Origin of the sequence: Nocardioides speluncae, assembly GCF_003121585.1 — a bacterium.
GTDB lineage: Bacteria > Actinomycetota > Actinomycetes > Propionibacteriales > Nocardioidaceae > Nocardioides > Nocardioides speluncae.
In genome coordinates, this window is record NZ_QEOO01000016.1 from 170,425 (window position 1) to 227,519 (window position 57,095).

General features: G+C 70.8%; 50 protein-coding genes and 1 pseudogene (2 of these 51 only partly in view). 26 read left to right on the forward strand and 25 right to left on the reverse strand.

Annotated features, from left to right (window positions below; translation table 11 throughout):
- Positions 1–20: the end of a S1C family serine protease gene (locus tag DDV73_RS08220; protein ID WP_240617181.1), read on the forward strand. The gene continues 1,420 nt to the left of window position 1, outside the view; only the last 20 of its 1,440 coding nucleotides appear in the window; its start codon lies off the left edge, out of view; its stop codon occupies positions 18–20.
- 20 nt (positions 21–40) lie between these two features.
- Here the strand turns inward: DDV73_RS08220 and DDV73_RS08225 are convergent, their stop codons facing one another.
- The 4 genes from DDV73_RS08225 to DDV73_RS08240 all read right to left on the reverse strand — a co-directional run bounded on the left by DDV73_RS08225 (position 41) and on the right by DDV73_RS08240 (position 4,386).
- On the reverse strand, positions 41–1,276 hold the full coding sequence (locus DDV73_RS08225; protein WP_109506763.1) for an anthranilate synthase component I family protein: 1,236 nt from the start codon (positions 1,274–1,276) through the stop codon (positions 41–43).
- On the reverse strand, positions 1,273–1,866 hold the full coding sequence (locus DDV73_RS08230; protein ID WP_109506764.1) for an anthranilate synthase component II: 594 nt from the start codon (positions 1,864–1,866) through the stop codon (positions 1,273–1,275). Before DDV73_RS08230 ends, DDV73_RS08225 begins: the two co-directional genes overlap by 4 nt.
- A 14-nt stretch (positions 1,867–1,880) precedes the next feature.
- Positions 1,881–3,698 (reverse strand): sulfatase-like hydrolase/transferase, encoded by a 1,818-nt coding sequence (locus DDV73_RS08235; protein ID WP_109506765.1) that lies wholly within the window; start codon positions 3,696–3,698, stop codon positions 1,881–1,883.
- A 247-nt stretch (positions 3,699–3,945) separates the two neighbouring features.
- On the reverse strand, positions 3,946–4,386 hold the full coding sequence (locus DDV73_RS08240) for a hypothetical protein (RefSeq protein WP_154402668.1): 441 nt from the start codon (positions 4,384–4,386) through the stop codon (positions 3,946–3,948).
- 188 nt (positions 4,387–4,574) lie between these two features.
- Between DDV73_RS08240 and DDV73_RS08245 the strand changes: the two genes are divergently transcribed.
- Complete coding sequence (locus tag DDV73_RS08245) at positions 4,575–7,373, forward strand: AfsR/SARP family transcriptional regulator (protein WP_161962323.1); 2,799 nt, start codon at positions 4,575–4,577, stop codon at positions 7,371–7,373.
- Here DDV73_RS08245 and DDV73_RS08250 read toward each other — a convergent pair.
- Positions 7,351–9,264, reverse strand: a complete 1,914-nt coding sequence (locus DDV73_RS08250; RefSeq protein WP_109506768.1) for an anthranilate synthase family protein — start codon at positions 9,262–9,264, stop codon at positions 7,351–7,353. The genes DDV73_RS08245 and DDV73_RS08250 overlap by 23 nt on opposite strands.
- A 131-nt stretch (positions 9,265–9,395) precedes the next feature.
- Between DDV73_RS08250 and DDV73_RS08255 the strand changes: the two genes are divergently transcribed.
- Entirely contained in the window at positions 9,396–10,028 is a 633-nt protein-coding gene (locus tag DDV73_RS08255; RefSeq protein ID WP_161962324.1) for a TetR/AcrR family transcriptional regulator, read from the forward strand.
- 212 nt (positions 10,029–10,240) lie between these two features.
- Entirely contained in the window at positions 10,241–11,470 is a 1,230-nt protein-coding gene (locus DDV73_RS08260; RefSeq protein ID WP_240617182.1) for an ATP-binding protein, read from the forward strand.
- Positions 11,471–11,486: 16 nt separating this feature from the next.
- Here the strand turns inward: DDV73_RS08260 and DDV73_RS08265 are convergent, their stop codons facing one another.
- Complete coding sequence (locus DDV73_RS08265; RefSeq protein ID WP_109506770.1) at positions 11,487–13,679, reverse strand: HelD family protein; 2,193 nt, start codon at positions 13,677–13,679, stop codon at positions 11,487–11,489.
- 173 nt (positions 13,680–13,852) lie between these two features.
- Here DDV73_RS08265 and DDV73_RS08270 point away from each other — a divergent pair, with 173 nt between their 5' ends.
- From DDV73_RS08270 to DDV73_RS08280, 3 genes are read left to right on the forward strand one after another with little or no spacing between them, the layout of a single operon-like run.
- Positions 13,853–14,467, forward strand: a complete 615-nt coding sequence (locus DDV73_RS08270) for a hypothetical protein (protein WP_154402669.1) — start codon at positions 13,853–13,855, stop codon at positions 14,465–14,467.
- Between the two features lie 3 nt (positions 14,468–14,470).
- Entirely contained in the window at positions 14,471–15,073 is a 603-nt protein-coding gene (locus DDV73_RS08275; RefSeq protein ID WP_109506772.1) for a hypothetical protein, read from the forward strand.
- Between the two features lie 3 nt (positions 15,074–15,076).
- Complete coding sequence (locus DDV73_RS08280; protein ID WP_109506773.1) at positions 15,077–15,661, forward strand: hypothetical protein; 585 nt, start codon at positions 15,077–15,079, stop codon at positions 15,659–15,661.
- A 10-nt stretch (positions 15,662–15,671) separates the two neighbouring features.
- Here DDV73_RS08280 and DDV73_RS08285 read toward each other — a convergent pair whose 3' ends face one another.
- Positions 15,672–16,991 (reverse strand): hypothetical protein, encoded by a 1,320-nt coding sequence (locus DDV73_RS08285; RefSeq protein ID WP_109506774.1) that lies wholly within the window; start codon positions 16,989–16,991, stop codon positions 15,672–15,674.
- The gene (locus DDV73_RS08290) at positions 16,988–17,455 is read right to left on the reverse strand and encodes a SigE family RNA polymerase sigma factor (protein WP_240617183.1); all 468 of its coding nucleotides are present in this window, start codon (positions 17,453–17,455) and stop codon (positions 16,988–16,990) included. Before DDV73_RS08290 ends, DDV73_RS08285 begins: the two co-directional genes overlap by 4 nt.
- A 249-nt stretch (positions 17,456–17,704) precedes the next feature.
- Between DDV73_RS08290 and DDV73_RS08295 the strand changes: the two genes are divergently transcribed.
- The 5 genes from DDV73_RS08295 (at position 17,705) to DDV73_RS08315 (ending at position 21,927) form a co-directional block, all read left to right on the forward strand.
- Entirely contained in the window at positions 17,705–18,142 is a 438-nt protein-coding gene (locus DDV73_RS08295) for a DoxX family protein (protein WP_109506776.1), read from the forward strand.
- A 123-nt stretch (positions 18,143–18,265) separates the two neighbouring features.
- Complete coding sequence (locus tag DDV73_RS08300) at positions 18,266–19,789, forward strand: molybdopterin-dependent oxidoreductase (RefSeq protein WP_109506777.1); 1,524 nt, start codon at positions 18,266–18,268, stop codon at positions 19,787–19,789.
- Positions 19,790–19,889: 100 nt separating this feature from the next.
- Positions 19,890–20,546, forward strand: a complete 657-nt coding sequence (locus DDV73_RS08305; protein ID WP_109506778.1) for a fasciclin domain-containing protein — start codon at positions 19,890–19,892, stop codon at positions 20,544–20,546.
- A 41-nt stretch (positions 20,547–20,587) separates the two neighbouring features.
- Positions 20,588–21,184 (forward strand): ECF RNA polymerase sigma factor SigK, encoded by a 597-nt coding sequence (sigK, locus tag DDV73_RS08310; RefSeq protein ID WP_109506779.1) that lies wholly within the window; start codon positions 20,588–20,590, stop codon positions 21,182–21,184.
- Positions 21,181–21,927 (forward strand): anti-sigma factor, encoded by a 747-nt coding sequence (locus tag DDV73_RS08315; RefSeq protein WP_109506780.1) that lies wholly within the window; start codon positions 21,181–21,183, stop codon positions 21,925–21,927. Before sigK ends, DDV73_RS08315 begins: the two co-directional genes overlap by 4 nt.
- A 198-nt stretch (positions 21,928–22,125) precedes the next feature.
- Here the strand turns inward: DDV73_RS08315 and DDV73_RS08320 are convergent, their stop codons facing one another.
- On the reverse strand, positions 22,126–22,875 hold the full coding sequence (locus DDV73_RS08320) for an enoyl-CoA hydratase-related protein (RefSeq protein WP_109506781.1): 750 nt from the start codon (positions 22,873–22,875) through the stop codon (positions 22,126–22,128).
- A 28-nt stretch (positions 22,876–22,903) separates the two neighbouring features.
- Positions 22,904–24,250, reverse strand: a complete 1,347-nt coding sequence (locus tag DDV73_RS08325) for a serine hydrolase domain-containing protein (protein WP_109506782.1) — start codon at positions 24,248–24,250, stop codon at positions 22,904–22,906.
- A 35-nt stretch (positions 24,251–24,285) separates the two neighbouring features.
- Between DDV73_RS08325 and DDV73_RS08330 the strand changes: the two genes are divergently transcribed.
- Positions 24,286–24,843, forward strand: a complete 558-nt coding sequence (locus DDV73_RS08330) for a protein-L-isoaspartate O-methyltransferase family protein (RefSeq protein WP_109506783.1) — start codon at positions 24,286–24,288, stop codon at positions 24,841–24,843.
- A 117-nt stretch (positions 24,844–24,960) separates the two neighbouring features.
- Here DDV73_RS08330 and DDV73_RS08335 read toward each other — a convergent pair whose 3' ends face one another.
- The 7 genes from DDV73_RS08335 to DDV73_RS08365 are packed head-to-tail and all read right to left on the reverse strand — an operon-like array spanning position 24,961 to position 34,006.
- Positions 24,961–26,136 (reverse strand): acyl-CoA dehydrogenase family protein, encoded by a 1,176-nt coding sequence (locus DDV73_RS08335; RefSeq protein WP_109506784.1) that lies wholly within the window; start codon positions 26,134–26,136, stop codon positions 24,961–24,963.
- Positions 26,133–28,139, reverse strand: a complete 2,007-nt coding sequence (locus tag DDV73_RS08340) for an ATP-binding protein (protein WP_109506785.1) — start codon at positions 28,137–28,139, stop codon at positions 26,133–26,135. The genes DDV73_RS08335 and DDV73_RS08340 overlap by 4 nt, the downstream gene beginning before the upstream one ends.
- 4 nt (positions 28,140–28,143) lie before the next feature.
- Entirely contained in the window at positions 28,144–29,715 is a 1,572-nt protein-coding gene (locus DDV73_RS08345; protein ID WP_109506786.1) for an acyl-CoA carboxylase subunit beta, read from the reverse strand.
- A complete protein-coding gene (locus DDV73_RS08350) occupies positions 29,712–30,848 on the reverse strand; it encodes an acyl-CoA dehydrogenase family protein (RefSeq protein ID WP_109506787.1) in 1,137 nt (378 codons plus the stop codon). The genes DDV73_RS08345 and DDV73_RS08350 overlap by 4 nt, the downstream gene beginning before the upstream one ends.
- A complete protein-coding gene (locus tag DDV73_RS08355) occupies positions 30,845–32,578 on the reverse strand; it encodes an acyclic terpene utilization AtuA family protein (protein ID WP_109506788.1) in 1,734 nt (577 codons plus the stop codon). Before DDV73_RS08355 ends, DDV73_RS08350 begins: the two co-directional genes overlap by 4 nt.
- The gene (locus DDV73_RS08360; protein WP_109506789.1) at positions 32,571–33,365 is read right to left on the reverse strand and encodes a TIGR03084 family metal-binding protein; all 795 of its coding nucleotides are present in this window, start codon (positions 33,363–33,365) and stop codon (positions 32,571–32,573) included. The genes DDV73_RS08355 and DDV73_RS08360 overlap by 8 nt, the downstream gene beginning before the upstream one ends.
- Positions 33,362–34,006 (reverse strand): TetR/AcrR family transcriptional regulator, encoded by a 645-nt coding sequence (locus tag DDV73_RS08365; RefSeq protein WP_109506790.1) that lies wholly within the window; start codon positions 34,004–34,006, stop codon positions 33,362–33,364. The genes DDV73_RS08360 and DDV73_RS08365 overlap by 4 nt, the downstream gene beginning before the upstream one ends.
- A gap of 184 nt (positions 34,007–34,190) precedes the next feature.
- Here DDV73_RS08365 and DDV73_RS08370 point away from each other — a divergent pair, with 184 nt between their 5' ends.
- Positions 34,191–35,027: an RDD family protein gene (locus tag DDV73_RS08370; RefSeq protein ID WP_109506791.1), complete on the forward strand. Its 837-nt coding sequence runs from the start codon at positions 34,191–34,193 to the stop codon at positions 35,025–35,027.
- Between the two features lie 170 nt (positions 35,028–35,197).
- Here the strand turns inward: DDV73_RS08370 and DDV73_RS08375 are convergent, their stop codons facing one another.
- The 3 genes from DDV73_RS08375 to DDV73_RS08385 are packed head-to-tail and all read right to left on the reverse strand — an operon-like array spanning position 35,198 to position 39,146.
- Positions 35,198–37,813: an FtsX-like permease family protein gene (locus tag DDV73_RS08375; RefSeq protein WP_109506792.1), complete on the reverse strand. Its 2,616-nt coding sequence runs from the start codon at positions 37,811–37,813 to the stop codon at positions 35,198–35,200.
- Positions 37,813–38,535: an ABC transporter ATP-binding protein gene (locus DDV73_RS08380; RefSeq protein ID WP_109506793.1), complete on the reverse strand. Its 723-nt coding sequence runs from the start codon at positions 38,533–38,535 to the stop codon at positions 37,813–37,815. Before DDV73_RS08380 ends, DDV73_RS08375 begins: the two co-directional genes overlap by 1 nt.
- A complete protein-coding gene (locus DDV73_RS08385) occupies positions 38,532–39,146 on the reverse strand; it encodes a PadR family transcriptional regulator (protein ID WP_109506794.1) in 615 nt (204 codons plus the stop codon). Before DDV73_RS08385 ends, DDV73_RS08380 begins: the two co-directional genes overlap by 4 nt.
- 159 nt (positions 39,147–39,305) lie before the next feature.
- Between DDV73_RS08385 and DDV73_RS08390 the strand changes: the two genes are divergently transcribed.
- Both DDV73_RS08390 and DDV73_RS08395 read left to right on the forward strand, forming a co-directional pair.
- On the forward strand, positions 39,306–40,334 hold the full coding sequence (locus DDV73_RS08390) for an ATP-binding cassette domain-containing protein (protein ID WP_109506795.1): 1,029 nt from the start codon (positions 39,306–39,308) through the stop codon (positions 40,332–40,334).
- Positions 40,331–41,164, forward strand: a complete 834-nt coding sequence (locus DDV73_RS08395) for an ABC transporter permease (protein ID WP_109506796.1) — start codon at positions 40,331–40,333, stop codon at positions 41,162–41,164. The genes DDV73_RS08390 and DDV73_RS08395 overlap by 4 nt, the downstream gene beginning before the upstream one ends.
- A 73-nt stretch (positions 41,165–41,237) precedes the next feature.
- Here DDV73_RS08395 and DDV73_RS08400 read toward each other — a convergent pair whose 3' ends face one another.
- On the reverse strand, positions 41,238–44,381 hold the full coding sequence (locus tag DDV73_RS08400; protein WP_109506797.1) for an AfsR/SARP family transcriptional regulator: 3,144 nt from the start codon (positions 44,379–44,381) through the stop codon (positions 41,238–41,240).
- 10 nt (positions 44,382–44,391) lie between these two features.
- Positions 44,392–44,766 carry a VOC family protein gene (locus DDV73_RS08405; protein WP_109506798.1) on the reverse strand — a complete coding sequence of 125 codons (375 nt, stop codon included), beginning with the start codon at positions 44,764–44,766 and terminating at the stop codon, positions 44,392–44,394.
- Positions 44,767–44,857: 91 nt separating this feature from the next.
- On the opposite strand from DDV73_RS08405, the pseudogene DDV73_RS29080 reads away from it, so the two are divergent.
- Positions 44,858–45,580: pseudogene (locus DDV73_RS29080) on the forward strand (PDDEXK nuclease domain-containing protein); the annotation flags it as partial.
- 233 nt (positions 45,581–45,813) lie between these two features.
- Here DDV73_RS29080 and DDV73_RS29085 read toward each other — a convergent pair.
- Positions 45,814–46,170: a rhodanese-like domain-containing protein gene (locus tag DDV73_RS29085; RefSeq protein ID WP_109506800.1), complete on the reverse strand. Its 357-nt coding sequence runs from the start codon at positions 46,168–46,170 to the stop codon at positions 45,814–45,816.
- Between the two features lie 90 nt (positions 46,171–46,260).
- On the opposite strand from DDV73_RS29085, the gene DDV73_RS08420 reads away from it, so the two are divergent.
- From DDV73_RS08420 to DDV73_RS08450, 7 genes are all read left to right on the forward strand, one after another.
- Positions 46,261–47,436, forward strand: a complete 1,176-nt coding sequence (locus DDV73_RS08420; protein WP_109506801.1) for an aminotransferase class I/II-fold pyridoxal phosphate-dependent enzyme — start codon at positions 46,261–46,263, stop codon at positions 47,434–47,436.
- 104 nt (positions 47,437–47,540) lie between these two features.
- On the forward strand, positions 47,541–47,996 hold the full coding sequence (locus DDV73_RS08425) for a putative T7SS-secreted protein (RefSeq protein ID WP_109506802.1): 456 nt from the start codon (positions 47,541–47,543) through the stop codon (positions 47,994–47,996).
- Between the two features lies 1 nt (position 47,997).
- Entirely contained in the window at positions 47,998–48,783 is a 786-nt protein-coding gene (locus DDV73_RS08430; RefSeq protein WP_109506803.1) for a hypothetical protein, read from the forward strand.
- A complete protein-coding gene (locus DDV73_RS08435; protein WP_109506804.1) occupies positions 48,783–50,273 on the forward strand; it encodes a hypothetical protein in 1,491 nt (496 codons plus the stop codon). The genes DDV73_RS08430 and DDV73_RS08435 overlap by 1 nt, the downstream gene beginning before the upstream one ends.
- A gap of 183 nt (positions 50,274–50,456) precedes the next feature.
- Positions 50,457–50,900, forward strand: coding sequence for a putative T7SS-secreted protein (locus DDV73_RS08440; RefSeq protein ID WP_109506805.1), 444 nt, complete (start codon positions 50,457–50,459; stop codon positions 50,898–50,900).
- 1 nt (position 50,901) lies between these two features.
- On the forward strand, positions 50,902–51,831 hold the full coding sequence (locus tag DDV73_RS08445; RefSeq protein ID WP_109506806.1) for a hypothetical protein: 930 nt from the start codon (positions 50,902–50,904) through the stop codon (positions 51,829–51,831).
- Positions 51,828–53,285 (forward strand): hypothetical protein, encoded by a 1,458-nt coding sequence (locus tag DDV73_RS08450; protein ID WP_109506807.1) that lies wholly within the window; start codon positions 51,828–51,830, stop codon positions 53,283–53,285. The genes DDV73_RS08445 and DDV73_RS08450 overlap by 4 nt, the downstream gene beginning before the upstream one ends.
- Positions 53,286–53,415: 130 nt before the next feature.
- On the opposite strand, the gene DDV73_RS08455 is transcribed toward DDV73_RS08450, so the two are convergent.
- Both DDV73_RS08455 and DDV73_RS08460 read right to left on the reverse strand, forming a co-directional pair.
- Complete coding sequence (locus DDV73_RS08455) at positions 53,416–54,801, reverse strand: vWA domain-containing protein (protein ID WP_109506808.1); 1,386 nt, start codon at positions 54,799–54,801, stop codon at positions 53,416–53,418.
- Positions 54,802–54,808: 7 nt separating this feature from the next.
- Entirely contained in the window at positions 54,809–55,684 is an 876-nt protein-coding gene (locus DDV73_RS08460; RefSeq protein WP_109506809.1) for an AAA family ATPase, read from the reverse strand.
- 137 nt (positions 55,685–55,821) lie between these two features.
- On the opposite strand from DDV73_RS08460, the gene DDV73_RS08465 reads away from it, so the two are divergent.
- Together DDV73_RS08465 and DDV73_RS08470 are read left to right on the forward strand one after the other, a co-directional pair.
- Positions 55,822–56,220 (forward strand): YciI family protein, encoded by a 399-nt coding sequence (locus DDV73_RS08465; protein WP_109506810.1) that lies wholly within the window; start codon positions 55,822–55,824, stop codon positions 56,218–56,220.
- Positions 56,217–57,095 carry the 5' portion of an RNA polymerase sigma factor gene (locus DDV73_RS08470; RefSeq protein WP_206050772.1) on the forward strand. 342 nt of this gene lie beyond the right edge of the window, so the window shows 879 of its 1,221 coding nt (coding positions 1–879); it begins with the start codon at positions 56,217–56,219; the stop codon falls past the right edge of the window. The genes DDV73_RS08465 and DDV73_RS08470 overlap by 4 nt, the downstream gene beginning before the upstream one ends.

Below are 57,095 nucleotides of genomic sequence, written 5' to 3' on the forward strand. Positions count from 1 at the left end.
TCGGCAGCGACGCCGAGTAGGCGCAAGGTAGCCACCCACCTCAGTCGAAGACGCGGAGGAGGCGGTCTGCTTTCCAGCGGGACTCGGCGTACTCCTCGGCGGGGTCGGAGCGGACGGTGATGCCACCGCCGGTGCCGAGGGTCCAGCGGCCGTCGCCGGTGGTGGTGAGGGAGCGGATGACGACGCCGAGGTCGGCGCGGCCGTCGCCGGAGAGCCAGCCGAAGGCGCCGGCGTAGGGGCCGCGCGGGGTGGCTTCGACGGCGTCTATGATCTGCATGGTGCGCAGCTTCGGCGCACCGGTCATCGAGCCGGCGGGGAACAGCGACCGCAGCGCCCCTACCGTGCTGACGTCGTCGCGGAGCCGGCCACGCACGGTGGAGACCAGCTGGTGGACCGACTCGTAGGACTCGACCGCCATCAGCTCGGGGACCGTCACCGAGCCCGCCTTGCAGACCATCGCGAGGTCGTTGCGCAGCAGGTCAACGATCATCAGGTTCTCGGCGCGGAACTTCGGGTCGTCGGCAAGCCTGACCCGCTGCCGTTCATCGTCCTCGGCGGTCGCACCCCGTGGGGTGGTGCCCTTGATCGGCTTGGTCTGCAGCCGGCGGCGCCGGTCGACCACGGCGTACCGCTCCGGTGACGAGCTCAGCAGCCATGCCTCGTGGCCGGGCACGGCGTGCTGCAGATACCCGGCGTACGGCGCAGGGTTGAGCTCGCGCAGCCGCAGGTACGCCGTCGGCGGCGCCAGCTCGCTGGCGACCTCGACCCGGTAGGTCAGATTGACCTCGTAGGAGTTCCCGGCGAGCAGCTCCTCCTGCACCTGCGCGAACTCCGCGGCGTACCAGTCCGGCACCTCCAGCACCCGAGGTGGCGGCAGCCCCGGGCTGCGCACCTCGTGGCGGTGCTCGTAGAGCTGGACGTGGCGGGCCCGCATCCACACCGCGTCCGGCATCCCACCGGCTGGAGAGACCGAGGCCGGCAGGTCGGCGCGGGCGGCGTACCCGAAGTAGCCGACCCAGTGGACCGCCGGGTCCTCGTCGGCCAGGTGTTCGTCGAGTACGGCGAAGATGTCGTCGCCGACCACCTCGGACCGACCGGACCGGTGCCGCAGTACCTGCCGGGTCGCCGCCGAGTAGGTGAGCGAGACGTCGGTCTCGTCCAGCCAGCCGACCAGCGACTGCCGGCCGGACCACTCGCGCGAGCCGCCGCCGTCGAGCCAGAAGCACCGCTCGTGCGTTGCCGCGGCGGCGAGGAAGCGCGGAACGGGATCGGTCAACGCCGAGCACCGCCCCGGAGGAAGTTGGCGACCAGCTGGGCGCCGTACTCGCTGAGGATCGACTCCGGGTGGAACTGCACGCCCTCCAGCGGCAGCGAGGTGTGCCGTACACCCATCACGACCGGATCCTGATCACCGTCCCCCGGCGTCGTGGCGGTCACCTCCAGACCTTCGGGCAGCCGCACCGCCCGCAGCGAGTGGTACCGCACTGCTCGGAACGCCTGCGGCAGACCCTGGAAGACCCCGCGACCGTCGTGGTCGACCAGCGCCAGCTCGCCGTGAGCCGGGAGGTCGCGGTCGACGGTGCCGCCGTACGCCGTCACCAGGCCCTGCATGCCGAGGCAGACCCCGAACACCGGCACCGTCGCGGCCTTGAGCACGTCGTTGCCGACCGAGAAGTCGGCTGGATCCGCGGGGTGGCCGGGGCCGGGCGACAGGACGACGTGCGAGAAGCCGAGCAGGTGGTCGGCAGAGGTCTCGTCGTGCTGGACCACGACCGGCAGCCGGCCGGTGACCGAGGCGATCAGGTGGACGAGGTTCCAGGTGTAGGAGTCGTGGTGGTCCACGACGACGACATCCGGGCTCGACACCCGGTCAACCTAACTCAGCGCTTGGTCGGCACCGGCACGTTCGGCGCCGCCGGCTCCTCGCTCGGCTCTCCGGGCTGGCCGGGCAGCACCGGCTCGGCCTTCAGCTCTTGCCCCGCGCGCACCTTGCGGCAGGTGTCGCTGACCGGCTCGTCGCGGGTCGCCTCGGCCACACACATGTCGAACTCGTCGAGCTTCTTCATCAGCTCGCGGATCTTGCCCTGGTTCTCCGGCAGGTTGAAGGTGTTGGTCTTCTCCCAGCTCCGGTAGCGGTAGTCGTAGTACTCGTAGGCGTAGTTGACGCCGGTCCAGCTGTTGTCGAGGTCGAGCCGCACCAGCAGACCGGTGCGGCTGCGGACGGCGACGTACGACGGGATCGTCTCCAGCGCGCCGCCGGTGTACGCCGCATCCGGGTCGTCGCCGGCGAGGCTGCGCGCGAAGGTGTGCTCGAAGAAGGCGTAGTCCTGACGGCTGAGGCCCGGCTGGGTCAGCGTCGGCACCAGTGAGATACCGGACTGGTACGTCGCCGGCTTGAGCCCCGCCATCTCCTCGAAGGTCGGCGCCAGGTCAATGTTGCTCACGACCTCCTGGCGTACGCCCGGCTTCACCCCGGGGCCGACCACGATCAGCGGCACCCGGGTGTCGGAGTCGTACGGCGTGCCCTTGCCGCGGATCAGGCCGTGCTGGCCGATGTGAAAGCCGTTGTCGGAGGTGAGCACGACGTAGGTGTCCGGGCTGACGGCGTCGAGGACCTTGCCGATCATCCGGTCGATCGACTGGACCATCTGCGCCCGGGAGCGGAGCGCGGACTGCGCGTCGGCGGCCGACAGTTTCCTGCCGGGGCGACGCCAGGCCGGGGCCTGCTTGCCGTTGCCGTAGTACGGCGCGTTGTCGGCGCGCTCGTCACCGAAGCCGGGCAGGTCACCGGTGTTCAGCGCGTTGCAGGAGACCGCTCCGCAGTTGCCCGGGTGCTCGTCGGTACGGCGGTCCTGGAACGCCGCTGGGAACAGCCCGTCTTCCGGGTAGGCGGGCGACCCGACCCGGCTGTGCGGGCCGTAGGTCGAGATCTCCAGGAAGTACGGGTCCTCGTCGTCGCGGTGCTTCTCCAGGAACTCCAGCGCCGCCTCTTCCTGCACGGTCGCGGCGTACTTGGCGTCCCGGTCTTCCTCGGACTCCTCCTCGTCGGGCCGCGGGTACTCACGCACCTTGACCTCGCGGTCCTCGACGTAGGTGGTGTCGAAGCCCCAGCCGTTGTAGGCGCTGCCGAACATCACCTGGAAGTCGTCCCAGCCCTCCGGCACGTCCGGGAACTCGCGGGTGCTCGGGTTCAGCTCGTACTGGTTGAGGTACTTCCCGACGAAGCCGGTGGTGTAGCCGGACTGCTGCAGCCGCACGTTGAACGCACGCTCACCGTTGCCGTAGGTGTCGAACGCCTCGTAGCCGCCGATCGGACCATAGGCGTTCGGCATGTTCGAGACGTTGGCGAGGACACCAGTCTGGTGCGGGTACTGGCCGGTGAAGATCGAGGCGCGGGACACGCAGCACAGGCTGTCGACGACGAACGAGTGGGCGTACGACGCTCCCCGGCGCTGCATGTCGAGCGCCGTCGGCATGGTCTGCAGGAGATCCATGGAGAAGTCGTCGAGCAGGATCATCACGATGTTCGGGCGATCGGCCGAGGTGGTCGGCTTGGCCGACGGCGGGGTGCCGCTCTCGCGCGTCGGAAGGGGCTGCCCGGGCTCCTCGACGGAGTCCCCGCTGCGGTCGTTAAGCCCACACCCGGCCGCGAGCGCGCCCACGACGAGTGCAGCAACGAGCCTGCCCCGTGTCCTCATTGTCTTGCTTCCTCCCCCACCAACCGCGCGTCCGACCCTTCGCGGGTAAGACGCCACGGCACCCCGGAAGGTTGCCCGGCGATGAACTTACGTGGAAATGGCGCTCGACCGGAGACCCGGCCGACGCCTCGAACTGGGCCCCAGAGTAGTGGGAGGGCCACAACCGACGCACATCGCCGATCCTCGTCAATGACATCGCCTGGGCCGTCGGCATCGACGGCCCAGGCGGACATCCCGACGGATCCGACTACGAGCAGTAGCTCCGCGGGCGAACGCTGACCCGGTACGCATAGCTGCCGGTGCTGGAGCCGAAGTGGAGCACCTTGACGCCGCTGCTCACGGTCGGCACCGTGCGCTTGCCAAGGAAGTCATCCGCATCCGGCCAGTCATCTTCGTAGAGTGAGAACTCGTCGCCTGCCGGGAACGCCTTATTGAGGCTCCGGGAGGTGCCGGCGACCATGTCCTTCGGGCCCCAGAAGCGCCCCAGATCGACCATGAGGTACGGCTCGTCAGCGCCGCCGTCCTGGGTGTTGTCGGCGTAGATCCGGTACAGGCACACCCACGATGCGCGCGCTGACTCCGCCTTCGCAGCGCCGTCGGGCGCGGCTTGGGACGGCCCGGGCATCGCGAGCGCGCCGCCCGCGACGGCCGCCACCGCGAGGCACCCGGCCAGTTTCCTCGTCATCATCGTGAACTCCTCCATGCTTGTCGTGTCCGATGAGGGCTCCCCCGTTACGAGCCAGGAGCCGCGGGGCAACACTAGGAACCCGGTCTGACCGGGAGCTGACGAACGTCTGACACGGAACCGGGCGGGCGTTGCAACCAGGTAGCGGCGGCATGCGTAAGCCTGGCAAACGGGTCAGGAAGGATGCGAACGTGACGAGCGAGGCGGGACTGAAGATCCGACTGCTCGGACCTCTCGAGGTACGGGCGAACGGAGTACCGGTCGGCATCCCTGGCCGGCGGCCGCGGGCGCTGTTGGCCGTGCTGGCACTGTCGGCGGGGCAACCGGTGCCAGTGGAGACGCTGTACGAGCGGGTGTGGGGCGAGGACCTGCCGGGCAACGTCCGTGGGTCCCTCTACAGTTGCGTGCGGAGGTTGCGCACGGTCCTCGGTGACGACGCGATCGGCAGCGCCGCGGGGCGCTACACACTGAACGTGGCACCCGACGCCGTCGACGCGATCCGCTTCTCCGATCTGCTCGATCGAGCGTTCAGCGCGGGCCCGGATCAGGTCGGCTCGCTGATACGCGAGGCACTCGCTCTGTGGCACGGCACTCCGTTCGCCGAGCCGCTGTCGGACTGGCTGAACGAGGTCGAGTCTCAGCGGCTGACCGAGCGCCATCTGTCGGCGGTGGAGCACCGCACCGACGCCGAGCTCGCCATCGGCGCCGCCGGCTCGATCGCCGAGCTCCAGCGCCTCGCCGCCGACCACCCGTTGCGAGAGACCCTGTGGGCGCGGCTGATCGTGGCCTTGGCGCGCTCCGGGCGGCAGGCCGAGGCGCTGGCGGCGTACGAGCAGATCCGGCGCCGGCTCGCCGATGAACTCGGCATCGACCCGAGCCGTGAGCTGCAGGCGATCTACGCCGAGCTGCTGAACGGTACGGCGCCCAGTGCGTCATTGGCGGGCTCGGCAGCGCCGGCGCCCGTCGTACCCCGCCAGCTCCCGGCCGCAGGCAGCGATTTCACCGGCCGGCAGGACGCCCTGACCGAGCTCGACCAGCATCTCGCCGAGGTCGGCGACGTCAACCAGCCGGTTGTGATCACCGGGCTGCACGGCATGGGCGGGGTCGGCAAAACCACGCTCGCGCTGCACTGGGCCCATCAGGTGAGCGAGCGCTTCGCCGACGGCCAGCTCTTCGTCAACCTGCGCGGTTACGGCCCGGGCCAGCCGATGCCAGCATCGGCCGCCCTGGATCTGCTGCTGCGCGGGATCGGCGTGCCCGGCGAGGACATCCCCGCAGACATCGATGCTCGGAGCGCGCTCTTTCGCAGTCGGCTCGCGGGCCGTCGCATGCTGATCGTGCTCGACAACGCGCGTGACGCCGAGCAGGTACGGCCCCTGGTGCCCGGGTCCGGGTCGATGGTGCTGGTGACCAGCCGCGGCCAGCTGCGCGGCCTCGCCGCGCGCGAGGGCGCGCGGCGAATCTCCCTCGACACCCTGTCGGAGGAGGAGTCGGTGGCACTGCTCGTAGCCCGGCTCGCCGAGCAAGGGGTCACTCGGCACCTCTCTGGCCTGGCCGAGCTGGCCCGCCTGTGCGGCTACCTCCCGCTCGCGCTGGTGATCGCGGCCGAGCGAGCGGGACGGTATGCCGACGGCCTGGCGGTCGTCGTGCAGGACCTCCAGGACGAGCGCGACCGCCTCAGCGCGCTGGAGTCCGACGACGAAACGACCAGCCTGCGTGCGGTCTTCTCCTGGTCCTATCAGGCGCTGGATGCCGACGCCGCGCGGATGTTCCGGCTGCTGGGCCTACCGCCGGGCGCCGACGTCGGGGTGGGGGCGGTGGCCGCGCTCGCCGGTACAGGGATCGGCACCGCGCGCCGCCTGCTCGACCGCTTGGCCGAACTCAGCCTGGTCGAGCGGCGGGCCGCCGGCCGCTTCGGGCTGCACGACCACCTTCGCGCCTACGCCGCTGAGCTCTGCCGCGACCTCGATGCCGAGCACGACCGCCGCACCGCTCTCGATCGCCTCTACGGCTGGTGTGTTCAGTCGGCAACGAACGCCGCGTTGGTGGAGAACCCCCGTACCGCACTGTCCCGCCTCCCCACCCCGTCGGACATCGATCCTGCAACCTTCGATGACGACCGCATGGCCCGCGACTGGCTTCGTCTGGAGGCGGACTTCGCCGTAGCCCTGGCCCAAGGTGCAGCCGACGACCGGCCCGATGTGGTCTATAGGCTTGTGCACGCCCTCTACGAAGAGCTCTGGCGGCGTCAGGCGTTTGATCAACTGTCGACTCTGCTGGATCGCGCGCTCGACGCGGCGCGACAGACCGGCGATCAATGGGCGGAAGCCAAGACCCACAACCTCATCGCGTTGTACTACCTCACGGTCGCGCGGTACTCCATAGCCAGGCCACACCTCGAACACTCGATCAACCTTTTCGAGGCAGCAGGAGACACCCAAGGGCAGGTAGCGGCGTTGAACACTCTGGGCTTGATCGAATGCACGGTAGGTAGACCGCTCACGGCGATCAACCACTTCCAGGAAGCCCTCGACCTCGCGCATGAGCATGGGGACCCATTGGGTGAGGCCGGGCTCCTCAACAATGTCGCTGGAGCCTACCAGGACCTATCGCAGTACGACGCTGCGGCCGAAGCGGCGCAACGTGCGTTAGCGATCTATCGAGGGCACGGATCATTGGGAGACCAGGCGATGGTCCTCGACACGCTTGGAGAGGTCTACACAGCGGCCAACCGACATGATGAAGCGATCCCGTGCTTGCAGCAGGCGAAATCGATGGCCCAAACACTCGGCGATCGACCGCTCGAGGCGATCGCCACGGCGAATTTCGCACGCGCGCTTCGCGACGCAGGACAGCTTGACGAGGCTCGGCAGAACGTCTTGGCAGCGATCAGCCTGATGGACAGCGCCCGTCTCGCCGACTTCTACGACCTTCGGCGATCCGACCTCGTCGAACTGCTGGCGAGCGTCAGCCCTGTCCAGTCGGCGTGAGCAGGTCCACGACCAGGTTGTGGATCAGGTCGTAGCCGTGCTCGGTGAGGATCGACTCGGCGTGGAACTGGATGCCGCGGTAGTGCGGGCCGCGTAGGTGGTGCACGTCGCCGGTCTCGGGGTCGGCGTCAACGCTGACCCCCTCCGGCAGCTCACCGGCCCGGCCCACGAAGGTGTTGTAGAAGCCGACCCGCTCGGTACGGCCGTTGAGCTCGACCGGCGACTGGGTCCCCTGGAACACGATGTCCTTGAACGCCAGCGGGATGCCGAGGTGGTGGCACAGCGCCTGGTGGCCGAGGCAGACCGCGAGGAACGGCTTGCGCTCCGCCATCAGCCGGGCCACCGCGGCGCGCAGCGCCTGCATCTTCGGGTCGTCGCCGTCGCGCGGGTCGCCGGGCCCGGGGCCGACGATCACCAGGTCGTAGTCGTCGAACCCGATGGCGAGCACTTCGTCGGTCCGCTCGTGACGGACCACGGTCGTGGTCATTCCGAGTACGCCGAGGACGTGGCAGAGCATGTTCACGAAGTCGTCCTCGCCGTCCAGGACGAGCACCCGCTTGCCGCGCAGGACCGGGTCCGGCGGGGCGCCGCCCTGCTCGGTCAGCCAGAACTTGCTGAGCCGCTGGTTGCGGGAGTGCAGCGCGATCAGCACGTCCTCGTCGATGGCGAGCTCGAGCACGCTCTCGCGCGGCGCCGTCGACTGCGGCGCCAGGCCGAACGCGGACAGGATGCCGCCGGCCTTGGCGTGCGTCTCCGCGACCTCGTACGCCGGGTCCGAGTCGCGCACCAGCGTCGCGCCGGCGGTCACCTTCAGCTCGCCGCCGACGCTGACGTCCGCGGTGCGGATCACGATCGGGCTGTCGGCCGTCGGCTGGCCGTCAGGGTCGCGGCCGAGCAGCGCCAGCGCGGCGGCGTAGTAGCCGCGGCCGGCAGACTCGTACTCCTTGATCAACCGGCAGGCGTTCTCCACCGGGCTGCCGGTCACGGTCGCGGCGTACATCGAGTCGCGCAGGATCTCCCGGACGTCGCGGTGGCTGCGGCCGGCGAGGATGTACTCGGTGTGCACCAGGTGGCTCATCGGCTTCAGGAACGGGCCGAGCACCAGGCCGCCCTCCTGGCAGATCTGGCACATCATCTTCAGCTCTTCGTCGACGACCATGAAGAGCTCGTAGATCTCCTTCTCGTCCCGCAGGAAGTCCAGCAGCGCCTGCTTACGGGCGACCTGCTCGTCGTACCCCTTGAGCCGGAAGGTGCCGGAGATCGGGTTCATCCGGACGTCGCCGCCGCGGACACTGACGTGCCGCTCCGGGCTGGCGCCGACGAGATAACGCTCTCCGGTGAAGAAGGCGTAGGTCCAGTAGGCGCCGCGCTCGCGCTCCAGCAGCCGGCGGAACACGGTGAGCGCCTGGTCGGCGCCCCAGCCGTCGAGCTGGGCGCGGTAGTGGCGGCCGATCACGAGGTTCGCGCCCTCGCCCTGGCCGATCTCGTCGCGGATGATCGCCTCGACGACCTTGGCGTACTCGTCGTCGGAGGTGTCGAAGCCACCGCGATCCGTGAACTCCACGGGTACGTCGGGCAGTGCCGCGAGCGTGTCGGCGAGCGGGACCTCGACCTCACTGGCGATGTCGACCACGACCAGCGGCGTACCGTCGTCGTGCGCCTCGAAGCCACGCTCGGTCACCTGGCGGAACGGGATCGCGACCAGCCGGTCGAACCGGCGGCCCTCCTCGGGCACGCCCTCTTCGAGCGGTACGTCGAGCAGACTCGCCAGCCTCGACGGCGTACCACCGACCAGAGTCACCGTCTGGGAGTCGCGGAGCCGGATCGCCGCCCAGGCCTCGAAGCCCCGCATCGCATCCAGTGTGGACCGGGCGTCAGGCTGCGAGTTCATGGCCGAAATCTAACCGGCGGACGCATCTCGGCGCGCATCTGTGGGCACCGACGAGACGAGGTACCTGCTGAATGCACATATCCGGAGGTACGCTGCCGCAAGCGACTGCATTCGGATCGGGAGGGTGCGCCGTGAGAAAAGATGCCAAGCGCCGTTACCACTCCCCTCTGCGCGAGCGGAAGGCGGCGGCGACGAAGGCGGCCATCTGCGATGCCGCCGCGCGCCTTTTCGTCCAGGACGGCTACCTACTGACCAGCATGCGGGCAGTGGCAGCGGAGGCCGGCGTCGGCGAGCGGACCGTGTACGCCGCGTTCCCGACCAAGCGCGACCTGTTCGTGCACTGCCTGTGGGTAGCCACGCGTGTGGATGACGTCGACGCGGCCACCCAGCTGCTCCGCCGCACCTCCGACGCCGACGAGCCAACCGAAGTGCTGGCCGCCGCCGTCGACTTCGGCTACGACCTGATGGACCGGGCGGGCGCCCTGATCTACGCGATCGTCGAGGCCGCCGCCAGCGACCCCGACCTGGCCGCACTGCACGTCACCGGCCGCGACCGGATGCTGGAGTCGCTACGCGAGGTCACCAAGCGGCTGGACGAGCTCGACGCCCTCGCCGACGGTGTGTCCCCGCAGGAGGCCGCCGACATCCTCTACGTGCTGATGTCCTCCCACGTCCGGCACCTGCTCGTGGAGCATCGCGGCTGGACCACCGATCGCTACCGCGAGTTCCTCCACAACGTCGCCGCCAGCCAGATCCTACGCTGAACAGTGCGTCCAGTCTGCGTCAGGCGGGCGGCTAGATCGACACAAGATCTGCGGCTAGATCAACGCGGACCCTGCGGCCAAATCAACGCGGACTCTGCGGCCAAATCAACGCGGACCCTGCGGCTAAATCAACATGTCCATGTCACACTGGGCATATGGCAGGGTCAGTTCGCTCACCGCTGGGGCGCATCGTGCCTCGACACGCCCACGCAATGGTCGAGGAGGCACTGGCGGATACCCGGGTTGTACTTGTCAACGGCGCACGCCAATCGGGCAAGAGCACCCTCGTCGCCCTGATCGCGGAGGCCCGGGGTGGCGACATACGGACACTCGACCAACCGGCGACGCTGCAGGCGGCTCGGTTCGACCCTGAGGAGTTCATCGAGTCGCCAGGCGACGAGCTGCCAGGCCTCGTGGTCATCGACGAGATCCAACGAGACCTCGATCTCATCCTGCCGATCAAGGCCAGCGTCGATGCCGACCCACGTCCCGGGCGGTTCCTGTTGACCGGCTCAGCGCGGCTACTCGGATTGCGTGGATTGCCTGACGCATTGCCCGGCCGGATGGAAACCGTCGAGCTCTGGCCGTTGTCCCAGGGCGAGATCGACGGACAGCCTGACGGCTTCGTAGATGCAATCTTCGAAGCCGGCCCCGCGCTTCGTCACAGATCCGAGGAGGGCCGCACAGGCTACGTCGAACGGATCGTGCGCGGCGGCTTCCCCGAAGCTGTCAGTCGAACCGCGCACCGACGTGAGCGATTCTTCGACAACTACGTCGCCGACATCATCAACCGGGACGTCATCCAGCTCTCCGAGATCGAACGAGGACCGGAGATGCGCAGGCTGGCACATATGGTTGCCGCACGCTCCGGACAACTCCTGGTCGCCGGCAGTCTCGGGAACGCCCTCGGCCTACCCCAGCCGACCGTGAAGCGGTACCTCACCCTGCTTGAGGAGGTGTTTCTGATCAAACGCATCCCCGCTTGGTCCCGCAACCTCACCACTCGCGCGGTTGGCACCTCGAAGGCGGCCATGGTGGACTCGGGAGTCGCGGCCAACCTGCTTGGGATTGGCGCCCACGCGCTCCGTCGACCGGCCGGCCCGCTGGGGCCACTCCTCGAGGGCTTCGTAGCGATGGAGCTCGCGCGCCAGCTGACTTGGTCTCGACATCGCGCCGACCTGTTCCACTACCGCACGAAGGACCAAGTCGAGGTCGACATCGTCATAGAGGACCGCCGCGGCCGGGTCGTCGCGATCGACGTCAAGGCAGGCTCGACCGTCCGCGCCGAGGACTTCCGGGGACTTCGGCACCTCGCTGACCGGCTTGGCGACGATCTGGTGGTCGGCCTCGTCCTCTACACAGGCCAGCAGACTCTCCCGTTCGGACCCCAGTTCCGGGCGATGCCTATCAGTGCCCTGTGGGAGGTCGCCGCCCCGGCGTAGCGGATATCGATCTCCATCAACCGACGGTCGTCAGCAGCTGGGTGGCGCGGGTGAGGACGACGTACAGCGTGGCCCGGCCGGTGGCGGACTCGGCCTCGATCTCGTCCGGCCGGACCACCACGATGCCGTCGAACTCGAGGCCCTTGGTGTCCAGGCCGGTGAGTACGACGACGCGGTCCTCGCCGCTCGGCGTGGCTCCGGACTCGACGGACGCACGCGCCGACGGGGCGTCGTCGGCGAGCTCCGGCCAGGAGGCGAGCCAGGCGTTGGCCTCGGCCCGCCGGGCGATCGAGACCACGATGCCGACGGTGCCGCCGACCTCGCCTGCCACCCGGACCACCTCGGCCCGGACCGCGGCCTCCAGATCGGCGCCAGCCTCGACCTGGCGCGGCTCGATCCCGGTCGAGCGGACCGCGGTGGGCAGGTCGGCGTCGAGGCCGACCCGCTCGGCGTACGCCGCGGCGTACGCGTAGATCTCGGAGGAGTTGCGGTAGTTGGTGGACAGGTGGAACTCGTGCAGCACCTTGCCGTCCAGGGCCGTGGCCCGGGCCGCGGCCGACTCGGAGGGCACCGGCCACGACGACTGCGCGGGGTCGCCGACGATCGTCCAGGACGCGGTGCGGCCACGGCGGCCGACCATCCGCCACTGCATCGGGGTCAGGTCCTGGGCCTCGTCGATCAGGATGTGGGAGAAGGGGTCGTCCTCGATCCGGTGCGTCGGCGGCTGCCAGGCGCGGCCGGCGGGCGCGTACTCGCGGTCGGCGGCGGTGGTCAGCTCCTGGAGGTCGACGCCTCCCTCGGCCGCGGTCAGCGTGTCGTCGCGGTCATGGTCGGCGTCGGTGCGCTGGGGTACGTCGCCCAGCGCGTAGCGCAGCTCGTCGAGCAGCGGGACGTCCTCGATCGACAGCTGACCTTCGCTCGACGCCCAGCTCTTCGAGAGCAGCCGCTGCGCCTCGTTGTCGATAACGCCGTCGGCCACCCGGGCGAGGAACTCGGGGTCGCGCAGCCAGCCCAGCACCTCGGGTGCGCCCAGCGGCGGCCACCAGGCCGACGCGAAGTCGATGAAGCTCTGGTCGCCCAGCATCTCGTCGTCGAACGACTCCCGCCCCCGGTCCCGGCCGCGCTCGCTGCGCACCTGTCGCCACATCGAGTCGAGCAGCGCCCCCGCCACCCGCGGCAGCTGGCGGTTGCGGCGGCCCTGTGACATCAGCTGGCGGCGGATCCGGCCGAGCACCGCTCGGTCGAGCACGATGGTGTTGTCGCGCCAGAAGATCCGGAACTCGCGCGGGCTCTCCGGGGCCTGCTGGCGCGCCGTACGCCGGAGGACCTCGGCCATCCGCGCCGAGCCCTTCACCTCGGCCACCAGCGGGTCGTCGTGGCGGGTGGCGCGGACGCCGTCCACGACCTCGCCGAGCGACCGCAGCGCCACCGCGGTCTCGCCGAGCGACGGCAGCACCCGCTCGATGTAGCGCATGAAGACCCCGCTCGGGCCCACGATCAGCACGCCGCCGGACTCGTACCGGCGGCGGTCGGTGTAGAGCAGGTACGCCGCGCGGTGCAGCGCGACGACCGTCTTGCCGGTGCCGGGGCCGCCGGAGATCGTGACCACGCCCTTGCTGGGCGCGCGGATCGCCTTGTCCTGCTCGGCCTGGATCGTCGCCACGATCGAGTGCATGGACCGGTCGCGCGCCCGCGAGAGCTGCGCCATCAGCGCACCCTCGCCGACGATGGGAAGCGTCTGCGCCCCTGGGCTGTCGGGGTCGAGCAGCTCGTCCTCCACACCGACCACCTGCGGGCCGGCGCAGCGCAGCACCCGGCGGCGTACGACTTCTTGAGGCTCGGCGGCGGTGGCCTGGTAGAACACCGCGGCCGCGGGCGCCCGCCAGTCGATCAGCAGCGAGTCGCGGTTGGCGTCGCGCAGGCCGATCCGACCGACGTACCGCGGCTGCGGGTCCTTCTCGGGCACCAGGTCGAGGCGGCCGAACACCAGGCCTTCGTGGGCGGCGTCGAGCTGCGCGATCCGGCGCGCGGCCTGGAAGACCATCGCGTCCCGCTCGACCAAGCCACCTTCGTGACCGAGCCGACCACGGCTGTGACCTTCCTTGGCGAGCGCCTGCGCCTGCTTCGCGGACTCCTGCAACTGCAGGTATACGCGATCGACGAACTGCTGCTCCTGAGCGATCTCCCGCTCAGCGACGTCTTCGGACAACGTCCCCCACCCTTCTGGTGCCAGCGTCCGTCCGGGAGGCACCAAGTAGACAAGATTACCTGTCACCGATGTCCGGCACGTGCGCAGGCACGGTCTTCGAGAATTCGCTGCGGTGGCCACGAGCGCGGGTTATGGTCCGGCCATCATTGGGGGAACCTTGGGGAGGGACATTCATGAATCCGTTGGTACGCCGCGCGCTCGGCGCCGGCTGCGCCGCCATCGTCACCCTCGGCCTGACCGCCGGCGTCGCGCCGTCGGCGTACGCCGAGAAGCTGGTCCGCGATGATGCCCGGCGCGACGTCGTCCGAGCAATCGAGTCCGACGCCGGTGAGACCCTGCAGCCTGCGCCGAGAGCCGCCGACCCCGACATCCTGCGGGTCGCCGTCGACCATCGGACTACGGCGTTACTCATCCGGACCAAGTACGCCGCTCTCGACCGCCGCGTCGTTCGTACCGACGCCCTGGAGATCCGGACCAGCGCCGGCAAGCGGTTCGAGGCCTTAACCTTCGTCCACAAACGTGGTCAGTGGCAGGGCAGGACGGCCATCGGGACCGGATCGGCGGGCGTCGACTGTCCCGGTCTGCGGCACCGTTTCGACTACGAGGCCAACGTCGCGACGTGGACCATCCCTCGCTCCTGCATCGGCCGCCCGAGGTGGGTGCGGGTCGGCGTCGGCACCGGCCGCGGCACCTGGGACGGCCCATTCTTCATCGACGATGCCTTCCGCAAGGGCATTGCCTCGTACAACGAGAACCTCGTCCTCAGCCGCCGGATCTGGAAGGACTGACCGATGCGCAGCACACTCATCGCCGCAGCGGCGGCGTTCTGCCTCACCGCCGGCATCGCGCCCGCAGCGCACGCCGGGACACTGGTGCGCGAGGACGCTCCGCGAGACGTCGTCCGGCTTCGGCTGTCCGGAGGCGGGGAGCCGCAGATCGAGCGGGCACCGCGGAAGTTCGACCCCGACATCCGCCGGGTGGCGATCGACCACCGCGACCGCTTCCTGCTCGTGCGCGTGAAGTACGCCGGGCTGGACCGTCGCGTGTGGCGCGGCGAGAACGTCAGCGTCCGGACCAGCGGCGGCCGGGAGCTGATGGCGATGGCGTTCGTGATCGAGGAGGGGCGGTGGCAGGGCTTCACCGCGCTCGAGGACGTCGACCTCGAGGACACCCCGGAGTGCCGCGGCTTGAAGCACCACTTCGACTACGGCGCCAACGTCGGCACGTGGAGCATCCCGCGTCGCTGTCTCGGCAACCCGCGGTGGGTGCGAGTCGGCGTCAGCGCCAGCCGTGGCGCCCCGCGAGGACCCGTCTACCTCGACGACGCCTTCCAGAAGGGCTTCGACTTCGATGTGCCGATCCAGTCGCTAAGCCGCCGGGTCTGGAAGGGTTGAGCGGTGCGCACCACCGCCCTCACTGCTGCCGCGACCACCTTCTGTCTGGCCGCCGGCATCGCGCCCGCGGCGTACGCCGAGAAACTGGTCCACGACGACGCCCGTCGCGACGTTCAGAGGGGCACCGTGAGTCCGAGTGGTGGGGCGATCACGGTCGTGGACCGGCGCTTCACCGATCCCGACATCGTGCGGATCGCCATCGACTACCGCCGCGAGCGACTCGAGATCCGGATCAAGCACACCGCGATGCGCCGTGCCGTCGGCCGCGGCTCGCAGGTCCGCGTGAAGGCGGACGACGGCGTGGCCTACCTCGGGTGGGCGTACGTGCGGACCCGGGGGAAGTGGCAGGGCAGGACCGAGTTCGGCATCGACGAGGGCACCGAGATCGGCGACCCCTGCTCCGGCGTCCGGCACCGCTTTCAGTACGACCGGCAGGTCTCGCTGTGGAGCATCCCGGCCGCCTGCATCGGAAAGGTGAGCCGGATCCGCGTCGGCGCGTACTCGTCGGTCTTCCGTCGCTCCGACCGCCGGATCCTGATCGACGACAGCCACCACGCTGGCCTCAGCCGCTGGATCCGCCGCGGCTGACGGGCCCTCCTCAGTCGACTCGCTCGTAGCCCAGGAGCACGAACTGGGTCCGCAACCCGACGAGCTGACCCTCGGTGGTCAGCCCCACAACCGCGTCCTCGGTAACCAGGTCGTAGCCACCGCTGCTCATGCTGTCGGCGATGGTCGACGCCCAGGCGTCGCCTCCGGACTCCAGCGGCTTGCCATCTGGGCCGAAGCGGGCCATCCGGATGATGCCGGTGCCGGTGTTCCTGGCCACGAAGCTCACGACTCTCGGCGCCCGGCCGGCAACCCGGAGGCGTACCCGATCGGAGCCGACCGCGCCCACCTCCCGCTCTGCGAGCCGCCACAGGTGGCCGTCGAACTCGACGAACTCATCCACCGAGAAGCCGGCCACGCTCACCTGAGGCAGCGAGTAGATGCCGACTCCCAGCCTGACGCTGTCGTCTTCGGCGAGCTTCCTGCTGGGCGAGCGCCGGTCGCTCACCCAGACCCGAACCCGCACCTTCTCGCCGGCCCTGATCGTGCGGCCACTCTTGTCGGCAACCTCGTCAGGCCCCCAGCGCGACGCGCTGCCCGCGTCGCGGCCCTCATGCACCTGACACGAGGTTGCCACCCCACCGCTTCCGTTGAAGCTGACCGAGACCATACGCGGGCGGGAGGTCTCGCATAGCGTGCTGATCGTCAGCCCCCCGGTCGGCATCGTGAAGGTGAGGTCAAGCTCGCTGTCACCCGCGTCGCCGATCTCCGCGGCCAGCAGCGTCCCGCCGTCGACCTGGTCGCGGTAGGTGAAGTCGTCCTTGGTCACCCCGGCCGGCGCCTGGTCGGCGGCAGGCTGGTAGACCGCGACTCCGATAGGGCCGTCGCCGGTGAGCGTGTACTCCATCGCGCTGTCACTCGGGCCGGTCATCGTGAAGTCGGTGAAGTCGGCTCGCGAGGAGCGGTACGGATCTTCGCCGCCATCGCTACGGACGATCACTCGATCGTCGCCGCCCTGGGTGGCCCACGTGATCAGACTCGGCTCGTCGGACTTGGGAACGGTGATGACAACCTCGCCGTCTCCTTCGACACCACGCTCGAAGGAGTAGGTGTAGCCGAGCGACTCCAGCGTCGCGGGCGCGGTGTGGCCGGCGAGGTCGCGGGACGCGGGTGCGGCGTCGTTGGTGAGGTTCGGGAGGGCGAGGCCGACGGCGCCGATGGCGAGTACGGCGGCGACCGTGCCACCGACGGCGGCGCGGCGGCGGCGTACCACCCGGACGCGCTCGCGGACGCCGACGACGCGGGCGGTGAGGGCGTCGTCGTCGAAGGCGGCGTGGGAGGCGAGGGTGTCGCGCAGGTCGGTGGTGTTCATCGCGGGTCTCCCTTCTCGGTGACGGACTTCATGGTGGTCTCGGTGGCGAGCGCGGGGTCGATGCGCAGCTTGGCGAGCGCCTTGCTGGCCTGGCTCTTGACGGTGCCGACCGAGCATTCGAGCAGCCGGGCGGTCTCGGCCTCGGTGAGGTCTTCGAAGTAGCGCAGCACGATCACCGCGCGCTGCTTGCGGGGCAGCCGTTCCATCGCCTGCCACAGGTCGTGGGCGCCGGAGACGTGGTCGCTGCGGTCCGGCGTACCCGCATCAGGGAGTACGTCGTGGGCGTGCTCGCCGTTCCACTTGCGCCGCCACCAGGAGGCGTAGGTGTTGACCAGGATCTTGCGGACGTAGGGCTCCGGGTTGCCGTCGATCCGCTTCCACGAGAACCATGCCTTGGCCAGCGTGGTCTGCAGCAGGTCCTCGGCGAGCGCGTGGTCGTGGGTGAGGAGGTACGCCGTACGCAACAGGCCGCTGGACCGCGCCGCGACTCGTCGAACCCGACTTTCGTCGTCACGCGCCCTCCCGAATCAGCGACATGCGTCGTGGACATGATGGTCATGCCGGTTAGTACCGGCTGAGGGCGGGTCAGGGTTGCCCGGGCGGGCGCCGGAAAATTCTTTGAAGAAATTCTGGCGGGGATGTCGTATCGCCCGGAACCCGATCGATGAGTGGTCAGAAGCAGGACAACAAACCACTCACGCAAAGGCAGATCAATGACCACCATCACCGCAGCGCCGACCACCTCGACCAGCACCACCTCGACCAAGACCAAGGCCACCAAGAGCCAGATCGCCGGCCGCGTCGTCACCGTGCTCGTCACGGCGTTCCTCGCCAACGACGCCGTCATGCACCTGATCAACGCCGAGGTGGTGCAGAACGCCCAAGAGAAGTACGGCTACCCCGCGTGGTTCGACTTCGTCACCGGCGCGGTCCTGGTCGCGTGCCTCGTGCTGTACGTCGTCCCCCGCACCGCCGTCGTCGGCGCGGTCTTCCTGACCGGATACCTGGGCGGCGCGACCGCGGTCAACCTGAGCTACAACGAGCCGGCGTTCATCACGATGTCGATCGGCACCGGCGTCGTCGTCTGGCTGGCCCTCTGGCTGCGCGGCGACGAGCGGGTCCGGGCCATCTACGCCCCCCGCAGCCGCTGACCCGTCGCGGCGGGTAACGCCGCCGCAACGACGCTTCCCACCCCGTCTGCGGGGTGGGAAGCGTCGTTTATGCAGCGTTACCCGGCCCCCCATCCGCGAGCCGACCCGCGCCGAACCACCTGCATGCCCTTCACTCGCAGCAAAGGCTGGATCGGGTACGCCGGGTTCGGCGTACTCGCCGCCGTCGCCGGCATCGCCGCCGGCCACCTCGTCGCCAGCCTGCTGAACCCGGCCGCCTCACCGGTCCTCGCCATCGGCTCCACAGTCATCGACCTGACGCCGACGCCGATGAAGGAGTGGGCGGTCGCGACGTTCGGGACCAAGGACAAGCCGATCCTGGTCGGCTCGGTGCTGCTCGGAGCGCTCGGGCTCGCCGCACTCGCCGGCGTGCTCACCCGGATCCGCTTCGTCTTCGGCGCGGCGCTGCTGCTGCTCCTGGTCGCAACCTGTGCGGTGGCGGCGGCGCTGCGCCCGGTGGCCGAACCGGCCGACGTCGTACCGTCACTGGCCGCCGGCCTGGTCGGCCTCGCCGCACTCGGCGGGCTGACCCAGGCCGCCCGCGTCCCGGCCGAGGAGACCACGCTCGGTCCGAACCGTCGCAGTGTGCTGCTGATGGGGGTGGCGGGCCTGGCCTGGTTCGCCATCGGGTCGACGGAGGCCGCACGCCGGATCACGGCGTACCGCACCCGGCCCGGGCAGGTCACGCTGCCGCCGCCCACCAGCCCGGCGCCGCAGTTCCCGACCGGCCTGGAGAAGCGGTATGACGAGATCACCGCACTGCGCACCCCCAACGACGACTTCTACCGCGTCGACATCAACCTGACCGTCCCCGCGGTCGCCGTCGACGACTGGAAGCTGACCATCGACGGTGACGTCGAGCGCGAGCTGGAGCTGGACTTCGACGAGCTGGCCGCGATGTCGCTGATCGAGCGCGACATCACCCTCACCTGCGTCAGCAACGAGGTCGGCGGCAAGTACGTCGGCGGCGCGCGCTGGCTCGGCGTACCCCTGAAGGACCTACTCGATCGGGTCGGTGTCGGCGACGGTGCCGACCAGATCCTGAGCACCGCCGTCGACGGCTTCACGATCAGTACGCCGCTCGCCGTGGCCCTCGACGGCAGGGACGCGATGGTCGCGATCGGCATGAACGGCGAACCGCTGCCGCGCGAACACGGGTTCCCGGCCCGGCTGGTGACGCCGGGGATCTACGGCTACGTCGGCGCCACCAAGTGGCTCACCAAGCTCACGCTCACGACGTACGAGGCGGAAGAGGCGTACTGGACCGAGCGGGACTGGGCGATCGACGCGCCGATCAAGGTCTCCTCGCGGATCGACACCCCGAAGCCCCTTGCCACTCTCGACCCGGGGCAGACCGTGATCGGTGGTATCGCCTGGGCCCAGCACCGCGGCATCGCCAAGGTCGAGGTACGCATCGACGGCGGCGCCTGGCAGGCCGCAAAGCTCGGGCCGAGCGCCGGCATCGACTACTGGCAGCAGTGGTACCTGCCGTGGGAGGCCACCAGCGGCTCCCACATGCTCGCCTGCCGCGCGACCACCAAGGACGGCGACGTTCAGACCGCGGTCCGGGCTACCCCCTTCCCGGCCGGGTCGAGCGGAATCCAGGAGGTCGTGGTCAGGGTCAACTGATCCGACATCTCGTCCAATCCGACCGCCACACGGCACCGAACTCCTTCTGTCACTGGTCGATGTCACTCATCGACCGGAAACCCTCTCGAAAGGCACCCTGATGAACAGGAACCACCTCCGCAGGACCAGCGCCGGCGCAGCCGCCGTGCTCGTCCTCGCTCTCGGCCTCGCCGCGTGTAGCGAAGACGACGGTGGCGGCGACGACACCGCGAGCGAGGACACGCCGACCGCTACCGAGGACAGCCCGCCTCCGACCGAGGAGGAGCCGCCCGCAGACGACGCCGGCGCCCAGACGTTCGGGCCGGGCTGCAAGCTGATCCCGGCCTCCGGCGCCGGCTCGTTCAACGGGATGGCGACCGAGCCGGTGGCCACCGCCGCGAGCGCGAACCCGCTGCTCACCACGCTGGTCACCGCGGTCAAGAAGGCCGGACTGGTCGACACCCTCAACTCAGCCGAGGCGCTTACCGTCTTCGCGCCGACCAACGACGCGTTCGCGAAGATCCCGAAGAAGGACCTGGACGCCGTCCTCGCCGACAAGGAGACGCTGACCAAGATCCTGACCCACCACGTGATCGGCGAGCAGCTCGCTCCCGAGGCACTGGCCGGGACCCACGAGACGCTGAACGCCGACATGGTCACCGTGAAGGGCTCCGGCGAACAGTTCACCGTCGCCGACGAGAACTCTGCCGTCCTGTGCGGCAACATCCCGACCGCCAATGCGACGGTATACGTCGTCGACACGGTGCTGATGCCCTGAAACTCGGCCATCGTCGCCCCGGATCCGGAAGGATCGGAGCTGTGAACGCATCCCGACCCGCCGCCGGCGAACCATCGCCGGGCGGCGCGGCCGCAGCCGACCTGGGAGAGCTGCTGCGCCGTTCGGCCCGGGGCGACGAGGCCGCCTTCGGGCGGCTGTACGACGCGACAGCAAGCCGGGTCTTCGGCCTGGTGCTGCGCGTCGTACGCGATCCGGCGCAGGCCGAGGAGGTCACCCAGGAGGCCTACCTCGACGTGTGGCGGACGGCCTCCCGGTTCGACCCGGCCCACGGCAGCGCGGTCTCGTGGCTGCTCACGATCGGGCACCGCCGGGCCGTCGACCGGGTCCGGTCGGCGGAGGCCGCGGCGCGACGGGACGCGACGTACCATCGTGAGAGTGAGCCGGTCGCCCACGACGCGACCGCCGAGGCCGCCCAGATCGGGCTGGAGGCCAAACGGGTACGGCGGGCGCTGGCCGCGCTGACCGCCGTCCAGAGAGAGGCACTTGAGCTCGCCTACTTCGGCGGCTACACGCATACGGAGGTGGCCGCCATGCTCGACCTGCCAGTCGGCACGGCCAAGACCAGGATCCGCGACGGGCTGATCCGACTACGAGACGCAATGGGGGTGGACCGGTGACCGGCAACGTGCACGCGTTGGTCGGGGCCTATGTCGTCGATGCGCTCGACGACGCCGAACGCGTCGCGTTCGAGGCTCACCTCGCGACCTGCTCCGACTGCCAGGCCGAGATCGCCTCGCTCAGCGACACCGCGAGCCTGCTCACCAGCCTGTCAGCGACCGCGCCGCCGTCCGGACTGCGCGACAGGGTGCTCGCCGATGCGGCCCGCACTCGGCCGCTGCCGCCCGCCGTCCCGCGCACCCCAACCGCCGAGCGCGACCTAGCACCGAACGTACGCCGGCTGCCCAGGCCGACCCGCCGGCTGACGATTCTCGCGGCTGCCGCTGCGGTACTGGCCGCGGTCGGCATCGGGGCGGGGGTGACCCAGCCATGGGACAACGAGCCGGACCTGTCCGCGACCGAGCGGGTCTTGCAGGCACCGGATGCCAAGTCAGTGACCGTCGAACTCGACGGCGGGGCGAAGGCCACCGTGGTTCGGTCACTCAAGGAGGACCGGGCGGTGATTGTCACCCACGACATGCCCCCGGCGCCGGTCGGCCGGGTCTACCAGCTGTGGCTGCAGGATCCGGACGGCCCGTACGTGTCGGCCGGGCTGATGCCGCCCGGGAGCGACCAGACCCGGCTCCTGGAAGGCAACGCCTCCACCGCCGTCGGAGCCGGTATCACGATCGAGCCCGAGGGCGGTTCCAAGGAGCCGACGACCAACCCGATCGCGCTCTTCGACCTGACCGCCGCGACCTAGCCCCGACCCGGCCCTTGTTCACGTTGTACGTCGCCGACCCGGCCCGTATTCACGTCCTTGACGTCAACACGGGCCGGGTCACGCGCCGTACATGTCAACACCGGCCGGGTCGGCGCGCTCACGCGTCAACACCGGCCGGGTCGGCGTCAGTCTTAGCCTGCGAAGGCTGACGTCAACCCGGAGCTCCGCTGGCACGGCTCACTTCTTCTTGCGGGAGAGGAAGGCGAGCATCGCCTCGCGGGCCTCGTCGGAGCCGAAGAGGCGGGCGGAGAGCGTCGCCATGTCGTCGGCCTGGCTGTCGATCCGGGCGACCAGGTCGCGGGCGAGCAGCGCCTTGGTCTCGCGCAGGCCCTGCGGGTGGCCGGTGCCCAGTGCGGCGCAGATCCTGGCCACCTCGTCGTCGAGGTCGGCGGCCGGTACCGCCTTGGTGACCAGCCCGTACGCCGCCGCCTCGGTCCCGCTGAACACCTCGCCGCCCAGCGCGGTGAGCGCCGCCGCCCGCGAGGTCAGCCGCGGGAACACTGTCAGAGAGATCACCGCCGGGGTGAGGCCGAGCTTGACCTCGGTGAGCGCGAAGGTGGCGTCCTCGGCCGCAATCGCGATGTCGGAGGCGGCAACGATGCCGATGCCGCCGGCCCGGCAGGCGCCGGCTACCCGGGTCACGACCGGCTTGGCAGAAGTAACCAGCCGGCGCTGCAGGTCGACCAGGACCTTCGCGCCCTCCCCCATCCCCTGCGACGACGCCTCGGACAGGTCGGCACCGGAGCAGAAGACCTTCCCCTCGGCCGTGATCAGCACGACCTTCACGGCCGGGTCGTTCTCGGCGGCGTCGAGGTGTGCGTAGAGCTCGGTGAGCAGCTGCCGCGACAGCGCGTTGCGGTTGTGCGGCGAGTCGAAGGTGATCGTGGCGACGGCGTCGGCGACGGAGTAGTGGACGAGCTCGGTCATGTTGCCCTCTCAGGGTTGGTGGCGCGGATCATGGCTGTACGCCGAACGGGAGCGGCTCGCGGGTGACCAGGTACGTCGCCCAGTTGAGCTTGAGCACGGCACCGGACTCGTCGCGGGTGACCCGCAGCAGCTCGCCGCGCTCGCGGCCGGCGACGGTGCGGTAGAGGTCCTCGCCCACCTTCTCGAACACCGACGACGGCTTGTGGTCCGGGAGCTTGGGCGAGCGGGCCTCGAGCCGGCCGTCGCGCACGGAGAACACGTGGGGCGAGCCCTCGGTGTACCAGGTGCCGAGCAGCTCGGCGTACTCCTCCGGCACCGTGGTGCCCGGCCGCCAGACCTCCTGCTCCTCGGGGTCGTGGTCGATGACGTGCTCGGCGAGCTCGATCGCGAAGGCAGCCGGGTCGGGTGCGGAGGTCGAGTTCATCAGCACCGCGCCACCGGTGCCGGACTCCCGATCGGTGAACAGCCCGCTGATCTGGCCGGGCATGCCGCCGGTGTGGCCGGCGTACACCCGGTGGCCGGAGCGGATCAGGAAGAAGCCGAGCCCCATCGCGCCCTGCCAGCGCTCGACGTCCATCACGATCTGCGGCTGGCACATCTCCTCCAGCGTGTCCGGGCTGAGGATCTCCGGGTCCGGGTCGGCGACGAAACCGGACCACGTCGCAAGGTCGGTCAGGGTGCTGGCCAGCGCCCCGCACGGCGCCGACGCCTTCAGGTCGAAGACCGGCTCGGTCACGGGCACGTCGGAGTACGGCGGCACGTAGTAGCACTGCGAGCGAGGGCCGTCGTCGAAGCCGACGGAGGTACGCCGCAGCTCCAGCGGGTCGAGCAGCCGTCTCTGCAGCGCCGCACTCCACTCCGTGCCGTCGAGGCGGGCGATGACCTCACCGAGGAGGTTGTACATCAGGTTGGAGTAGTGCCACAGGTGGTGCGGCAGGTGCACCCGCTCGGCCTCGACGAGCCCGGCGAACAGCTCGGCCCGGTCGGGCATCACGAGCTTGTCCCAGATGTCGCCGACCGGCTCGCGCTGCATCCCGGAGCTGTGCGACAGCATCTGCCGAATCGTGATCCCGGGGTGGGTCACCTCGGGCAGGTGCTGGTCGAGCGTGTCGTCGAGGGTGAGCCGGCCCTCGTCGCGCAGCTGCATGATCATCACGGCGGTGAAGGTCTTGGTGTTCGACGCGATCAGGAACTGGTCGTCCGGGCCGGGCGCTCGGTCCGGCTCGGTCAGGTCGGCGCTGCCGATGCCGTCGTTCCAGATCAGCTTGCCGTGCCGGGCGACTCCGGCCGCGACGCCGGGCAGCCGGCCCTTGACCTGCTGGCCGATCGCAATCCGGCGCAGCGCTCGGGTGGTGGTGTCGAGGAGTTCAGTCACGGGCCGACCCTAGCCAGGGGTGGGAGACTCGGAGGATGGACGCCGTCCAGGCGGCCTTTGCCGCGGTACCGCGATCCGGGTTCCTCCCGGTGTTCGAGCGGTGGCGCGCCGACTACGACGGTCCGATCTCGATCGGGCACGACCAGACCAACTCCCAGCCGCGGACGGTCCGCGACATGCTGTGGCTGCTCGACGTCCAGCCCGGCCAGCGGGTGCTCGACGTCGGCGCCGGATCCGGCTGGACGACGGCACTGCTCGCCCACCTGACCGGCCCGACCGGGCTGGTGCTCGGTGTGGAGCTGGAGCCGGAACTGGCCAAGTGGGGCGCCGAGAACGTGCGCCGGGCCGGGATGCCGTGGGCCTCGCTGACCCTCGCCCACCCCGGCCTGCTCGGCGCGCCGGACCACGCGCCGTACGACCGGATCCTGGTGTCCGCCGAGGCGCTGACCCTGCCCGAGCCGCTCGTCGAGCAGCTCGGCGACCCAGGCCGGCTGGTGATCCCGGTCGCGGGCGTGATGAAGCTCGTGGTCCGCGACGGCACCGACCTCGAGGTCACTGAGCACGGGTATTACCGCTTCGTCCCATTGCGGTAACGGCATTGCCGCTGGTTGAGGAGGTTGCTCTAGCAACCGTCTCGAAACCAAGGCAACGGTCGGCTGTCCCTTGGTTTCGAGACGGTCGCTGCGCGACCTCCTCAACCAGCGGGACCATCAGTAGGACTTGGGCAGGCCGAGGGAGAAGGTCGAGATGAAGTTCAGGACCATCTCCCTGCTGACCGGCGCGATCCGACCGACGCGGACGGCGACCAGGAGCGCGGCGACGCCGTACTCCCGGGTGATGCCGTTGCCGCCGTGCACCTGGACGACGCGGTCCACGACGTTGCAGGCGGCCTCGGCGGCGGCGTACTTGGCCATGTTGGCGGCCTCGCCCGCGGCCATGTCGTCGCCTGCCTCGTAGAGCGCGGCGGCCTTCTGGGTCATCAGCCGGGCCAGCTCGATCTCGATCTTGGACTCGGCGAGCGGAAAGGACACGCCCTGGTGCGCGCCGATCGGTACGCCGAAGACCTCGCGCTCCTTGGAGTAGGCGACGCCCTTTTCCAGCGCGTACCGGGCGATGCCGGTGGAGAACGATGCGGCCATGATCCGCTCCGGGTTGAGGCCGGCGAACAGCTGCAGCAGGCCTGCGTCTTCGTCGCCGACCAGCGCGTCCGCGGGCAGCCGGACGTCGTCGAGGAAGACCGCGAACTGCTTCTCCGGCGAGACGATCTCCATGTCGATCGGGTTGGCCTCGAGCCCGGGAGCGTCGGTCGGCACGACGAACAGGCAGGGCTTCAGCTTGCCTGGCCCTCCCGATTTGCGCCGTGCGTCCTCGGTGACGGCCACGATCAGCACGTTGGCCGCCTCGTCGATGCCGGAGATGAAGACCTTGCGGCCGGTCAGCAGCCACTCGTCACCGTCGCGGCGCGCGGTGGTGGTGATCTTGTGGGAGTTGGAGCCGGCGTCCGGCTCGGTGATTGCGAACGCCATCGTCTCGGTGCCGTCGGCGATGCCGGGCAGCCAGCGCCGCTTCTGCTCCTCGGTCCCGAACCGGGCAATCACGCTGCCGCAGATCGCCGGTGAGACCACCATCATCAGCAGCGGACAGCCCTGCGCGGCCAGCTCCTCACAGACAGCCGCCACGTCGCCGACGCCGCCCCCACCGCCGCCGTACTCCTCGGGGATGTTGACGCCCATGTAGCCCTGCTTGCCGATGGCCAGCCACAGCTCGGTGGTCTTCTCGCCGCTGCGGGCCTGCTTCTCGAAGTACGACGGACCGTACGTCGCCGCCAGCTTGGCCACCTGCTTGCGGAGCTCCTGACGCTCCTCCGACTCGCTGAACCCGCTCATCCTTGTTCCTCCACAGTTTCATCTTGGGAGACCACCGCGAGCACCGCTCCGGCAGACACCTGGTCTCCTGGCTTGACGTCGATCTCGGTCACCACGCCGTTGTGGGGAGCCGTCACTGAGTGCTGCATCTTCATGGCCTCGAGCACGAGCACCTGCTGTCCCGCCTCGACCCGGTCCCCGGGTGCCACCGCGACGGTGACGACGCTGCCCGGCATCGGCGCCAGCAGCGAGCCGCTCGCCACCGCATCCGCCGGGTCGACGAACCGCGGCAGCTTGGTCAGCGCGACGTGGCCGAGCGGGGACTCCACGTCGATGGCCTCGTAGTCGACGTGGACGACGAACCAGCGGCTCACACCGTCGCCGCCGAGCGTCACCGTGGTCGTCTCGTCGCCGTGCTCGACCCGCTCCACCACGACGCCGTCGAGGTCGGCGGAGCGGAACTGGCGGCCGCCGTACCAGCGCACCTCAAGCTCCGTGTCGTCGTCGGTGACGAACGTCGTGAGCTGGGGCTGCGAGACGACGTTGCGCCAGCCGGCCGGGATCCGGGAGTGGTGCAGCGAGGCGAGCCGCGCTCGTTCGGCGAGCGCGACCGCGGCTGCGAAGCCGCCAAGCGCCACCGTGTCGGCGTCGGGTCCGCCTCCGAGGGCTTCGAGACCGTCGAGATAGGTCGTGTGCATGTCGCCGGCCACCACGACCGGGTCGCGGAGCAGGCTGACGAGCAAGTCGCGGTTGGTGCGCAGGCCGTGGATCTCGGCCCGCTCCAGCGCACCGGCGAGCTGGCGCAGCGCCTGCTCGCGGGTCGGCGCCCAGGCGATCACCTTGGCGATCATCGCGTCGTAGAAGGTGCCGATCTCGTCGCCGGCGCGGACGCCGGAGTCGAGCCGGATGCCGTACGACGACGGGTTCTCGAACTCCGCCCGCACGCCCGGCACCTCGAACCGCCGCAGCCGCCCGCTCTGCGGCTGGTAGCCGGCAGCCGGATCCTCGGCGTACAACCGCACCTCAACCGCATGCCCGCGCCCCGCCGGTTGAGGAGGTCGTTCTGCGACCGTCTCGAAACCAAGGGGCGCGACCGGCGTTCCCTCGGCCGCGGCGAGCTGGAGTGCGACCAGGTCGGTACCGGTGACCAGCTCGGTGACGGGGTGCTCCACCTGGAGGCGGGTGTTCATCTCGAGGAAGAAGAAGCGGTCGCCGGACAGCAGGAACTCGACGGTGCCGGCGCCGACGTACGAGATCGCCTTGCCGGCCTGCCGGGCCGCTTCGTGCAGCGCCGCGCGGGTCTCCTCGCTGAGGCCGGGCGCGGGCGTCTCCTCGATCACCTTCTGGTGCCGCCGCTGCACCGAGCAGTCCCGCTCGCCGAACACCTCGACGTTGCCGTCGCGGTCGCCGACCAGCTGCACCTCGACATGGCGGCCGTTCTCGACGTACGGCTCACAGAACACCGTCGGGTCGCCGAACGCGCTCGCGGCCTCCGCCGAGGCCAGCTCGACGGCACCGGCAACCTCGGCCAGCGTGCGTACGACGCGCATGCCGCGGCCGCCGCCACCCGACGACGCCTTCACCAGGATCGGCAGGTCGGCCTCGGTGACGTCGGCCGGCGCGAGCTCGGTCAGCACCGGCACACCAGCCGCCGCCATCAGTGCCTTGGCCTCGACCTTGGTGGCCATCTTCTCCATCGACTCCGGGTCGGGTCCGACCCAGGTCAGGCCGGCGTCGATGACCCCGCGCGCGAAGTCGGCGTTCTCGGATAGGAAGCCGTAACCCGGATGGATCGCGTCCGCGCCCGCCCGCTGCGCCGCCTCGATGACCAGCTCGCCGCGGAGATAAGTCTCGGCCGGCGTGTTGCCCGGGAGCCGGATCGCCAGGTCCGCCTCGCCGACGAACGGCATCCCCGCATCGGCGTCGGAGTGGATCGCGACCGTCGAAATGCCGAGGTCGCGGCAGGTCCGGAAGACCCGGCGCGCGATCTCGCCCCGGTTCGCGACAAGAAGTCTCGTAATCACGCGCTCACATCCTGAAGACGCCGAAGCGGTCGGTGCCCTCGATGGGCGTGTTGTCGATGACGGACAGGCAAATGCCGAGGATGGTGCGGGTGTCGCGCGGGTCGATCACGCCGTCGTCGTAGACCATCCCGGACAGGAAGAACGGCAGGCTCTGCTCCTCGACCCCGGCCTCGACCAGCGCGGCGATCTCGGCGCCGCCCTTCTCGTCGTACTCCTGGCCCTTCGCCTCGGCCGCGGCCCGCGCCACGATCTGGAGTACGCCGGCCAGCTGGGCCGGACCCATCACGGCGGACTTGGCCGAGGGCCAGGTGAAGAGGAAGCGCGGGTCGTAGGCGCGGCCGTTCATGCCGTAGTTGCCGGCGCCGTACGACGCGCCCATGATCACGCTCAGATGGGGCACGCGAGAGTTGGAGACCGCGTTGATCATCTGCGCGCCGTGCTTGATGATGCCGCCCTGCTCGTACTCCTTGCCAACCATGTAGCCGGTCGTGTTGTGAAGGAACAGCAGCGGGGTGTCGGTCTGGTTGGCGAGCTGGATGAACTGGGTCGCCTTCTGGGCCTCCTCCGAGAACAGCACGCCCTGCGCATTGGCGAGGATGCCGATCGGGCGGCCGTGCAGCCGCGCCCAGCCGGTGACCAGCGACGAACCGTAGAGCGGCTTGAACTCGTCGAAGGCGACCTCGTTCCCCGGGCCCTTGCCGTCGCAGAGCCGTGAGATCACCTCACGCGGGTCGAACGGCTCCTTCAGGTCGGTCGGGATCAGGTCGAGCAGCTCGTCGGGGTCGGCGTCCGGCTCGGCGTACGCCGGCACCGGCCCGGAGGCCTTGCGCCAGTTGAGCCGGGCCACGATCCGGCGGCCGATCCGGATCGCGTCGTACTCGTCCTGGGCGAGGTAGTCCGCCAGGCCCGAGGTGCGCGCGTGCATCTCGGCGCCGCCGAGCGACTCGTCGTCCGACTCCTCGCCGGTCGCCATCTTCACCAGCGGCGGGCCCCCAAGGAACACCTTGGCGCCCTCCTTGACCATCACCGTGTAGTCGCTCATGCCCGGGATGTAGGCGCCGCCGGCGGTCGAGTTGCCGAACACCAGCGCGATCGTCGGCTGCTTGCGGGCGCTCGACCTGGTCAGGTCGCGGAACATCCGGCCGCCCGGGATGAAGATCTCCTTCTGGGTGGGCAGGTCGGCGCCGCCGGACTCCACCAGCGAGACCGTCGGCAGCCGGTTCTCCTCCGCGATCTGCGCGGCCCGGAACCCCTTCTTCAGCGTCCACGGGTTGGAGGCGCCGCCCTTGATCGTCGGGTCGTTGGCGGTGATCATGCACTCCACGCCAGACACCACGCCGATGCCCACGACCAGCGAGGCGCCGACGTTGAAGTCCGACCCCCAGCCGGCCAGCGGCATCAGCTCCAGGAACGGCGAGCCCTCGTCGACCAGCAGCTCGATCCGCTCCCGGGCCAGCAGCTTGCCGCGCTTGTGGTGCCGCTCGACGTACTTCTCCCCGCCGCCGGCCACCGCCTTGGCGTGCTCCTCGTCCAGGGCCGCCAGCTTCTCGAGCATGGCGGTACGTCGCTCGCTCATCCGGCGTACCCCAACAGTCGTGCGGCCAGGTCGTTCAGCACCTCGGTCGCGCCTCCTCCGATTCCCAGGATCCGGGCGTCGCGGTAGTGCCGCTCCACCTCGGACTCACGCATGTAGCCGGCGCCGCCGAACAGCTGCACCGCCTGGCTGACCACCCACTCGCACGCCTCGACCGCGGTGTTCTTGGCCAGGCAGGCCTCCGCGATCACGTTCTCTCCAGCGACGTGCCGGTCGACGACGTGGTGGGTGTAGATCCGGGCCGTCTCCACCTTCCGGTGCATCTCGACCAGCCGATGTCTGACCACCTGGCGCGAGGCCAGCGGCTTGCCGAAGGTGTCCCGCTCCTTGGTGTACGCCGCGGCGAGGGCCAGGCTGCGGGCGGCGATGCCGTAGGCGTGCACCGCGAGCGAGATCCGCTCGGCCACGAACTGCTCGGCGATCTGATAGAAGCCGCTGCCCTCCTCGCCGACCAGGTTGGCGACCGGCACCCGCACCTCGTCGAAAGCCAGCTCGGCGGTGTCGGAGCAGAGCCAGCCCATCTTCTTCAGGCCGCGAGTGACGGTGAAGCCCGGCGCGCCCTTCTCGACGACCAACAGCGATATCCCTGCGTGGCCGGGGCCGCCGGTGCGGACCGCGGTGGTCACGAAGTCGGCGCGGACGCCGCTGGTGATGAAGGTCTTGGCGCCGGTGACGATGTAGTGGTCGCCGTCGCGCACCGCGCGGGTGGTGATGCCGGCGACGTCCGAACCACCGCCCGGCTCGGTGACCGCGAGCGAGCCGATCTTTTCGCCAGCCAGGGTCGGCCGGACGAACCGCTCGATCAGGTCCGGGTTGCCGACCGTGGCCATATGCGGCAGCGCGATGCCATGGGTAAACAGCCCTGCCAGCAGCCCGCTCGAGGCGCCCGCCTCCAGCATCGCCTCGGTTGCGGTGACGATGTCGGACAGGTCGCCGCCGGAGCCGCCGTACTCCTCCGGGAAGCCGATCCCGAGCAGGCCCTGCTTGGCCGCTGCGAGGTGGAGCTCCCGCGGGATCTCGCCGGCGTCCTCCCACTGGTCGAGGTTCGGCACGACCTCGCGGCGTACGAACTCCCGCGCCAGGTCGCCGATCGCCTGCCGGTCGGTCGCGGTCATAGCAGCTCCTCACGGATGTGGACGAGACGGGAACGGACCCACTCGCCGAGGCCCTTGGCCTGCGGGTCGAACCGGGTGGACGACGAGACGCCCTCCCCGAGCAGCCCACGGATCAGCACATTGACGCCGCCGAGGTTGGGCAGCGTGTAGACCTCGACCTCGAGGTCGGCCGCCTCCGGGATGAGCTCGCGGATCTTCTTCGGCGTGATCAGCTTGCTCAGCCAGGTGACGCGGTCGGCGTACTTCTCCGAGCCGTCGTGCATGACCCACAGGCCGAGGTTGGCGTCGCCGCCCTTGTCGCCGGAGCGGGCGTGGACGAACCTGCCGAGCGGCACGTTGCGGGTGACCGAATCCTGCGGCGCCGGGTACGGCGAGACCCGGAGGCCCGTCCGGTCGGGGCCGTCCAGCCCCGGGCCGACCGATGGGTCGTCGATCGTGATCCGGGTGCCGTCGGCCAGCACCACCGTGTGGGTGACGGCGTCCCGGTCGACATAGGCCGGCCGGTAGACGCCGTACGGCGCGCCGCGGCCGGGCGGCGCGGTCATCGTGAAGCCCGGGTACGACGCGAGTGCAAGCTCGACCGCCGCCGACGAGAAGGCCTTGCCGACCGGCTCCGGCTTCAGGTCCCGCGCGATGCAGCGCAGGATCGTCGACGCCGCCTCCTCGGAGGCCGCGTCCGGGTGGGCGGTGTCGCTGCGGCTCCAGCTCAGCGAGGACGGCGCGTTGTCGCCGAGGCCCGCCTCGAACTGTGCCTGCACCCACTCGGCCTTCGCCTCGATGTCCAGCCCGGTCAGCACGAACTCGACCATGTTCCGGTGCCCGCCGAGCTCGTTGACGCAGACCTTGAGCTGCGGCGGCGGCGCCTCGCCGCGGATGCCGCTGACCCGAACCCGGTCCTCGCCGTCCTGCTCGAGCGAGATGGAGGTCAGGTCGGTGGTGACGTCGGGCCCGAGATAGCGGGCCGACTGGATCTCGTAGACCAGCTGCGCGGTGACCGTGTCGACGGTGACCGCGCCTCCGGTGCCGGCGTGCTTGGTGATCACGCAGCTGCCGTCAGCGGCGATCTCGGCGATCGGGAAGCCGAGCGGCTTAGCGCGACTCGCCGCCGGCAGGCTGCGGAAGCCGGAGAAGTTGCCGCCCGTCGCCTGCGCTCCGCACTCGATGATGTGGCCGGCGACGACGGCGCCGGCGACCTCGTCGTACTGCTCGGGCGTCCAGCCGAAGTGCGCGACGGCCGGGCCGACCACCACCGACGCGTCGGTGACCCGGCCGGTGACCACGATGTCGGCGCCCTCGGTGAGCGCCCGGGCGATGCCGAAGCCGCCGAGGTATGCGTTGACTGACAGCGCGTTGGGTGCCTCGAGCGCCGGGCTGCCGCGCAGGTCGTCGCCCTCGACGTGGGCGACGTTGGCGTCCAGACCGAGCGCCTTGGCGACCTCGCGCAGCTTGTCGGCGAGGCCGGCCGGGTTGAGGCCCCCGGCGTTGCTGACGATCTTCACGCCCCGCTCCATGGCCAGGCCGAGGCAGTCCTCCACCTGGGTGACGAAGGTCTTGGCGTAGCCGAGCGAGGCGTCCCGATAAGTGTCGCGGGCGAGGATCAGCATGGTCAGCTCGGCGAGATAGTCGCCGGTGACCACGTCCAGGTCGCCGCCCTCCAGCTGCTCGCGCATCGCCGACAGCCGGTCGCCGTAGAAGCCGGAGCAGTTCGCGATCTTGATCGGGTCAGGCACGGGTCGCCTCCCGGCCCGCACCCGACGGTCCGGCGAACGCCTGCGCGATGTCGAGCCACTGGTCGGCGTCGGGTCCGGTCGCCTTCAGGTCGAGGTCGTCGCGGTGCCGGCGCTGGGTGACCCGGAGACAGAAGTCGTACGCCGAGCCGGTCACCCGCTGTACCGCGTCCTCCGGCCCGTAGGTCCAGACCTCGCCGGACGGCGCTGTCAGCTCGACCCGGAACTCCTCGGCAGGCGGCTCCAGCCCGTTGTTCTGGAAGGCGAAGTTCCGGGTCCGGACGCCGATGTGGACGACGTGCCGGATCCGGTCGGTCGGCTCGACGGTGACCCCGAGGCCGTCGTACACGTCGAGGCCGTGCGCCCAGGTCTCCATGAACCGGGCCGTCGCCATCGACACCGGGCTCATCGGCGGCCCGAACCAGGGCAGCTTCTGGCCGTCGGGTACGCCGCGGAGCGTCGCCGCCAGGTCGGCGCGCGAGCCGCGCCAGCGGGTGAGGATCGCGGACCCAGTCATCGTGGCCCCCTCGCCGGCGGTGCGGTCGACGGCGTCGCCGACGCCGAGCTCGAACATCTCGGTGAGGAAGGCATCCCAGTCGGCCTTCGGCCCGGCCGCCTTGACCGCCGCCTCGTCGGTCCAGGCCAGATGGATGACCTGGTGGGCGATGGTCCAGCCCTCCGCCGGCGTGGGCTGCCGCCACTGCTCGTCGGTGAGCGAGGCGACCGCCTCATCGAGCGCACCGCTCTCCGCGGCGAGGTCGGCAAGGACGGACTCGAGCAGGTCGTTCACGTGGTGGTCTCCTTCAGTGCCTGAGCTTCAGGGCGGCGGTCGAGGGTCTGGTCAAGCAGCACAGCCCACTGGTCGAGGATCCGGTCGCGGCGGGCGCGGTCGTCGGAGATGGTGTTGGCGAGGCCGAGCCCGCGGATCAGGTCGAGGGTCGCCTGGATCAGCTCGCGCACCCCCGGCTGTGACTCGTCGGCGCCCAGCACCGCCACCGTCCGGCGGTGGACGTCGCGGCCGATCCGCTGCTCCAGCGGCGCCACGCTGGCGCGGAGCGTGGGGTCGGTGCGCGCGGCCACCCAGAGCTCGAGCGCGGCGGCGAAGAGCGGGCCGGCGAACTGTTCGGCCAGCACGTCGAGGACGGCGCGGGTACGCCGGGCACCCGTCGGCAGCCCGGCCACCGCGTCCTTGAGCTCGGCGCCGCGCTGCTGCTGGAGGTGCTCGACGGCGGCGATGACCAGGGCGTTCTTGGTCGGGAAGTGGTGCAGCTGGGCGCCCCTGCTCACGCCCGCGCGCTGCGAGACCAGCGTGGTCGACGTACCGCTCCAGCCGCGTTCGACGAGCAGCTCGACCGTCGCGTCCAGCAGCCGCTGGCGCATCACGCGGGTGCGCTCCTCCTGCGGCACCCTCGGCAATCGGGCGGTCGTCATGCGCTCAATCTTGGTCTCCGTACACACAAACAGTCAAGCCTGACTTTTTCTTCCGAGTGTGATGCTGCCCCTTCGGGCCACCATTTCTCCCCCTGTGCGAGGTGAGGGACCGCGACGAGACCCCCTCTGACGTGCTTGGATTCTCATGACCACGCAATCGGAGAATGCAACGGAGCACCTCGGTATGAGCCAGGACCCGAACCAGCCCAACCCGTACGACCCGCCGAAGACGCAGATCCGGCCTGGTCGCGTGCCGCAGCCGCCGGCCGGTCAGGGCCCGCCGGGACAGCCCGGCCAGCCCGGTCAGCCGCCGCAGCAGCCCGGTCAGTGGAGCGGTCAGCCGGGACAGCCTCAGCAGCCGCCGTACCAAGGGGGCCAGCAGGGCTACCCCCAGCAGCCGCAGCAGCCCGGCGGTTACCCGCCGCAGGGTCAGCCTCCGCAGGGTCAGCCTCCGCAGGGCTACCCGCAGCAGGGCGGCGGCTACGGTCAGCCCCAGCCGCCGGCGCAGCAGTACGGCGGCGGCCAGTACGGCCAGCCCCAGCAGTACGGCGGCCAGCAGGGCGGCTACGCCTCGTGGGGCCAGCGCGCGACGGGCACCCTCTGGGACATCGTCTACGTCTGGCCGGCGATCGCCCTGATCTTCGGCGGCGTTCTGCTCGCCATCATCGGCGGCGCGATCGGTGACGCGATCGGCACGATCCTGCTGCTCGTCGGCGTGCTCTGCTACATCGGCGGCGCGCTGTGGGCGCTGTGGCGCAACATCCAGAACTACGTCCTCGACCAGGGGCGCACCGGCTACACCTACGGCAAGCGCAAGGTCGGCATCCGGCTGATCAAGGAGGACAACCCGCAGCAGCCGATCGGCGCCGCGATGGCCCTGGTCCGCTGGCTGCTGCACGGCGTGATCAACCAGTTCTGCTACATCGACTACCTGTGGCCGCTCTGGGACCAGAAGCGCCAGACGCTGACCGACAAGATCCTCACCACCGTCGTCGTCGAGCAGCCCGCACCCCCGCAGTAAGCCCGCTGACCCGGCCGGTATTCACGCCGTACGACGCTGACCCGGCCCGTATTCACGCCTCGCGTGTGAAGACGGGCCGGGTCAGCAACTTGTCTGAGCCTGCGAATACTGGTTGTTGACCCGGGGCTCCGCTGGCGGCGCGTTTCTGCGTCGACACGGGCCGGGCCGGGTCAGTCGATGCGGGCGATCGTGGGTAGCCGGGATCGGGCCGACAGCCCGACCACCGTCGCCGTCAGCAGCGGGAGCCCGACGACCAGGCCCAGGATCAGCAACCACGGCACGTCGAGGTAGTGGCTCGGCATCCCCTCCGGACCGGAACCGGTCCACGCGTTGCTGGTCAGCGGATAGGTGATCGCGATCCCCGGGATGAACCCGACCGCGGCGCCGAGAACGGCGCCCACCAACCCCACCACCAGTGCGTACGCCGCGCCCACCAGCCGCCGCGACCGCGGCGCCGCGCCGACCGCTGCCAGGGTGGCGAGGTCGGGCCGCGCATCCGAGAGCGCGAGGAAGGTGGCGGTGAGGGTGCCGCCCAGCATCAGTACGCCGCCGAGCACGGCCAGCACCAGCTGGACGATCACGGTCGCGTCCTCGGCCCGGTAGCCGCGCTCGACGTACAGCGATGCGTCCGGCGATACCGCGGCGAGCGCCTCCTGCAGGTCCGTCTCGGCCGACTCGGTCACCGGACCATCGATAAGCAGTGAGACCGTCGCGACCTCCAGCCCGATCCGCTCGGCAACTGCAGGCGGGAGCACCGCCTGCGCCATGGCGACCTGACCCTCAGGCTGCACGAAGACCGCGGGCAAGCGCTCGTGCTTCGATGACGTGCTGGCGCCGTCGTCGCTGAACCGCTCGACCAGGACGGTGACCTGGTCGGCGGCCACAGACTGGTCGGCGAGCACAACTGCGTCACCGCGAGCCAGCGCCCGCCCAGCCCGTGTCCGATCGGCCTCCTGGATGCCAAGTCCCGCGGGCAGCTCGTCGTCGACGAGGACCGAGCTGCCGAGCGCCGATGCGTGGATCGTGAGGAGCGTCGGTGCACCGGGGACCTTGAATCCGATCACCGTCTCGTCCTCAGGGACGCCGGAGACCCGAACGACGCGATGCTCCGGCAGCTCGCCCGCCACCACTGCCGCGTACCGATCCCACTGCCCCGGCTTGATGCGCCCGGAGTTGGAGTAGAAGCCGGTCACCTGGGCCATCCCCGTCGGCAGCTGCTCGGTGTACGTCGCCTCGGCCTCGGCCGCATCGCTCGTGACCGCGATGCCCAGAGCAACGACGCCGGCAACGGTCGCGGCCACGGCGGCCACGGCGGGGACGGTCCGAGTGCGGTGCCGAGCCGCGTCGCGGACGGCGAACCGCAGCGGCAGCGGCAGCCGGCGCGAGATCCGCGCCAGCCCCACGATCGCAACGGGAACGAGCAGGAGCATGCCCAGGACCGCTACGACCGCTGACCCTGCGATGAAGACCTCACCCATCGACGTCTGGTTGGCGCCGTACACCGAGGCCGCGATGCCGGCGCCGAGCAGCGCCAGGCCGAGTATCGGCGAGCGCAGGGACGGCCTACGGTCGCCACGACGGCCGGCGAGGACGGCGACGACGTCCTGCCGCGACGCGATCGAGGCGGGTACGACGGCCGCTAGGACCGCGCTCGCCAGCCCGAACGCCGCGATGCCCAGCAGATGGAGCCAGGGCACGTCGAACGGCCCGAACCTGCTGTCGGAGAGACCTTGCACCAACGGCGCCGCCAGCCAGCCGACAACAATGCCGATGGCCACCCCGGCGACCGCCGCGATCCCGCCGAGCACGATCCCGCCGGCGAGCACCAGCCTCCGGGCCTGCTCGGGCGTGGCGCCGGTCGCCGCCATCAGCGCGATCGTCCGCGACTGTCGGCGCGCGCTCACCGCGAACGCCGGTCCCGCGAGCAGCACTACCTCCAGCAGTGCCATCGACACCACCAGGACGACGATCGCGAGCCAGGCATCGTCGGTCGTGGCGGTGGTGATCTCGGGTGGGAGCTCGGACTTCGGGGGCGGGTTCTCGATCACGGACCGGGAGAGCACGGTCGCGCCAAGTTTGTTCAGCTCGCGGACCTCGTCCCACGACACCGGGCCCGTCTCGACCAGCCAGCGCGGCCGACCGGTCTCATCGGTCAGACCGAGGGCTCCAGGGCGAGCCAGCACATAGGCCGGGTTGCGGAACGATCCGGACTCCGCGATGCCCACCACGGTGAGCGTGTGCCCGTCGACCACCTCGAGCCGGTCGCCGACGCTGAAGCCGCGGTCGGCGAGGGCCTGGTTGACCACCGCCTCGTCGTCGGACTTCGGGTAGTGGCCGGCCGACAGCCGGAACATCCCGGTGGTCATCGGATCGGTCGCGTCGACCTCGGTCGCCATCGCGCTGGCGACCCCCATGTCCGTAGTCACCCTGATCTCGCCGTCGCGCAGTTCCAGGCTGCGGGTATCGAACCCGAGTACCCGGCGTACGTCGGCGAAGGTGTGGCCGTTGCCCTCCTGGGCGCCGGCACTCGAGCCCATCCCGTCATCAGGATCGAAGGACTGGATGACGTTGGACGAGTACGGGTCCACGGAGACGAGTGCATCCGCCGATCCCAGCCGGCGGTCGAGGCTCTCCGCGCTCGTGACGTCCTGGGTCGCGATCACCACGTCGGCGGCAGTGACCGCCATGACCGGCAGCGCGATCATCACCAGGACCAGGATGCTGCGCCCCCGCGCCCGCCGGGCGTCGCGCCAGGCCAGCCGCAGCAGCGGCCGCCAGCCCCGCATCACCGGGCCGCGTCCGACTCGAGCAGCGACTCGGCCGGGTCGGTCCCGCTCTCGTCGACGACCACGCCGTCGCGCAGGAACACCACCCGGTCGGCCCAGGCCGCGTGCCGCGCCTCGTGCGTGACGAGTACGCCGGCCGCTCCCGCGTCACACCGCGCGCGCAGCAGCCGCAGGATCTCCTCGCCGGTGTCGGTGTCGAGGGCGCCGGTCGGCTCGTCGGCGAGAATCAGCCGGCGCTCGCCCACGACCGCCCGCGCGATCGCGACCCGCTGCTGCTGGCCGCCCGACATCTCGTCCGGGAAGCGGTCGGCGAGTTCACCGATCCCGACCTCCTCCAGCGCCTGCAGCGCGGCCCGGCGGGCCACGCCCGCGCGCGCACCGTCGAGCTCGCGCGGCAGCGCTACGTTCTCGGCGGCCGTGAGGGCGGGGATCAGGTTGAAGTCCTGGAACACGTAGCCGATCGAGGTACGCCGCATCCGGGCCCGGCCCTTGTAGCCCAGCGACGCGAGGTCGACGCCTTCCACCCGGACCGCGCCATGGGTCGGCTGGTCCAGCCCGCCGGCCAGGGTCAGCAGGGTCGACTTCCCGGAGCCCGACGGTCCCATGACCGCGACCAGCTCGCCGGCGTGGGCATGGAAGTGGACGGCGCGCAGCGCCCGCACCTCGGTTGCACCCGAACCGTGGATCCGGGTGACATCGGCGAGCTCGAGTATGGCGCTCATCGCCGGGCCGCCTTGTCCGTCGCGTTCTCGGCCGCCGGCGCCTCGCCGGGTCGCCGTACGTCGTCCCGGGTCGCGGCCACCCGACGCAGCCGCGCCTCACAGTGGTCGAGCCACCGGATCTCCGCCTCCGCGGCGAACACCAGCGAGTCCAGCACCAGACTCCACGCCAGGTCCGCGGGGTCGGTGGCGGCGCCGGGCAGGGCCGCGCGACCGGTGCGCTTGAGCCGGGTGTAGTCCTGCAGCGCGGCCATGGTCGCCGTCCGCTGACCCTGGATGACCGCGCCCACGTCGACACCAGGCACGGTCACGGCCAGGGCCAGCTTGATCGCCAGCTCGTCCCGCGGCGGGTGGGAGCGGGAGACCGGAGTGGTGAACCACGCGGCCACCTCGTCCTCGCCCGCTTCGGTCACGCGGTAGATGACGTGGCCCTCGTCGTCGGTACCCGTGCCCTCGACCAGGCCGTCCCGCTCCAGCCTCGCGAGCGTGGTGTAGACCTGGCCGACGTTGAGCGGCCAGGTCGACCCGGTCCGCCTCTCGAACTCCGCCCGCAGCTGGTAGCCGTACATCGGCCCCTGCTCCAGCAGCGCCAACAGCGCCTGTCGCACCGACATCGGCGCCTCCTCAGGTGTGGCTACCGGCCCCCGTGGCCGATAGATACTGAGTATGTATACCACGTATGCATAGCCGTCGACAGCCCTGTGAAACCGCGGTGGGGTGGGTGAAACCAGGGCGAGGGTGCGGTGAAACCCGGCGGGCCCAGAGTCTGCGGCATGACGACAGACACCATCTCCCCGCAGCACGCGGCGGCTCGCCGCGTCACTGACATCGCCGTCCGCACCGAAGGACTGGTGAAGGCGTTCGGCGACAACCGTGCGGTCGACGGGATCGACCTCGTGGTGCCGACCGGCCAGATCTTCGGCGTACTCGGACCCAACGGCGCCGGCAAGACGACCATGCTCCGGATGCTCGCGACGCTGCTCAGGATCGACAGTGGGTACGCCGAGATCTTCGGCGTCGACGTGGCCCGCAGCCCGCACGTGGTCCGGCAGCTGGTCGGCGTCACCGGCCAGTACGCCTCGGTCGACGAGAACCTGACCGCGATCGAGAACCTCTGGATGTTCGGCCGCCTGCAGGGTCTCTCCTCGACCCGGGCGCGCAAGACCGCCGACGTACTGCTCGGCCAGTTCGGGCTCGAGGAGGCCGCCAACCGGCCGATCTCGCAGTTCTCCGGCGGCATGCGGCGCCGGCTCGACCTGGCCGCCAGCCTGATCACCCGGCCGCCGCTGATCTTCCTCGACGAGCCGACCACCGGCCTTGACCCGCGCACCCGCGGCCAGATGTGGGACACCATCCGCGACCTGGTCTCCGACGGCTGCACGGTGCTGCTGACCACGCAGTACCTCGACGAGGCCGACCAGCTCGCCGACCGGATCGCGGTGATCGACCGCGGACAGAAGGTGGCGGAGGGGACCTCGGACGAGCTGAAGAGCTCGGTCGGCAACTCCACGCTCCAGCTGGACCTGCTCGACCCGGCCAACCTGTCGGTCGCGAGTGACGTCGTACGGCGGCTGCTCCAGGAGGAGCCGGTGCTGACCCCCGAGTCCGGCCGGATCAACGTCCCGCTCAACCAGGCCGACCAGGCCGCCGACGTACTCATCGCGCTGCGTACCGCCGAGGTCTCCGTGGCCTCGGTGAGCGTCCGCAAGCCCAGCCTGGACGAGGTCTTCATGGCCCTCACCGGGCACGGCACCGACAGCACCGACGACCAGACCGAGCAGAACGACGAGGTTGCCCGATGACCACCCTGAGTATCGAGAAGGCCGCGGCCACCCGGCCCGACGTGGTGGCCGAGACCAAGCCGCACGTCTCCGTGCGGGAGACCCTCAGCCAGACCATGACGCTCGCCTGGCGGGCCACCAAGAAGATGCGCCGCAACCCGGAGCAGCTGTTCGACGTCGTGATCCAGCCGCTGCTGTTCACCGCGATGTTCGCCTACATCTTCGGTGGCGCGATCTCCGGCGACGTCGAGAGCTACCTGCCGCTGATGATCCCCGGCATCCTCGCCCAGACCGTCCTGACCGCGTGCGTCGCGACCGGCGTACAGCTGCGGGAGGACATGGACAAGGGCGTCTTCGACCGGTTCAAGTCTCTGCCGATCGCGCGGATCGCACCGCTGGCCGGACCGATGATGGCCGACCTGATCCGCTACACGATCGCGACCGTGCTGACCTTCGCGGTCGGCGTCGCGATCGGGTACCGGCCGGGCGGCGGGTTCCTCGGTGTGGTCGCCGCCGGCCTGCTGCTGATCCTGTGCGGCTGGTCGATGGCCTGGATCTTCACCTGGGTCGGCACCATCGGTCGCAGCGCCACCGGCGTCCAGGGCATCTCGCTGATGATCATGTTCCCGCTTACCTTCCTGTCCAACGCGTTCGTCCCGTCCGACACCATGCCCGGCTGGCTGGAGGCGTTCGTCAAGGTCAACCCGGTCTCGCAGGTGGTCTCAGCCGCCCGCGACCTGGCCAACAACGGCGACGTCACCATGCACGTGGTCTACGCACTGATCGGCTGCGCGGTCGTGATCGGAATCTTCGCCCCCCTCGCCGTCCGCAGCTTCCGCAAGCGGATGTGAGGCGCGAGGCCGGGATAGTCCGTCACGGAAACGTTGGTCTGCCGCGTGCGGGCCGACGTTTTCGTCGTCACACCTAGCCGGACAGCCGGTCGCTCAGCGCCCGGACGTCCTCCAGTACGTCGGAACCGCGCCGCTCGCCGTACTCCTTCTCCACGTCGGCGAGCAGGCCGGGCGCCACCTCCTCGGCGGCAGCCACGGCGTGCTTCCAGGCGACGGTCGGCGCGTAGCGGTTGTAGGCGAAGCGGTTGGCGAGGACCAGCATCCGGCAGGCGTCGTGCGGGTCGAGGGTGCCGTGCCGCAGCGCCCACCGGCCGAGGGAGTAGAGCACCACGCCGGACACGGGGTAGTCGAAGAAGCGGAAGTCGTCGCTGAAGATGCCGGACAGCTTGCCCATCAGGGCGTCGTACAGATCGCGGCCGTCCTGGCCGGTGCCGTACTGGGTGTACGCCGCCAGCGTGTTGGCCTCGCCGAACAGGGTCCATGGCGCGATCCCGGACTCGATGGACACCCCGGGGTAGACCAGCGTGCGCATCGTCTCGACCGCCTCGCGGTAGATCCGCAGCCCGCCGTCCACGTCGCCGCCGGCCAGCGCCACCTCGGCCTCGCTGCACTGGACGACGACCGATGCGTTCAGCGACGCGTGCCGGGTCTGGACGCGGCACTCGTCGAGGATCCGGTTGGCCTCGTCGAGGCGGCCACGCGCCACCTCGGCCATGGCCAGTGCGGCCCGGGTCTGAACGGCGTCGTCGACCGCCCCCAGCCGGTCCAGCAGCGGGATCGCCTCTCGAGAGTGCCGGCCGGCGACCTCGAGGTCACCGAACTGCGCGTACAGGCTGGACAGCTGGGTGTGGATGACCGCTCGACCCCACGGCCCGTCCTCGTCGCTCGCCAGCTCCAGCGCTCGCCGAGCCGACTCGATCGCGGCAGCCGGGTCGCCGGAGTTCTCCAGGTGATGGCTCAACCACTGGTGGGCGCTGCTCGCGATCTGGCGGTCGGGGTGCCTACTCAGCTCCTCCAGCTTGGCGATGGAATTCTCCGGGTGGTCGCCGTGCAGGGCGAGGATGATCGAGGCGATCCCGGCCACGGCCGAGCCCGGGTCACCGGGGCCGAGCGCCGCCAAGGTGGTGCGCGCGGCGGGTGCGTCCATCGCCGACGCGATCATCACGTTGACCAGCATGATCGACAGCGCCAGTCGGGTGTCGTCGACCGCGTCCGCCGGCGGCTCCCAGTCCCGCAGCGCGTCCTCGACCGCGTCGATCACCGCGATCAGCCGCTCGTGCTGACCGCTGATCGACCAGAAGGAGCCGAGGCAACCGAGCAGCGCGACCGCCGACTCCGGCTCGGGGATCGCCAGCACCCGGCGGAGTACGTCGGCGAGGTTGGTCTCCTCGACCCGGACCTCGTCCATCAGGTCGACCTGATCCGCACCGTACATCCGGTGCGCGCGGTGCCGGGCGTACGCCACCGCCCACGCGGTCTGGGCGCCGAGCGCGGCGGCGTCCTCGCCGGCGTCGACCAGCTGCATCCGGCCGAACTCGCGGACCGTCTCCAGCATCCGGTAGCGCACCCCGCTGCGCCCCTCGGTCACCGTCAGCAGCGACTGGTCGACCAGCGCCTGCACCTGGCCGAGCGGGTCGGCGTCGAGCCCGAGCACGGTCTCGGCGGTGTCCAGCGTGAACCCGTCGTGGAAGATGCTCAGCCAGCGCAGCGCACGCCGCTGCGGCTCCTCGAGCAGGTTCCAGGACCAGTCGATGACCGCGAGCAGAGTCTGGTGCCGGTCGGGGGCGGTCCGGTCACCGCCGCGCAGCAGCGCGAACCGGTTCTCCAGGCGGCGGCCGATGTCCTCGACCGACATCACCCGCACCTTGGCGGCCGCCAGCTCGATCGCCAGCGGCAGCCCGTCCAGCCGGGTCACGATGTCGCCGACCGCGGCGTCGTCGAGGGTGACGCCCGGGCGGGCCGCCACCGCACGCTGCCGGAACAGCTGTACGGCGTCGGTCGTCTGCAGCTGGCCGAGCAGGTAGACCCGCTCGGCGGCGAGGTTGAGCGGGGCCCGGCTGGTGGTCACCACCCGCAGGTCCCGGGTGGTCGCGACCAGGAACGCGACCAGGTCAGCCGCCGCGTCGATGACGTGCTCGCAGTTGTCGAGGATCAGCATCGCCGGGGACTGGTCGAGATGCTGCGCGATCCGAGCGCGTACGTCGGAGCGCTGCGCCGGGGTCAGCACCCGGTGGCCGGCGACCGAGTCTCGTACGCCGAGCACCGAGCCGACCTCGCCGACCACGTCGTCGGGCGAGGTGACGCCGACCAGCTCGACGAAGTGCACGACGGGCTGCTCGGCCTCGCGGCCGACCACATGGGCCAGCCGGGTCTTGCCGAGCCCGCCGGCACCCACGATCGAGGTGACCCGGTTGGTGTGCACGAGTGCCCGCAGCGCGCGGACGTCGTCGTCGCGGCCGAGCAGGCTCGAGGCCTCGAAGTGCAGGCCCTCGCGTACCGGGCGGTCGGCGGCCAACAGCTCCTGGTGAAGGCGCCGGAGCGGTGGGCCGGGGTCGGCGCCGAGGCGGTCGGCGAGCCCGACCCGGTACTGCTCGTAGCGCTCCAGGGCCGCGGCAGCGCCGCGCACCGCCGCCTCGCTGCGCAGCAGCGCGACCAGCAGCTCCTCGTCGGTCGGCCGCTCTGTGGTCGCCGCCTCGAGCAGTGGGAGCGCGGCCTCATGTTCGCCAGCCTTGCTCAGTGCGGCGCCCAGGAGCTGGCGTGCCGCGCCGGCCTGCCGCGCGGCCCGGGCTCGGAGCTCGCCGAGCGGTCCGTCCTCGGGGTCGCCCGTCGTCCCCCACGTGAGGTCAATGGCCTCCTGGGCGCTGACCCTGGCAGAAGTGGGATCGCCGTGGGCAAGCGCGTCCTGGGCGCGCCGTACCAGCTGGTCGAGGAGGAGTACGTCGACCTCGGCGGCGTCGGTGCCGAGCCGGTAGCCGTGCGGCGTCCGCGCGACCAGCTCGGCCGAGGTCGCGGACCGAGTCCGTGACACCACGACCTGGAGGGCCTTGGTCGGGTTCGCCGGCGGCGCCTCGCCCCACAGCTCGTCGACCAGCCGGTCGTCGCTGACGCCGTCTCGTGGGTGGCGGGCGAGCACCGCGAGCAGGGTCTGGGAGCGCTCACCGACCACCGGTCTGGCGTGCCACCGCACGCCGTCGAGCAAGGTCAGGGCAGGCGGCACGTAGTTCAGACTAGGCGCTCTGCCACAGACCCATGATGTTGCCGTCCACGTCCTTGAAGTACGCCGCGTGCCCGATCTCGCCGACCGCCTGCTTGGCCAGCACCGTGGTCCCGCCGAGCTCCTCGATCCGTGCGAGCGAGGTGTCGATGTCGTCGACCTCGATCACCACGATCGGACTGTCGTTGGGACTCTCCCGCCGCAGTAGTCCGCCGTTGATGAAACCCGGCTCGGTCGGCGCGCCGTTGTCGGTAGGCCCGGTCGCGGCCAGCGCGTAGGACATGCCGGGCGGCTCCGTCACCACCCAGCCGAACGCCTCACGGTAGAACTCCCGAGCCTTCTCACCGTCGGCGAACGGAATCTCGAAGTGCACCACTCGTCCGCTCATGCAGGCGAGCCTACGAGGTGGCCGAACGAGTTATCCACAGAGCCTCGGCGCGCCCTGGTGAGAGGCTCGGGTGCGACCTACGGTCGGCGCCATGCGTCGCGACGTCGTACCGCCCCACACCGCCGAGCTGGCCGGCTACGCCGAGCTGCTGGTCGAGATCAAGGACCGGGTGCGGCATGCCCAAGTCAGCGCCGTACGCCGAGTCAACACCGAACTGGTCGAGATGTACCTCGCGATCGGCCGCCTCATCCTAGATCGCCAGGTCGACGAAGGCTGGGGCACGAAGGTGATCGCGAGGCTCGCCGAGGACCTGCGTGCGGAGTTTCCAGGCGTCCGGGGCTTCTCCGGCAGGAACCTGCGGTACTGCCGAACGGCGGCGCGGATCTACGCCGATCCAATTGGGCAACAGCTTGTTGCCCAATTGCCTTGGGGCCACGTCACCGTTCTGCTGGACAAGGTCAGTGACCCGGAAGTCAGACGCTGGTACACGGCCAAAGCAGTGGAGCACGGCTGGTCCAGGAACGTGCTGATCACCCACATCTCCACGAGCCTGCACACGCGCAGCAACGACTCCCCGACGCCCGCACTCACCCCGACCAGCCCGCTCGAGTCCGACCCGGTTCGCGGTTTGGTGAAGGATCCGTACCGTCTCGACTTCCTCTCGCTGGACGCCGGCCATACCGAGCGGCAACTGGAGGATGCCATCGTCACGAAGCTGACCGGCTTCCTCGCCGAGCTGGGCCCCGGGTTCGCGTTCGTCGGCCGACAGGTCCCGCTCCGCGTCGGCACCACCGACTTTCACCTGGACCTGCTCTTCTACCACTTCCGGCCCGCTGTTCCACACGACCGAAGGCAACGAATCAACCGCGCCCGGCGGCGCCGGCTCGGGCGTACGCGAGGAAGCGTCAAGGGGCTTGGCCGCGGCGGCCGCAGCGGCGAGGTACCACCGCGATCGCCGTCCGGCCGACGCGCCGCCCCAGCGACCGGCGTACGCACGAGCCGGGGTCGGCGGGCGCCACCCGCGACCGGTCGCCCACATTCGCCGCCTCAGCGGACCAACTCGAACCCCTCGTCGATCCAGCCGGTGACACCGCCGATCATCTTCTTCACGGGGCGGCCGAGGCGAGCGAGGCGGAGAGCGGCTTTGTCGGCGCCGTTGCAGTGTGGGCCGGCGCAGTAGACGACGAAGGCGGTGTCGGCCGGATAGTCGGCGAGGTTGCGCTCGACGATCCGCCCGTGCGGGAGGCTCACGGCCTCGGGCAGGTGGCCGGCGGCGTACAGCTCGGGCGAGCGGACGTCGAGCAGCACGAAGTCGCGGCTGCCGTCGCTGATCGCGGCGTGGGTGTCCCAGCAGTCGGTCTCGTGTTCAAGGAGGGCGGCGAAGTGCGCTTCGGCGGTAGTCATGGCTGAAAATGTACGATCGTCGTGATCCCGCCACGAGTCGAGATCCGGTCGTCGTACCTCGAGATCCCGCCAAGATGCCAGACTCCATACATGACCAGCCGGACCGGCGCACCCAGGTTTGGCGTGGCGGCGCGGGCCAACGTGCCGCCGTTCCATGTCATGGACCTGCTCGCCGCGGCGCAGGAACGGCAGCGCAGCCACGGTGACGTGGTGAACCTGGTCGCCGGCCAGCCCAGCTCCGGCGCACCGGAACCGGTACGCCGAGAGGCGCTGCGGCTGCTCGACGGCACCGACCCGCTGGGCTACACGGTCGCGACCGGCGTACCCGAGCTGCGCGGGGCGATCGCCGCTCACTACCGGCGCAGCTACGGGCTCGACGTCGGCCGCGACGACGTCGTGGTCACCACGGGCAGCAGCGGCGGCTTCCTGCTCGCCTTCCTGGCGGCGTTCGAGAGCGGCGACCGGGTGGCGATGGCCAGGCCCGGCTACCCCTGCTACCGCAACGTGCTGCAGGCCCTCGGCTGCGAGGTGGTCGAGGTCGACACCGGCCCGGAGACCCGGTTCCAGCCGACCGTCGAGCAGCTGGCCGCGATCCCCGACCTGCGCGGGGTGGTGGTCGCCAGCCCGGCCAACCCCACCGGCACCATGCTGCTGCCCGACGAGCTGGCCGCGATCGCTCGCTGGTGTGAGGGCAGCGGCGTCCGGCTGATCTCCGACGAGATCTACCACGGCATCACGTACGGCGAGGGGACCGCGCGGTCCGCGTGGGAGACCAGCCGCGAGGCGGTCGTGTTCGGCAGCTTCTCGAAGTACTTCTCGATGACCGGCTGGCGGATCGGCTGGATGCTGGTGCCGGAGCTGCTGCGGCGACCGGTCGACGTACTCACCGGCAACTTCACGATCTGCCCGCCGGCTCTCGCCCAGTGGGCGGCGGTTGCCGCCTTCGACGACGCGTCGTATGCCGAGCTCGACGGGCACGTCCGCCGCTACGCGACCAACCGGTCGCTGCTGCTCGAGGGCCTGGCCGGCCTCGGGATCACCCGGCTTGCACCGGCCGACGGTGCGTTCTACGTGTACGCCGACGTCGGCCACCTCACCGACGACTCGATGGCATTCGCGCACCGCCTGCTGGCCGACACGGGTGTCGCGATCGCTCCGGGGATCGACTTCGACACCAGAGACGGATCCCGGTGGGTGCGGATGAGCTTCGCCGGCCCGTCGAGCGCCATCGTCGACGGTCTGGCCCGGCTCGCGGCCCACTTCTAGGCGATTTCCCTCCACAGGCCGAGCCGTCCACAGATCCGTAGCCGCCGGTTGGGCGGTGGGCCGATCGGGCGGAGGCTGGTCGCGAATCCGTCGAAGGGGGATCGATGTACGGCGACACCAGGGTCATCCGGCGGCTCGCGCGAGAGCTGCGCGACCAGGCCGACGAGATCAAGGACGAAGCGACCAGGCTGGTCGCGCGGACCGAGCAGGTCGAGTGGACCGGTCGCGCGGCCGGCGCCCTGCGCGAGCGGGTGGCGGCGCAATCGCGAGGGCTGCGCGTGTGTGCCGCCGAGCATGAGGAGGCGGCCGAGGCGCTCGACCGGCATGCCGCGCAGGTCGAGCGCACCAAGGAGCTGATCGCCGCGATCGAGCGCCGAGCGGCCCGCCTGGTCGACGCGGCACGGGACCGTTTGGGTGACGCCGTCGACGGGCTGGTGGGCGCGGCCGCGTCGGTGATGCCCGGCGAGGCCGGGGACGCCGCCGACCGGCTGTTGGCCCGCTTCGAGCCGCCACCACGCGGCCACCGCGACTGGCTCGCCGTCGAGCTGCCGGGACTCTGAGATGACGACAGTCGAGCTGGCGCCGGCCCGGCCGCTCGATCAGGTGCCCCGCCAACTGGTGCTCGACCGACCCTCGCTGCTGGGGATCGCCGACGCGTGCCGAGTTCAGCTGGACTGGCTGCCCGGGTCCGGGGGCGCCATCAGCTGTGCCGCGGAGCCCGCGCCGGAGGTTTGTGCGGCGCTCACCCGCTTCGCGTCGGCCGCCGACGGTGTCGACCTCGACGTCGTCGTTCGCGGCCGCGACGGGACCCGTCGGGCGCGCTCCTGGCAGCGGCGCCGCGGCGGCTGGGTGACCTCGCTGGCGACGGTGGACGGCGGCGACTTCGAGCTCACGTGGTGCGCCGACAGCGGCTGGCCGGCAGTGCTGGCCCGCGCTGCTCGGGTCAGGACGTCCGGCCGGCCGCGCCTGCCGGCCGTCGTCGACCTGCCGCTCGAACTGCTGGTCGGAGTCGGAGAAGCCAGGGCGTCCGGGCGCACTCACGTGATCGACGAGCTCGTCCGGCGGTACGCCGGGCGCCTCGGCCCCGGCGCGGATCCACGACGGCTGGTGGCCGACCTCCATACCGGCGTGCAGGGGCGGCTGCGCGCGGTCGTCGTCTCCTATGCCCCTCGCCCGGCGGCCGGTGTCATCGAGTGGCTGCTGTTCCCGGACGGCTGGCGGTCGCTAGCGACCTACCCCGGCGACGACCTCACCATGGTCCGCCTGGCAGCACGGACCGCCGACCATCTGGCGGTGGATGTCGCCGCGACGCTGACGTCGGTCGCCGCTCGCGCGAGGAGCGCGTGATGAGCGACCGGACGCTGCCTCCGATCACCAGCGTCACCGGCGGCAGCGGTGGGCTGGCGGCGACCTACGACCGGGTCCGCGACCTCGCCGACGACTTCGACGGTGCCGGCAACCGAATGCGTGCCTGGGCCGGTGCCGGCGCTCGGACCCTCGGCAACGGCGATCTGATCGAGTCCGCACCGCTGTCCCCGCTGACGTTCGCCGACGCGGAGCTGTCGGTGCTCGCGGCGACGACCGGCCCACGCGGGATCCTGCCGCACTCGGCCGGCTGGGAGGCCGACGCGGTTGTGGTCCGGGCGACGGTCGCGGCTTTCGACGTGACCGACCAGATCGTGCGGGCGTCGTTCGAGGCGATCGACTACGCGATCGGCCTGCAGGCCGGGTTCCTGATCGGCCGCGGTGCCGCGCTGAGCCCGGCGTTGCTGCCTGTGCTGGCCCGGCCCCTGCTCGCTGGGGTGACGGCCTACGGTCTCTACCGCGCGCTGCCCCCGCACCTTCGGCGCGAGCTGTCCGACGCAGCCGGCGACCTGTCCGCCCCAGCGCGACGGCGGCTGTGCAACTGGCTGGCGGCCAACCCCGAGGTGCTGCAACACGCGATGAACGGCGGAGGCGGCCTGCTCGACGGGCTCGCCCTCGGCGCCGGTGCACCGCTTGCGGTGCCGGGGCTGGCGCCGTTCCACCCGAGCGCCAACGACGCCGCGGGCAGCCTGGCCGGGCTGCTCGACGACGGCCGACCGGTCGTCAGCCGACGGCCGGACCTCGACCCCGAGTCGTCGCCACCACCCCGGAACCTCCAGGAGCTGCTCGCCAACCTCGACCGCCTCAACGAGCTGTCCGACCAGGACCACCCGGAGAACAACGGCACCATCCAGATCCAGCAGCTCGGCAGCGGAGAAGAGCGCCGTTACATCGTCTATCTGCCGGGCACCGACGTGATGAATCCACTCGCGGCCGGCGGCGAACATACCCGAGACATGCTCGCCAACGGGCGGCTCGTAGATGGCGAGCAGACCACCCACGGTCGCGGCGTACTCGAGGCGCTGCGGCAGGCCGGCGTACCTCCTGACGCGCCGCTGCTGCTCGCCGGGCACTCGCAGGGCGGGATGCAGGCGGCGCACCTTGCCGCGACCGACAGCGGGTACCACGTGACCGACGTGGTCGTGGCGGGCGCACCCACCGCGCAGGTCCCAAGCCTGCCCGGCCATGTCTCGTTGCTGGCCCTGGAGAACGCCGGCGACATCGTGCCGCTGACCGACGGCGAGGACAGCCCGGACCAGCCCAACCGGACCACGGTCCGCTTCGACCAGCACGAGCCGGAGGTTCTCGACAACCACGACCTGCACCACTACGTGGCGGGGGCGGCCGCCGTCGACGCCTCCGGTCACCCGTCGATCACGAGCGCGCTCGACCATCTGCGAACCAACGGGTTCCTCACCGGCCACGACTCCGCGGCGGTCACGACGACATTCCAGGTCACCCGTGCTCACTGACGCCCCCCCGCCGCGGCAACTCGAAACCTAGCGGCTCATCGCGCCACGCCGAGCCCGGTGTCGATGGGAATGGCGGGCAGGTGCGACCCTGTGCCGGGCAAAGCCCGCAGTGTTTCACCGGAATTCCTTGGTTTGGGCCGGTTGAATCGGGGAAGGGGGCTCCAGAACTCCGAGGGGTGATTCATGTACGGCGACACCGCCGCGATTCGTAAGCGCGCGGCTGCCCTGCGCGAGCAGGGCACCGACGTGCGGGCCATGGCCGACCGTCTGGTGGCCCAGGCCGACGCCATCGACTGGCAGGGGCGCGCCGCCGACGCCATGCGAGCCCGGATGCGCGAGCGCGCGACCCGGCTCCGGGAGTGCGCCGGTTCTCATGAGACCGCCGCCGAGTCGCTCGAACGACACGTCGTCGAGCTCGACCGGCTGAAGGACGCGATCGCCGACATCGAGCGCAAGGCAACCTCGCTGGTGGCCGACGCGAAGACCCGAGTCGCCGAGGTCGACAGCCACAACGACCCCGACGGCGTACGCCGCGAACCGACGCCGGAAGACACCACGCTCACCCAGTTCACGCCACCGCCGTCCGGACACAAGGACTGGCTCACCGTCTCACTTCCAGGGTTGTGACATGGCCACCATCGACCTGACCGCTCCCGCTCCCCAGCAGGAGGGCACCCTCGAGGCGCTGCCGCGCCGGATCTCGCTCACGCTTCCCGAGCTGCAGCTGCTCGCCGACCGTGCCGGTGGTGGGGCACCGCTGCCGTTCGAGCTCAGCCAGCCCGGCCCGTCCGACGCGCTGAGCGACCGGCTCGGGCAGAGTCCGGCCGGAGGCGAGGACGAAGCGTACGTCGCCGCGGTCGGCTCGCTGCACGACCCGGCCGAGTCGCTGGCCAGGCGCGGACTGCTCGGCGACGACGGTCCCGACGCCGGCGTGGTCGGTGCACTCGGCCTGCTCGCGACCCCCCGCGTGGCAGTCGACATCGAAGTGGTCGTCAACGGGCTGCACGCAAAGGCCTGGCACCGTCAGTCCGACGAGGCGGTCGCCACGCTGGCCACCTCCGACGGCATCGTCTTCGAGCTCGCCTGGTTCGAGGCGCCCGCCTGGCCCACCGAGCTGGCGCGGGTGGCGGTGGTGCCGGAGGACGTCGAGCTCGCCAAGTCCGCCGTACCAACCTCGGTCGATCTGCCGTTCGGACTGCTGGAGGCCAGCGGGGAGGCCGTCCGCAGTCACCGCACCGACCTGGTCCCGGTGGTGGTGTCCAGCCACGGCGGCCAGTCGTACGACGAGGCCGGTGAAGCGCTCGACGCCGGCACGGTCGGCACCGTCGTCACCGCACTTGGCAACGAGACCCACGGCCGGCTGCGGGCGCTGGTGGCAGACGTGAGCCGGTCGGGTGCTCCCGTGGTCGGCGTCGTCTCCTGGGTGCTGGTCAACGACGGCTGGCGCTCGCTCACCGGCCACCGCGTCGGCGATGAGCGCCGCGTCGCGGTCCGCAGCGTCGAACCCGCCGATCTCGCGCCCACCCTGGCGCCCGTCCTCGCCGAGGTGACCCGATGACCGAGCAGCATCCCGAGCAGATCGTCCCCGACGAGGTCGCGGACGCTGCCAACGACCCCAACGCGGCCACCGAAGACACCACCGACGAAGCTGCCGACGAGGCCGAGGCCAAGGCAGCGGCCGAGGATGCCGCCGAGGCGGCGGCCGCGGCAAAGCGCGCCGAGGAGCAGGCGGCGGCCGACAAGTACGACCAGATGATGCGGCTCGCCGACCTCTTCGACTCGACCGGCGAGGAGATGCGGGTGCGCGCCCAGCTCGGCGCGCAGGTCCTCGGCGACGAGGACGTGGCGGAGTCGGCGGAGCTGGCGCGGGCCACCTTCACCACGGCCGAGGAGGACATCCTCGCCGCGACGTCCGGCAAGCACGGCCTGCTCTCCCGCTCGATCGAGCTCGACGCAGACGCGCTGATCGTGCGGGCCACGGTGCTGACCTATCGCTGGATCGACGAGCTTCAGTACGCCGCCTACCGCACCCTCGGCTCGATCGCCGGACGGGCGATCGGCTACCTCGCACCCGAGGTCGAGCTCGGTGGCGCGGTCGTCTCGGCCGGCCTGATCGAGACCGACGCGCTGGACCGCGAGGGGCTCGCGGCGTACCTCAACGAGCTCGCCGACAACAACCCGGAGCTGATGGAGCACGTCACCAGCGGTGGTGGCGGACTGCTCGACAGCCTGCAGATGCGCTCGCTGCTCACCGCCGGCGTCATGGGCGGACCCGACGGCGCCGCGGCGGCACGTGGCGGGCTGCGCGCGGCCGGGGTCGAGCCGTTCCCGCACGACGCGATGTCGGCACTGCGCGACATCGCCGGCGCCTTCGAGGAGAGCGGCGAGGCCGAGTCGGCGGCAGACGCGGCGGCCGCGGAGGCAGACGTCCCCCGCAACATCGAGGAGCTGATGGCGACGCTCGAGTCGCTCGGCGCCGGCGTCGCCGTGCAGAAGCTGGCACCAAGCCGCTACATCGCCTACCTCGCGGGCCAGGAGGCCCGCCGGGCCAGCGACGGCCCGCTGCGGCTGGTCGGCGGTGACCACTCGGCGTACGCCTCGGAGGTGGTCGGCCACATCGAGGCGGCGGTCAACGGCGACGGCGGGGCCCGGGTAATGCTGGTCGGCTCCGCGCAGGGCGGAGTCACCGCTGCGGAGATCGCGGCGGAGGCGTCGTCGGACAAGTTCGTGATCGACCAGGTGATCACCGCCGGGGCGCCGTCCGCCCAGGTGCCGGTGATCCCGGCCGAGACCAACGTGCTCTCGCTGGAGGACCGCTCCGACCCGGTCGCGTTGCTCGGTTCGCTGATCAACGCCGGCGTCACCAACCGGCTGACCGTCGTGTTCGACGGCGGCCAGGCAGACGGTGACAGCATCTACGTCGTCGGCGGCCGCGCTGCCGACACCGCTACCCACCCGGACCTGCGCGCGGCGATCACGCGTATCCAGGAACTCGGCTTCCTAGCTGGCTGAGCTGACCGGCACCCGTGAGGGCGCGGCGCGCCCGCAGCTGGACTGAGGAGCAAAGCGAGCGCAGCGAGCAAGCGACGAGGGAAGCTGCGGGTCACGAGCGCCGCGCCACGCGCGAGCGGAGCGAGCGCAATTAGAGAATGTCGTGGACAAACTCGGCGAGCTGGGTGAGGTTGCGACACTCGACCATCGGCACCAGCTCGGCGTACTCGCGGGCGGCGGAGTCGCCGGTGCCCCACTGCCGCGATGATTCCGGGTTGAGCCACCAGGCGTGCCGCGCGGAGTCGGCCATCTCGCGGAGCGCTGGCAGCGCGAGGTCGGAGTAGTTGGAGCGGGCGTCACCGAGGATCAGCAGCGACGACTTGGGGCCGAGCGCGGCGGCGTACTCGTCCTGGAACTTCGTGAACGCGCGCCCGTAGTTGGTCCGCCCCCACAGCGCGGCCTGTGAGGCGCTGGCGCCGAGGTCCGCGAGTACGTCGACGGGGTCGGCGCCGGGCCGGAAGTACGACGTCACCTCGTGCACGGTGTCGACGAAGGTGAACGCGCGCATCCCCGCGAACTGCTCGCGGAGCGCGAAGACCAGCAGCAGCGTGAACTGCGCGAAGTTGGCGACCGACCCGCTGACGTCGCAGAGCACGACCAGCTCGGTGCGGTGCGGCCGCTTCGGCTTGTGGTGGGTGGTCAGCGGGACGCCACCGGTGGAGATCGAGGCCCGGACGGTACGCCGGAAGTCGAGCGGGCCGCGGCGGCGAGCGTGGTGCTCCTGGGTGAGCCGGGTCGCCAGCCGCCTGGCGAGCGGGTAGATCTCGCGGCGCATGTCGGCCAGCTCGCCGCGTCGGGCGTTGATGAAGTCGATCCGGTCGATGGTCGGCCGGACCGCGATCCGCGCGACGTGCTCGGGGCCCTTCTGCTCCGCGATCCGGCGGCGGGCGTCGCCCTCGGCGAGCCGGGTGAACGCTTCCGCGCGCCCGTTCGCGGTCGCCCGTGCCGACTCCTCGTCACCCTCGCCAGAAGCAAGCAGCGCCTGCATGAGCGCGAACACCAGGCCGTCCGGATCGACCCGCTTCATCGCGGCGTACGACGACCAGGACGACTCGCCCTCCGCCCGTCCCGGCATCGCCCCGAACCGGCCGACCGCCTCGCCGGCCAGCTGCCGGAGCCGGTCCTCCTCGTTGGTGATCAGCGCCTCCAGCAGCTCGTCGCGGAACTCCTGCAGCGCCTCCCCCGAGTCGCGGACCGTCCCCGCGTCAGAGTCCTCATCGGCCTCGGCGGCGTCGGTCGCGGCGCCGTCGCCCACCAGCCTCGGGAACCACAGGTCGAAGAGCGAGTCGAACGTCGGCCGCTGCGCCTGCCGCTTGACCAGCGTGGCGGCGTACGCCGTGCGGACCACCTCGCGCGAGTCCCAGGTCACCGACTGCAGGGCGGTCAGTGCGTCGAGATCCTCTGCGAGCGAGACCGCCAGCCCGGCCTCGCGGAGTGCCTCCACGAAGCCGATGTGCCGGTCGAGCAGCCCGCTCATGACGACCTCATGACCGGGAAGCTGCCAGCTTGAGCTCGCGGACGGCGCGGTCGTGGTCCGACGCGTGCTTGAGTACGACGCCGAGGGTGCGCGCGACGGCGGCTTCGTCGAGCGAGCCGATCTGCAGCGCGACCAGGGTGCGGGCCCAGTCGACGGACTCCGCGATCGACGGCGACTTCTTGAGCTCGAGCGCTCGCATCCGGCCGACGAACTCGACCAGCTGCGCGGCGAGCGTGTCCTCGACGCCCGGCACCTGGGAGAGCACGATCTCCCGCTCCCGCTCGGCGTCCGGGTAGTCCAGGTGCAGGTAGAGGCAGCGCCGCTTGACGGCCTCGGACAGCTCGCGGGTGGCGTTGGAGGTGAGCACGACGAACGGACGCCGTACCGCCGCGACGGTGCCGAGCTCCGGGATCGTGACCTGGAAGTCCGACAGCACCTCCAGTAGCAGCCCTTCGACCTCGACGTCGGTCTTGTCCACCTCGTCGACGAGCAGCACCGTCGGCTCGGAGCGCCGGATCGCGGTCAACAAGGGCCGGGTCAGCAGGAACTCGTCGGTGAAGATGTCGTCGTGGGTCTCCTCCCATGCCTGGTCGCCGGCGGCCTGGATCCGGAGCAGCTGCTTCTTGTAGTTCCACTCGTAGAGCGCCCGGGCCTCGTCCAGCCCCTCGTAACACTGCAGCCGCACCAGCTCAGCACCCGTCGCCCGGGCCACTGCCTTCGCCAGCTCGGTCTTGCCGACCCCGGCCGGCCCTTCGACCAGCAGCGGCTTCTCCAGCGCCCCCGCGAGGTACGCCGTCGTCGCGGTGGCCTCGTCGGCGAGATAGCCCGCCTCCCCGAGGCTCTTGGCGGCGGTGTCGGGCGAGGAGAACCAGGCAGAGGTCACTCCGTGAGCATAGGCGGGCCCACCACTGGGCCGGCTCTGCGAAGGTGTTGTCGAGATTCGCCGGGCGGCTCCGTCGTACCAGATGACAGCCAGTAACCAGGCCGTGAAGGCCGAACCCGCACCCAGAGGAGACCCTCGTGAAGTACGTCATCCTGATCCACTCCAACCCGCAGCCCTGGGGTCACCCGACGCCGAACTTCCTGCCGGAGTACGAAGCGCTGTCTCCGGCGGAGCGCGAGCAGCTGGACAAGGAGTTCGAAGCCTTCCTCGGCGAACTGCACGCCGCCGGGGAGCTCGTGAGCGGCGAGGCGCTGGGCGACCCGACGACCTCGAAGCTCTATCGGGCGAGCAGCCACGACGACCCGCCGGTCGCCACCGACGGGCCCTACTCGGAGAGCAAGGAGCACCTCGCCGGGTTCTTCCTGATCGACGTGGCCAGCCAGGAGCGCGCGGAGGAGATCGCCGTGCGCTTCTCGGGGCCGGGCGAGACCGTCGAGCTGCGTCCGGCGATGTGGTCGGGCGGCGACGAGGCGTGAGCGGCGAGCGGTTCGAGGACGTGTGGCGCCGCGAGGTGCCGCACGTCCTCGCCGCCCTGACCCGCAGGTACGGCGACTTCGACGGCGCCGAGGACGCCGTTCAGGAGGCGCTCGCGACGGCCGCCCGCGAGTGGCCGCGCACGGGCCCGCCCGACAGCCCGCGGTCGTGGTTGGTGCGGGTGGCATCGCGTCGGCTCGTGGATGCCTGGCGGAGCGACCTGGCCCGGTCCGCGAGAGAGCAGGCCTACACCGCCCGCGAGGACGGACCGCCGCCCGAGGCGCAGGCGGCCGACGACAGCCTGCAGCTGCTTCTCCTCTGCTGCCACCCGGCGCTTCCACGCGCGTCGCAGGTCGCGCTCACCCTGCGTGCGGTGGGCGGCCTGACCACCCAGCAGATCGCCGCGGCGTTCCTGGTGCCTACCGCCACGATGGCGCAGCGGGTGAGCCGGGCGAAGGCGGCCCTGCGGTCGAACGGAGCGCACTTCGACCAGCTGCCGGCCGCCGAGCTGCCCGCGCGGCTGGCCGCCGTACAGCAGGTGCTGTACCTGGTGTTCAACGAGGGGTACACGTCCAGCGGCGGCGACCACCTGCTCGACGTCTCGCTGACCCGGGAGGCGATCCGGCTAACCCGGGAGCTGCGGGCCCGGCTTCCGGACGATCCCGAGGTGGCAGGCCTGCTCGCACTGATGCTGCTCACCGATGCGCGGTCCGCGGCCCGGACCGACGCCCGCGGTGACCTGATCCCGCTGGAGCGTCAGGACCGCAGCCGGTGGGACCGCGACGCCGTTGCCGAGGGCGTCGCGCTGGTGCAGGCGGCGCTCCCCGACGGCACGGTCGGGCCGTTCCAGCTGCAGGCCGCGATCGCCGCCGTCCAT

Bases quoted from the DNA above. Each gene is read 5' to 3' on its own strand.
- DDV73_RS08235 (WP_109506765.1), bottom strand. From the start codon at position 3,698: ATGAGGACACGGGGCAGGCTCGTTGCTGCACTCGTCGTGGGCGCGCTC.
- DDV73_RS08240 (WP_154402668.1), bottom strand. From the start codon at position 4,386: ATGATGACGAGGAAACTGGCCGGGTGCCTCGCGGTGGCGGCCGTCGCG.
- DDV73_RS08250 (WP_109506768.1), bottom strand. From the start codon at position 9,264: ATGAACTCGCAGCCTGACGCCCGGTCCACACTGGATGCGATGCGGGGC.
- DDV73_RS08260 (WP_240617182.1), top strand. From the start codon at position 10,241: ATGGTCGAGGAGGCACTGGCGGATACCCGGGTTGTACTTGTCAACGGC.
- DDV73_RS08270 (WP_154402669.1), top strand. From the start codon at position 13,853: ATGAATCCGTTGGTACGCCGCGCGCTCGGCGCCGGCTGCGCCGCCATC.
- DDV73_RS08275 (WP_109506772.1), top strand. From the start codon at position 14,471: ATGCGCAGCACACTCATCGCCGCAGCGGCGGCGTTCTGCCTCACCGCC.
- DDV73_RS08285 (WP_109506774.1), bottom strand. From the start codon at position 16,991: ATGAACACCACCGACCTGCGCGACACCCTCGCCTCCCACGCCGCCTTC.
- DDV73_RS08295 (WP_109506776.1), top strand. From the start codon at position 17,705: ATGACCACCATCACCGCAGCGCCGACCACCTCGACCAGCACCACCTCG.
- DDV73_RS08300 (WP_109506777.1), top strand. From the start codon at position 18,266: ATGCCCTTCACTCGCAGCAAAGGCTGGATCGGGTACGCCGGGTTCGGC.
- DDV73_RS08305 (WP_109506778.1), top strand. From the start codon at position 19,890: ATGAACAGGAACCACCTCCGCAGGACCAGCGCCGGCGCAGCCGCCGTG.
- DDV73_RS08320 (WP_109506781.1), bottom strand. From the start codon at position 22,875: ATGACCGAGCTCGTCCACTACTCCGTCGCCGACGCCGTCGCCACGATC.
- DDV73_RS08330 (WP_109506783.1), top strand. From the start codon at position 24,286: ATGGACGCCGTCCAGGCGGCCTTTGCCGCGGTACCGCGATCCGGGTTC.
- DDV73_RS08335 (WP_109506784.1), bottom strand. From the start codon at position 26,136: ATGAGCGGGTTCAGCGAGTCGGAGGAGCGTCAGGAGCTCCGCAAGCAG.
- DDV73_RS08345 (WP_109506786.1), bottom strand. From the start codon at position 29,715: ATGAGCGAGCGACGTACCGCCATGCTCGAGAAGCTGGCGGCCCTGGAC.
- DDV73_RS08350 (WP_109506787.1), bottom strand. From the start codon at position 30,848: ATGACCGCGACCGACCGGCAGGCGATCGGCGACCTGGCGCGGGAGTTC.
- DDV73_RS08365 (WP_109506790.1), bottom strand. From the start codon at position 34,006: ATGACGACCGCCCGATTGCCGAGGGTGCCGCAGGAGGAGCGCACCCGC.
- DDV73_RS08370 (WP_109506791.1), top strand. From the start codon at position 34,191: ATGAGCCAGGACCCGAACCAGCCCAACCCGTACGACCCGCCGAAGACG.
- DDV73_RS08375 (WP_109506792.1), bottom strand. From the start codon at position 37,813: ATGCGGGGCTGGCGGCCGCTGCTGCGGCTGGCCTGGCGCGACGCCCGG.
- DDV73_RS08380 (WP_109506793.1), bottom strand. From the start codon at position 38,535: ATGAGCGCCATACTCGAGCTCGCCGATGTCACCCGGATCCACGGTTCG.
- DDV73_RS08385 (WP_109506794.1), bottom strand. From the start codon at position 39,146: ATGTCGGTGCGACAGGCGCTGTTGGCGCTGCTGGAGCAGGGGCCGATG.
- DDV73_RS08390 (WP_109506795.1), top strand. From the start codon at position 39,306: ATGACGACAGACACCATCTCCCCGCAGCACGCGGCGGCTCGCCGCGTC.
- DDV73_RS08395 (WP_109506796.1), top strand. From the start codon at position 40,331: ATGACCACCCTGAGTATCGAGAAGGCCGCGGCCACCCGGCCCGACGTG.
- DDV73_RS08405 (WP_109506798.1), bottom strand. From the start codon at position 44,766: ATGAGCGGACGAGTGGTGCACTTCGAGATTCCGTTCGCCGACGGTGAG.
- DDV73_RS29085 (WP_109506800.1), bottom strand. From the start codon at position 46,170: ATGACTACCGCCGAAGCGCACTTCGCCGCCCTCCTTGAACACGAGACC.
- DDV73_RS08420 (WP_109506801.1), top strand. From the start codon at position 46,261: ATGACCAGCCGGACCGGCGCACCCAGGTTTGGCGTGGCGGCGCGGGCC.
- DDV73_RS08425 (WP_109506802.1), top strand. From the start codon at position 47,541: ATGTACGGCGACACCAGGGTCATCCGGCGGCTCGCGCGAGAGCTGCGC.
- DDV73_RS08430 (WP_109506803.1), top strand. From the start codon at position 47,998: ATGACGACAGTCGAGCTGGCGCCGGCCCGGCCGCTCGATCAGGTGCCC.
- DDV73_RS08435 (WP_109506804.1), top strand. From the start codon at position 48,783: ATGAGCGACCGGACGCTGCCTCCGATCACCAGCGTCACCGGCGGCAGC.
- DDV73_RS08440 (WP_109506805.1), top strand. From the start codon at position 50,457: ATGTACGGCGACACCGCCGCGATTCGTAAGCGCGCGGCTGCCCTGCGC.
- DDV73_RS08445 (WP_109506806.1), top strand. From the start codon at position 50,902: ATGGCCACCATCGACCTGACCGCTCCCGCTCCCCAGCAGGAGGGCACC.
- DDV73_RS08450 (WP_109506807.1), top strand. From the start codon at position 51,828: ATGACCGAGCAGCATCCCGAGCAGATCGTCCCCGACGAGGTCGCGGAC.
- DDV73_RS08455 (WP_109506808.1), bottom strand. From the start codon at position 54,801: ATGAGCGGGCTGCTCGACCGGCACATCGGCTTCGTGGAGGCACTCCGC.